Source organism: Streptomyces tirandamycinicus (genome assembly GCF_003097515.1).
In the GTDB taxonomy this organism is placed as follows: domain Bacteria; phylum Actinomycetota; class Actinomycetes; order Streptomycetales; family Streptomycetaceae; genus Streptomyces; species Streptomyces tirandamycinicus.
In genome coordinates this window covers 1512501-1569928 of sequence record NZ_CP029188.1, presented here as the reverse complement: position 1 = coordinate 1569928, position 57428 = coordinate 1512501, and the positions used below count along the sequence as shown (strand labels likewise).

General features: G+C 72.7%; 44 protein-coding genes, 7 tRNA genes, 2 pseudogenes and 1 riboswitch. Of the genes and pseudogenes, 22 read left to right on the top strand and 31 right to left on the bottom strand.

Going from position 1 to position 57428, the window contains the following annotated elements; translation table 11 throughout:
* Positions 1-460 precede the first annotated feature (460 nt).
* Both DDW44_RS06985 and DDW44_RS06980 read right to left on the bottom strand, forming a co-directional pair.
* Complete coding sequence (locus DDW44_RS06985) at positions 461-1342, bottom strand: pentapeptide repeat-containing protein (RefSeq protein WP_240800502.1); 882 nt, start codon at positions 1340-1342, stop codon at positions 461-463.
* A 289-nt stretch (positions 1343-1631) separates the two neighbouring features.
* A complete protein-coding gene (locus tag DDW44_RS06980) occupies positions 1632-2315 on the bottom strand; it encodes a response regulator (protein ID WP_017945345.1) in 684 nt (227 codons plus the stop codon).
* Positions 2316-2639: 324 nt separating this feature from the next.
* Between DDW44_RS06980 and DDW44_RS06975 the strand changes: the two genes are divergently transcribed.
* The 4 genes from DDW44_RS06975 (at position 2640) to DDW44_RS06960 (ending at position 7004) form a co-directional block, all read left to right on the top strand.
* Positions 2640-3623, top strand: a complete 984-nt coding sequence (locus DDW44_RS06975; RefSeq protein WP_017945346.1) for a Bug family tripartite tricarboxylate transporter substrate binding protein — start codon at positions 2640-2642, stop codon at positions 3621-3623.
* Positions 3620-4165 carry a tripartite tricarboxylate transporter TctB family protein gene (locus DDW44_RS06970; RefSeq protein ID WP_108905876.1) on the top strand — a complete coding sequence of 182 codons (546 nt, stop codon included), beginning with the start codon at positions 3620-3622 and terminating at the stop codon, positions 4163-4165. Before DDW44_RS06975 ends, DDW44_RS06970 begins: the two co-directional genes overlap by 4 nt.
* 3 nt (positions 4166-4168) lie before the next feature.
* Positions 4169-5665, top strand: coding sequence for a tripartite tricarboxylate transporter permease (locus tag DDW44_RS06965; RefSeq protein WP_108905875.1), 1497 nt, complete (start codon positions 4169-4171; stop codon positions 5663-5665).
* Positions 5666-5819: 154 nt separating this feature from the next.
* Positions 5820-7004 carry a methyltransferase domain-containing protein gene (locus tag DDW44_RS06960; RefSeq protein ID WP_108905874.1) on the top strand — a complete coding sequence of 395 codons (1185 nt, stop codon included), beginning with the start codon at positions 5820-5822 and terminating at the stop codon, positions 7002-7004.
* On the opposite strand, the gene DDW44_RS06955 is transcribed toward DDW44_RS06960, so the two are convergent.
* Complete coding sequence (locus DDW44_RS06955; protein ID WP_108905873.1) at positions 6985-7479, bottom strand: ribonuclease FAU-1 family protein; 495 nt, start codon at positions 7477-7479, stop codon at positions 6985-6987. The genes DDW44_RS06960 and DDW44_RS06955 overlap by 20 nt on opposite strands.
* Positions 7460-8383, bottom strand: a complete 924-nt coding sequence (locus tag DDW44_RS06950) for a GNAT family N-acetyltransferase (RefSeq protein WP_108905872.1) — start codon at positions 8381-8383, stop codon at positions 7460-7462. Before DDW44_RS06950 ends, DDW44_RS06955 begins: the two co-directional genes overlap by 20 nt.
* Positions 8384-8482: 99 nt before the next feature.
* On the opposite strand from DDW44_RS06950, the gene DDW44_RS06945 reads away from it, so the two are divergent.
* Complete coding sequence (locus DDW44_RS06945; RefSeq protein WP_026164884.1) at positions 8483-8857, top strand: GntR family transcriptional regulator; 375 nt, start codon at positions 8483-8485, stop codon at positions 8855-8857.
* Between the two features lie 100 nt (positions 8858-8957).
* On the opposite strand, the gene DDW44_RS06940 is transcribed toward DDW44_RS06945, so the two are convergent.
* The 4 genes from DDW44_RS06940 to DDW44_RS06925 form a co-directional block, all read right to left on the bottom strand.
* Positions 8958-10052, bottom strand: a complete 1095-nt coding sequence (locus DDW44_RS06940) for a DUF5925 domain-containing protein (RefSeq protein WP_018891519.1) — start codon at positions 10050-10052, stop codon at positions 8958-8960.
* A 106-nt stretch (positions 10053-10158) separates the two neighbouring features.
* Complete coding sequence (locus tag DDW44_RS06935; protein WP_018891518.1) at positions 10159-10950, bottom strand: polysaccharide deacetylase family protein; 792 nt, start codon at positions 10948-10950, stop codon at positions 10159-10161.
* Entirely contained in the window at positions 10947-11966 is a 1020-nt protein-coding gene (locus DDW44_RS06930; protein ID WP_018891517.1) for a glycosyltransferase family 2 protein, read from the bottom strand. Before DDW44_RS06930 ends, DDW44_RS06935 begins: the two co-directional genes overlap by 4 nt.
* Positions 11963-12868 carry a glycosyltransferase family 2 protein gene (locus tag DDW44_RS06925; protein WP_108905871.1) on the bottom strand — a complete coding sequence of 302 codons (906 nt, stop codon included), beginning with the start codon at positions 12866-12868 and terminating at the stop codon, positions 11963-11965. Before DDW44_RS06925 ends, DDW44_RS06930 begins: the two co-directional genes overlap by 4 nt.
* 789 nt (positions 12869-13657) lie before the next feature.
* Between DDW44_RS06925 and DDW44_RS06920 the strand changes: the two genes are divergently transcribed.
* Complete coding sequence (locus DDW44_RS06920) at positions 13658-14467, top strand: SGNH/GDSL hydrolase family protein (protein ID WP_017945357.1); 810 nt, start codon at positions 13658-13660, stop codon at positions 14465-14467.
* A gap of 381 nt (positions 14468-14848) precedes the next feature.
* On the opposite strand, the gene DDW44_RS06915 is transcribed toward DDW44_RS06920, so the two are convergent.
* Positions 14849-16480, bottom strand: a complete 1632-nt coding sequence (locus tag DDW44_RS06915) for a HoxN/HupN/NixA family nickel/cobalt transporter (protein ID WP_483027304.1) — start codon at positions 16478-16480, stop codon at positions 14849-14851.
* A 527-nt stretch (positions 16481-17007) separates the two neighbouring features.
* Positions 17008-17325 (bottom strand): EamA family transporter, encoded by a 318-nt coding sequence (locus DDW44_RS33155; protein ID WP_279634800.1) that lies wholly within the window; start codon positions 17323-17325, stop codon positions 17008-17010.
* Positions 17326-17534: 209 nt separating this feature from the next.
* Between DDW44_RS33155 and DDW44_RS06905 the strand changes: the two are divergent.
* Together DDW44_RS06905 and DDW44_RS06900 are read left to right on the top strand one after the other, a co-directional pair.
* Positions 17535-18359, top strand: a pseudogene (locus DDW44_RS06905) (DsbA family protein); the annotation flags it as partial.
* A gap of 155 nt (positions 18360-18514) precedes the next feature.
* Positions 18515-19342 (top strand): cytochrome c biogenesis CcdA family protein, encoded by an 828-nt coding sequence (locus DDW44_RS06900; protein ID WP_018892972.1) that lies wholly within the window; start codon positions 18515-18517, stop codon positions 19340-19342.
* Between the two features lie 271 nt (positions 19343-19613).
* On the opposite strand, the gene DDW44_RS06895 is transcribed toward DDW44_RS06900, so the two are convergent.
* The 9 genes from DDW44_RS06895 to DDW44_RS06855 form a co-directional block, all read right to left on the bottom strand.
* Positions 19614-19687: transfer RNA gene (locus tag DDW44_RS06895), tRNA-Phe, on the bottom strand.
* A gap of 20 nt (positions 19688-19707) precedes the next feature.
* Positions 19708-19782 (bottom strand) — tRNA-Asp (locus DDW44_RS06890).
* Positions 19783-20105: 323 nt separating this feature from the next.
* Complete coding sequence (locus DDW44_RS06885; RefSeq protein WP_108905868.1) at positions 20106-20519, bottom strand: PIN domain-containing protein; 414 nt, start codon at positions 20517-20519, stop codon at positions 20106-20108.
* Positions 20516-20779 carry a CopG family transcriptional regulator gene (locus DDW44_RS06880; RefSeq protein WP_108908753.1) on the bottom strand — a complete coding sequence of 88 codons (264 nt, stop codon included), beginning with the start codon at positions 20777-20779 and terminating at the stop codon, positions 20516-20518. The genes DDW44_RS06885 and DDW44_RS06880 overlap by 4 nt, the downstream gene beginning before the upstream one ends.
* Before the next feature lie 327 nt (positions 20780-21106).
* A tRNA-Phe gene (locus tag DDW44_RS06875) sits at positions 21107-21183 on the bottom strand.
* A gap of 20 nt (positions 21184-21203) precedes the next feature.
* A tRNA-Asp gene (locus DDW44_RS06870) sits at positions 21204-21278 on the bottom strand.
* 42 nt (positions 21279-21320) lie between these two features.
* A tRNA-Glu gene (locus DDW44_RS06865) sits at positions 21321-21393 on the bottom strand.
* An 81-nt stretch (positions 21394-21474) separates the two neighbouring features.
* Positions 21475-23028 (bottom strand): metallophosphoesterase family protein, encoded by a 1554-nt coding sequence (locus DDW44_RS06860; RefSeq protein ID WP_018892967.1) that lies wholly within the window; start codon positions 23026-23028, stop codon positions 21475-21477.
* Positions 23029-23263: 235 nt separating this feature from the next.
* A complete protein-coding gene (locus DDW44_RS06855) occupies positions 23264-23614 on the bottom strand; it encodes a metallopeptidase family protein (RefSeq protein WP_018892966.1) in 351 nt (116 codons plus the stop codon).
* Between the two features lie 214 nt (positions 23615-23828).
* On the opposite strand from DDW44_RS06855, the gene DDW44_RS06850 reads away from it, so the two are divergent.
* From DDW44_RS06850 to DDW44_RS06840, 3 genes are all read left to right on the top strand, one after another.
* The gene (locus DDW44_RS06850; protein ID WP_244223976.1) at positions 23829-24416 is read left to right on the top strand and encodes a hypothetical protein; all 588 of its coding nucleotides are present in this window, start codon (positions 23829-23831) and stop codon (positions 24414-24416) included.
* Positions 24417-24923: 507 nt separating this feature from the next.
* Positions 24924-27131: a DEAD/DEAH box helicase gene (locus DDW44_RS06845; protein WP_108905866.1), complete on the top strand. Its 2208-nt coding sequence runs from the start codon at positions 24924-24926 to the stop codon at positions 27129-27131.
* A gap of 370 nt (positions 27132-27501) precedes the next feature.
* Positions 27502-27577, top strand: a tRNA-Lys gene (locus DDW44_RS06840).
* Between the two features lie 239 nt (positions 27578-27816).
* Here DDW44_RS06840 and DDW44_RS33495 read toward each other — a convergent pair.
* Positions 27817-27879 (bottom strand): annotated as a pseudogene (locus DDW44_RS33495) (tyrosine-type recombinase/integrase); the annotation flags it as partial.
* Positions 27880-28572: 693 nt separating this feature from the next.
* Here DDW44_RS33495 and DDW44_RS06830 point away from each other — a divergent pair.
* Genes DDW44_RS06830 through mycP form a run of 3 tightly spaced genes read left to right on the top strand, consistent with a single transcriptional unit; the run spans position 28573 to position 32083 of the window.
* A complete protein-coding gene (locus tag DDW44_RS06830; protein ID WP_108905865.1) occupies positions 28573-29061 on the top strand; it encodes a hypothetical protein in 489 nt (162 codons plus the stop codon).
* A 35-nt stretch (positions 29062-29096) separates the two neighbouring features.
* Complete coding sequence (locus tag DDW44_RS06825) at positions 29097-30650, top strand: hypothetical protein (RefSeq protein ID WP_244223975.1); 1554 nt, start codon at positions 29097-29099, stop codon at positions 30648-30650.
* A 29-nt stretch (positions 30651-30679) separates the two neighbouring features.
* Complete coding sequence (mycP, locus tag DDW44_RS06820) at positions 30680-32083, top strand: type VII secretion-associated serine protease mycosin (protein WP_108908751.1); 1404 nt, start codon at positions 30680-30682, stop codon at positions 32081-32083.
* A 398-nt stretch (positions 32084-32481) separates the two neighbouring features.
* On the opposite strand, the gene DDW44_RS06815 is transcribed toward mycP, so the two are convergent.
* The gene (locus DDW44_RS06815) at positions 32482-33135 is read right to left on the bottom strand and encodes a hypothetical protein (RefSeq protein ID WP_108905864.1); all 654 of its coding nucleotides are present in this window, start codon (positions 33133-33135) and stop codon (positions 32482-32484) included.
* A gap of 10 nt (positions 33136-33145) precedes the next feature.
* Positions 33146-33646 carry a hypothetical protein gene (locus tag DDW44_RS31600; RefSeq protein ID WP_146206996.1) on the bottom strand — a complete coding sequence of 167 codons (501 nt, stop codon included), beginning with the start codon at positions 33644-33646 and terminating at the stop codon, positions 33146-33148.
* Between the two features lie 620 nt (positions 33647-34266).
* On the opposite strand from DDW44_RS31600, the gene DDW44_RS06805 reads away from it, so the two are divergent.
* The 5 genes from DDW44_RS06805 (at position 34267) to DDW44_RS06785 (ending at position 38777) form a co-directional block, all read left to right on the top strand.
* Positions 34267-34467: a DUF5988 family protein gene (locus DDW44_RS06805; protein WP_017950123.1), complete on the top strand. Its 201-nt coding sequence runs from the start codon at positions 34267-34269 to the stop codon at positions 34465-34467.
* A 393-nt stretch (positions 34468-34860) separates the two neighbouring features.
* Positions 34861-34934, top strand: a tRNA-Met gene (locus tag DDW44_RS06800).
* A 254-nt stretch (positions 34935-35188) separates the two neighbouring features.
* On the top strand, positions 35189-35941 hold the full coding sequence (locus DDW44_RS06795; protein ID WP_017950124.1) for a MerR family transcriptional regulator: 753 nt from the start codon (positions 35189-35191) through the stop codon (positions 35939-35941).
* A gap of 227 nt (positions 35942-36168) precedes the next feature.
* The gene (locus DDW44_RS06790; protein WP_108905861.1) at positions 36169-37308 is read left to right on the top strand and encodes a PP2C family protein-serine/threonine phosphatase; all 1140 of its coding nucleotides are present in this window, start codon (positions 36169-36171) and stop codon (positions 37306-37308) included.
* Positions 37309-37594: 286 nt separating this feature from the next.
* Positions 37595-37731, top strand: a riboswitch (cyclic di-AMP (ydaO/yuaA leader).
* 11 nt (positions 37732-37742) lie between these two features.
* A complete protein-coding gene (locus tag DDW44_RS06785; protein WP_108905860.1) occupies positions 37743-38777 on the top strand; it encodes a M23 family metallopeptidase in 1035 nt (344 codons plus the stop codon).
* Between the two features lie 336 nt (positions 38778-39113).
* On the opposite strand, the gene DDW44_RS06780 is transcribed toward DDW44_RS06785, so the two are convergent.
* The 4 genes from DDW44_RS06780 to DDW44_RS06765 form a co-directional block, all read right to left on the bottom strand.
* Entirely contained in the window at positions 39114-40442 is a 1329-nt protein-coding gene (locus DDW44_RS06780) for a PrsW family intramembrane metalloprotease (RefSeq protein ID WP_017950127.1), read from the bottom strand.
* A 233-nt stretch (positions 40443-40675) separates the two neighbouring features.
* On the bottom strand, positions 40676-41524 hold the full coding sequence (gene trmB, locus DDW44_RS06775) for a tRNA (guanosine(46)-N7)-methyltransferase TrmB (protein WP_108905859.1): 849 nt from the start codon (positions 41522-41524) through the stop codon (positions 40676-40678).
* A 47-nt stretch (positions 41525-41571) separates the two neighbouring features.
* Positions 41572-42789 carry an L-2-hydroxyglutarate oxidase gene (lhgO, locus tag DDW44_RS06770; protein WP_017950129.1) on the bottom strand — a complete coding sequence of 406 codons (1218 nt, stop codon included), beginning with the start codon at positions 42787-42789 and terminating at the stop codon, positions 41572-41574.
* 115 nt (positions 42790-42904) lie between these two features.
* Positions 42905-44350 (bottom strand): NsdA family TPR-like regulatory protein, encoded by a 1446-nt coding sequence (locus tag DDW44_RS06765; RefSeq protein ID WP_026165616.1) that lies wholly within the window; start codon positions 44348-44350, stop codon positions 42905-42907.
* A 753-nt stretch (positions 44351-45103) separates the two neighbouring features.
* Between DDW44_RS06765 and DDW44_RS06760 the strand changes: the two genes are divergently transcribed.
* Complete coding sequence (locus DDW44_RS06760) at positions 45104-47251, top strand: asparagine synthase-related protein (protein ID WP_108905858.1); 2148 nt, start codon at positions 45104-45106, stop codon at positions 47249-47251.
* An 8-nt stretch (positions 47252-47259) separates the two neighbouring features.
* Here the strand turns inward: DDW44_RS06760 and DDW44_RS06755 are convergent, their stop codons facing one another.
* The 4 genes from DDW44_RS06755 to DDW44_RS06740 form a co-directional block, all read right to left on the bottom strand.
* Positions 47260-47595 carry a hypothetical protein gene (locus DDW44_RS06755; RefSeq protein ID WP_108905857.1) on the bottom strand — a complete coding sequence of 112 codons (336 nt, stop codon included), beginning with the start codon at positions 47593-47595 and terminating at the stop codon, positions 47260-47262.
* A gap of 27 nt (positions 47596-47622) precedes the next feature.
* A complete protein-coding gene (locus tag DDW44_RS06750; RefSeq protein WP_108905856.1) occupies positions 47623-48492 on the bottom strand; it encodes an IS5 family transposase in 870 nt (289 codons plus the stop codon).
* Between the two features lie 339 nt (positions 48493-48831).
* Positions 48832-50742 carry a sigma-70 family RNA polymerase sigma factor gene (locus tag DDW44_RS06745; RefSeq protein ID WP_108905855.1) on the bottom strand — a complete coding sequence of 637 codons (1911 nt, stop codon included), beginning with the start codon at positions 50740-50742 and terminating at the stop codon, positions 48832-48834.
* Between the two features lie 392 nt (positions 50743-51134).
* Positions 51135-51899 carry a TetR/AcrR family transcriptional regulator gene (locus tag DDW44_RS06740; protein ID WP_018892960.1) on the bottom strand — a complete coding sequence of 255 codons (765 nt, stop codon included), beginning with the start codon at positions 51897-51899 and terminating at the stop codon, positions 51135-51137.
* A 339-nt stretch (positions 51900-52238) separates the two neighbouring features.
* Between DDW44_RS06740 and DDW44_RS06735 the strand changes: the two genes are divergently transcribed.
* Entirely contained in the window at positions 52239-53861 is a 1623-nt protein-coding gene (locus DDW44_RS06735) for an NAD(P)/FAD-dependent oxidoreductase (RefSeq protein ID WP_108905854.1), read from the top strand.
* A 246-nt stretch (positions 53862-54107) separates the two neighbouring features.
* Positions 54108-55808 (top strand): ATP-binding SpoIIE family protein phosphatase, encoded by a 1701-nt coding sequence (locus DDW44_RS06730; protein WP_108905853.1) that lies wholly within the window; start codon positions 54108-54110, stop codon positions 55806-55808.
* A gap of 105 nt (positions 55809-55913) precedes the next feature.
* On the opposite strand, the gene DDW44_RS06725 is transcribed toward DDW44_RS06730, so the two are convergent.
* Complete coding sequence (locus DDW44_RS06725) at positions 55914-57203, bottom strand: MFS transporter (RefSeq protein ID WP_199782189.1); 1290 nt, start codon at positions 57201-57203, stop codon at positions 55914-55916.
* Positions 57204-57428: the final 225 nt, after the last annotated feature.

The window sequence follows — 57428 nt, the reverse complement described above, 5'->3', positions numbered from 1 at the left end:
TCGCTTTAAGGGGCCGGTAAGAGGGGGCTCAGGAACGCTGCGGAGTGTGGGCGTCCGGCCACGGGGTTCGGGGCGGCGGTGTCCGTGGTCCTCTACGGAGAGCCGCCTCCTCTTGCCTTCCGCCCCGGGCTCCGCGTTCCACCTCGACCAGTCCGAAGACTTCATGCCCTCGTCCTGAACGGCATAGAGGGGCGAGTACCGCTATAGGGGCTCGATCACGGCCTGTCCACGGGCCCGACGACCGGACCACAGTGCAGGTAACCCCCGCCCGGCGTCGTTGATGTCAGCCGTGGATATCAGAGACCTTCTGATCCGTAGCTCTAGTCGGACCGCGCCGCCCCTTCGGGCACGTCTGAGGCGCGCCGGGTAGTCACCAGGCAGCCCGCGTGGGTCTACCAACTCCACCGCTCAGCCGCCTTCACAAGGGCGGAGGAGCCATCGCCACTGTGCCCGAAGGACATCAAGCCGATGGGGGCAGGACTGTCGTGGCATCGGTGAGAGCCGTGCCGATTTGCATGGCGTCGTGCCCCTTGGCGCTGCGTAGATCGGCGCCGCGCAGGTCCGTGTCCTGCAGTTGAGCATCGGAGATCACGGCGCCACCGAAGGTTGCGCCGCGCAGATTGGCTCTGCTGAGAACGGCCCTCGTGAGAAATGAGTTGGTCAGGTCAGCCCCGGGAAGCCAGGCACTCTCCAGGTTGATGTCTCGTAGATCAGCCTGACTGAGGTCGCAGCCAGCCAAGCGGGCGTGGCTGAGGCGGGCGTTGGCGAGGTCCGCGCCGCGAAGGCACGTGCGGCGGAGGTCCAGCCTGGTGGGCTCTGCGCGCGTTGGGCGTCTGCCCAGCACCGAAAGGGCAGCTTGGATCTCCTCGGCGAGGGGCTGGGGGTCTGGTGTGCCGCCTTCCGGTCGATGCGCGTGCTGTCTTATGAATCCGGCGAGCACCGCGACAACCGTCGAATGGTCCTTCTCCGAGTCCCGCATAATCCGTTCAAGGCTGTAGATGCCGCCGAGGCGCTGGGTTGGGTGGTCGGCACTCAGGAGCTTGATGGCTTCAACGTATCGATCCGTCACCTGACCTTCGCGAGTGAGGTCGGCCTGCTCTTGATCCCGGGCGCGGGTGTGCCGAAACGTCTGGTGCGTGTAGTACAGGCCCAGGCAGGCTATGACTCCAGCCCCGATTGCGACCAAGGTGGTCCTGAAACCGGTGACGATCACACCATCGGCCGGTTGGAGGTCACGTGTGCGCAAGTGGCTGCCGTCGATCATCCAGGGGCCGCGCCACATCAGGAGCATGTAGCCGGCCGCAACGACGACGAGGGCGGCTATCTGGAGGGTGCGCTTCATGCGGCGAATCATGTCCACGCATGCCGGGGCCGAAGCGTGGCCGAACCCTTGGCTCCGCGGGGACCGTCGCGCCGTTGGTGAGCATGTTCAGCGCTGACGCTCCAGGGTGAGGATGGTGGTGGCGATGGAGGTCGTGTGGTTGGGCTGCAGCGGGCTGCGCGAGACAGTGCCAGGGCTTCATTCTCGCGATGCTCCGTTCGACCGGTGCTCGTGCCTCCGAAAGGGCCCGGTTGATCGTCCCCGGCCGCGGACCCGCGTCCTCGGCGTCCCCCCGGCTCCGCCGGCCCGTTCAGCCGAGCCGGCGGTACCTGCGCTCCGGCCGCCCCGTGCCGCCGTACCGCAGGGTCACCTCCGCGCGGCCCGTCTCCGCGAAGTACTCCAGGTAGCGGCGGGCGCTGACGCGGGAGAGCGAGCCCGCCTCCGCGCACTCGGACGCCGACATACCGCCCGGGTGCTCGCGCAGGATGCGGTCGACCAGGTCGGCCGTGTGCGCCGCCAGTCCCTTGGGAAGCTCGCGGGACCCGCGGGGACGGGTGCCGAAGATCCGGTCCACGTCCTCCTGGCGGGCCTCGTCCAGTGACTCCAGCCGGCTCCGCAGCGAGGCCACATGCCGCAGCTGCTCCTGCAGCGCGGAGGCGCTGAACGGCTTGATCAGGTAGTGCAGGGCGCCCGCGCGCAGCGCCGAACGCACCGTGCCGGCGTCCCGGGCAGCGGTGATGAACAGGACGTCCACCGGCTGCCGTCCGGCGTCCGGCCGCTCCGCCGCGCGCAGCTCGCGCAGCACCTCGATCCCGTCCATGTCGGGCAGATACACGTCCAGCAGCACCAGATCGGGGCGCAGCCGGTCCACCGCGCGCAGCGCCTCGGCGCCGCTGTGCGCCACCCCCGCGACCGAGAAGCCGGGCGTCGCCGACACATAGCGGGTGTGCAGCCTGGCGACCATGAAGTCGTCGTCCACCACCAGGACGTTCACCGGGAGCCACCTCGCCGGGCGGCGCCGACCGCGGCGGGCGGCCGGGCGGCGGACCGGTACCCGCCGGGCGCCGCTTCCCCCGCCCGGGTGCCCGCGAACCCGCTCCGGCCGCGGCGTCCGTCCCGGCGCCGCGGGCACGGCCCGGGGCGGAACGGCGTCGGGCGGCCCTGCGGCCCGGGGAAGCGCTGCGTCACGCAGACACGCTAGGCCGCGACCACAAGGACCACAACCTCCGTTGGTTCCGGAAGAGAGACAGCTTGTTCACGCGCGGGCAACATGTGGGCCGCTTCACACGTCCCCTGTCCAGACCGAAAGGCGGCTCGCGTGCGATCGCGCACTCCCCTCGCCCTCCTCGGGGCGGCGCTGCTGGTGCTCGTGGGGCCACCGCTGCTCACCACCGGCAGCGGTACCGACACCGGTACCCGGATACCCGGCCTTCGCTTCATGGTCCCCAACTCGCCCGGCGGCGGCTACGACATCACGGCCCGTACGGCGGCGAAGAACGCCGAGGAGGCCGGGCTCACCCGCGGCATCGAGGTGTTCAACCTGCCCGGCGCGGGCGGCACCGTGGGACTGACCCGGCTCGTCGGCGAGCACGGCAACGGCCGGCTCGCCATGTCGATGGGACTCGGCGTCGTCGGCGCCGTGCACACCAACAAGTCCCCTAAGACCCTCGCCGACACCACCCCGATCGCCCGGCTCACCGAGGAGCAGGACATCGTGGTGGTCTCGAAGGACTCCCCGTACAAGACCATCGGGCAACTCGTCGCGGCCTGGAAGAAGGACCCCGCCAAAGTGCCCGTGGGAGGCGGCTCCTCACCCGGCGGCCCCGACCACCTCGCCCCCATGCTGATGGCGCGGGCCGCGGGCATCGCTCCCAGGTCCGTCAACTACGTCCCCTTCGACGGCGGCGGCGAACTGCTCGCCTCCATCCTCGGCAACAAGATCGCCTTCGGCGTCTCGGGAGTCGGCGAGTACCTCGACCAGATCCGGTCCGGGGAGCTGCGCCTGCTGGCCGTGACCGGACCGAAGCGGGTTCCGGGCCTCGACGCCCCCACCCTGCGCGAGTCCGGGCTCGACACCGACTTCACCAACTGGCGCGGCATCGTCGCCCCGCCCGGGCTGTCCGACGCCGAACGGGACAAGCTCGTCGCGCTCGTCACCGAACTGCACGCCTCGAAGCAGTGGCGGGAGTCGCTGCGGAAGAACGGCTGGGACGACGCCTTCCTGCCCGGAGAGGAGTTCGGCGACTTCCTGACGGCGCAGGACCGCCGCGTCGACACCGTACTGAAGGAGCTGGGGCTGTGAGTACCCGTACCACCCCGACGGAGTCCGGGGCCCCCGCCGCCCCGGCGGACCGCTCCTGGCTGCGTGACCACTCCGAACTCGGCGTGAGCCTGCTGCTCCTCGCCATCGGCGCCCTCGTCCTCACCGACGCGCTGACGATGCCGCTCGACGTCGCCCAGCGGGGCCCCGTCGGACCCCGGACCGTGCCGCTCGCCGTCGGCACCGGACTGCTGGTGATCGCCGCCCTCCTCGCCGTGGACGTCCTGCGCGGCGGCCGCGGAGAGGCGGAGGCCGGCGAGGACGTCGACCTCGCCCGGCCCGGTGACCGGCGCACCGTGCTGCTGCTCGCCGGAGTCTTCGTCGGCAACGCCGTCCTCATCGAGCCGCTCGGCTTCCCGGTCTCCGGGGCGCTGCTCTTCTGGGGCTCGGCGTACGCGCTGGGCAGCAGGCATCCGCGGCGTGACCCGCTGATCGCGGCCGTCCTGTCGCTCGTCACCTTCCATGTCTTCAACAACCTGCTCGGGGTGCCGCTGCCCGGCGGCCCGCTGATGGGGGTGCTCTAGCCGATGGATTCGCTCAACTCCCTCCTCGACGGCTTCGGGACGGCACTGACCCCGGCCAACCTGCTCTGGGCGGCGCTCGGCGTGCTGCTCGGCACGGCCATCGGCGTGCTGCCGGGCATCGGCCCGGCCATGGCGGTGGCGCTGCTGCTGCCCGTCACCTACGGACTCGAACCGACCGGCGCGTTCATCATGTTCGCGGGCATCTACTACGGCGCCATGTTCGGCGGATCGACCACGTCCATCCTGCTCAACACCCCGGGCGAGAGCGCCGCCGTGGTCGCCGCGATCGACGGCAACCCGATGGCCAAGGCGGGCCGGGGCGCCCAGGCGCTCGCCGCCGCCGCCATCGGCCACTTCGCGGGCGGCATGATCGGCACGATCCTCCTGGTCGCGCTCGCCCCGACCGTCGCCGCGCTCGCCGTCGACATCGGGGCGCCTGACTACTTCGCCATCATGGTGCTGGCCTTCATCGCCGTCACCTCCGTCCTCGGCTCCTCCCGCATCCGCGGCCTCGCCTCGCTGCTCGTCGGGCTCACCCTGGGCCTCGTCGGCCTGGACCAGCTCACCGGACAGCAGCGGCTGACCTTCGGCTCGCTCCAACTCGCCGACGGCATCGACGTCGTCATCGTCGCGGTCGGGCTCTTCGCGATCGGTGAGGCGCTGTGGGTGGCCGCCCATCTGCGGCGCGGCAGCGGAGAGGCGATACCGGTCGGGCGCCCCTGGCTCGCCCGGTCCGACGTCCGCAGGACCTGGAAGTCCTGGCTGCGCGGCCCGCTGATCGGCTTCCCGTTCGGCGCCGTCCCCGCCGGTGGCGCGGAGATCCCCACCTTCCTGTCGTACGTCACCGAGAAGCGCCTCTCCCGGCACAAGGACGAGTTCGGCAAGGGCGCCATCGAGGGCGTGGCGGGACCGGAGTCCGCGGCGTCCGCGTCGGCGGCCGGCACGCTGGTTTCCATGCTGACCCTGGGCCTGCCGACCACCGCCGTCGCGGCCGTGATGCTGGCGGCCTTCCAGCAGTACGGCATCCAGCCCGGGCCCCTGCTGTTCGAACGCGAACCCGAGCTGGTCTGGGGCCTCATCGCGTCCCTGTTCGTCGGCATGGTGCTGTTGCTCGCGCTCAACCTGCCGCTCGCACCCCTGTGGGCGAAGCTGCTGCGCATCCCCCGGCCGTACCTGTACGCGGGCATCCTCTTCTTCGCGGCCGTCGGCGCCTACGCGGTCGGCGGGGAGGCGCTGGACCTGCTGATCCTGCTGGTGATCGGCCTGATCGGCTTCGGGATGCGGCGCTACGGCCTGCCCGTGCTCCCCGCGGTCATCGGCGTCATCCTCGGCCCGGCCGCCGAACAGCAGTTGAGGCGCGCCCTCCAGATCAGCGACGGCAGTGTCATCGGGCTCGTCGACACCCCGTTCTCGGTGGCGGTCTACGCCGTGATCGCGGTGCTGCTGGCCTGGCCGCTGCTGAGGGGGCCGGCCGGGCGCCTTCGCCGGGCGAAGGCTTGACGGACGCCGCGTCCGGTCATCCGCCGCCGCTGTTCCGCGATCCTTCTGTTCTCGCTCCGCCCTCGTTCCGCCCTCGTTCCGCCCTCGCTCCGCGTCCGCGGAGCGGGGGCAGCGCACGCCCTCGTTGTCAGTGGCGGCTGCCAGGATCGGGAACATGACGACGATCGACTGGGATGCCGCCGCCGGCACCTTCGACGAGGAGCCCGACCACGGACTGCGCGACCCCGGGGTCCGCCGCGCCTGGGCGGAACGGATGCGGCACTGGCTGCCGCCGGCTCCCTCCGATGTGCTCGACCTCGGATGCGGCACGGGCAGCCTCGCCCTGCTCGCCGCCGAGCAGGGCCATCAGGTGACCGCCGTCGACCTCTCACCGCGGATGGCGGACGCCGCCCGCCGCAAACTGGCCGGCACGGCTGCCGAGGTGCTGACCGGTCCAGCGGAGCGGCCTCCGGTGGGCGACCGGCGCTTCGACGCCGTGCTGGTGCGCCATGTGCTGTGGGCGCTGCCCGACCCCGAGGCGGCTCTCGCCCACTGGGCTTCACTGCTGCGCCCGGGCGGGCGGCTGGTGCTCGTCGAAGGGGTGTGGGACGGCAACGGACTCCCGGCCTCCCGGCTGATCGGCGCCCTCGGGCCGCTGAGCCGGAGGATCGACCACGAGCGGCTGTCGGACGTGCCCGGGCTCTGGGGCCGACCGGTGCACGACGAGAGGTACGCCCTGGTGGCCCGGACGAGTCCGGTCCCGTACGACGAAACCGCCGACGAGGCCACCGACAAGACCACCGGTGGGATCACCGGCGAGGTCGTCGGCGCGGCCCCGGTCCGGCATCGCGAAGTCGTCGATGTCCACCTCGTCCTGCGACGCGGCGACGATGTCCTGCTGGCCCGCCGGTCGGGCACCGGCTACGCGGACGGACTGTGGCACGGCCCGTCGGGGCACGTGGAGGACGGGGAGGACGTGCGCGCGGCCATGGTGCGCGAGGCGTACGAGGAGATCGGCGTCGCGTTCGCGCCGGAGGATCTGCGGGTGGCGCTGGTCATGCAGCACCGGGGGCCCGGCGACCCGCCGCGCACCGGCTGGTTCTTCGAGGCGGTCCACGGCAAGGGCGGCGAGCCGTACAACCGGGAACCGCACAAGTGCTCGGAGCTGGCCTGGCACCCGCTGGCGGCGCTGCCGGACGACATGGTCGCGTACTGCAGGGCCGCGTTCGAGGCGTATCGCCGAGGTGAGCGCTTCGTCCTCCACTGGCACGAGGACGACGACCCGGTGGGCCACGACCCGGATCTTCCGGACCGTGCGGTACCGCTGCCGATGACCGGCGTCAGTCCAGCAGGCTGGTGAACCGGCCCTGCCGGGCGAGGAGTTCCAGGGCGTCCAGGGCGCGTTCGGCCTGCTCGGCCGCCCCGGGGTCCCGTTCGGCGAGACCGCTCGCGGCGAACTCGTCCTCGTCCAGCCGCAGGACCAGGGCGCCGTCGGCCGACACCCACAGATCCAGGTCCAGATCCTCCACCACCAGCTCGTCCGCGGACACCCGGGCGGGCCGGGTGATGTCCGTGTACCAGCCCTTCAGCGCCCCGTCGCCCGCCCGGACCTCCTTGACGGCGTACCAGCGGTCGCGCCAGTAGTACTCGGTGAAGACGTCGCCCGGTTCGAAGCGGACGAACCCGAGGTCCCTGACGCCCTCACCCGCCCACGGGGCCCGGACGGTGATCCGGTTGCCGTCGTCGGCGACGACGTCCGCCGGGTAGCGGATCTTCGTACGGCCCGCCTTGACCAGGGTGACGTCGATCCGGGAATCACCCCAGCGTGCGGACATGGCGCACCTCCGTTGCGCAGATCTCGTAGCCGAACCACTCGTTGACGGCGAGCATCGGGGCGTTGCCCGCGTCGTTGCCGGTGAAGGCCTCGGTGAACCCGGCGTCCCGCGCCCGGTGCAGCGAGTCGTTCTTCGCCAGCTTGGCCAGCCCGCGGCCTCGGTACTCCCGGGCGGTGCCGGTCATGGCGGTCCCGTAGCGGGTCGAGCCGTCCGTACGGGCCGCGCTGAACGCCACCGGGCGCCCGTCCACCACGGCGACCGACGTCAGTTCCCGGCTGAACAGGGGGTGCCCCCAGGTCTCGTCGAGCCAGTGGGCGTAGTCCGTCAGCTCGGTCGCCACATCGCCCGGTTCGTCCGCCGTCGTGGCGGCGTCCAGCTCGAACAGCGGCCGGGGGTCGCCGGCGAAGTCGGACGCCGGGACGATCCGGACCCCGTCCGGCGGGGTCCGCAGCGGCGGCAGCGTCCCGCCGGCCAGGTCGAGGCGGAGGAAGTGCGCGGTGCGCCCGGCCCGGTAGCCGTGCCGCTCCGCGAAGGCACGGTGCCCGGGCTCGTCCAGCACCCAGGTGTAGACCTCGGTGGCGCCCGCACCGGCCAGGTACTCCTCGGCGGCGCGCACGACGGCGGTACCCGCGCCCCGCCCGCGGCGCTCGGGATGCACATAGACGTTCGCGTACCCGACCCCCGGTTCGGGACTGTCGTGGGCGAGCCCCACCCGGGCCGTGGCGATCACCTCCCCGCCCTCCTCGGCGACCAGCGGCCGGTACCGGGAGTTCGGATGCGCATGCTCCCCCTCGAACACCAGGGCCTCGGGGGTGACCAGCATGAAGGGCAGGGCGGCGCGGCGGACCCGGGCGACGGCTTCGGCGTCTCCCGGCGCGCGGAAGGCGCGGACGATCACGGTCATGTGGCGGCACGCTACGCGCGCGCCCCCGTGCACGCCTCTCAATTTCCCGGACGACCGGAGCGGCGTGCCCGGGGCCCGGAAGTGGGGGACAATCGCGTGGTGACCTTGAAAATCGTCATCGACACGGACGCGGCCCCCGCGCCCTACGAGCAGCTCCGCTCCCAGATCTCGGCCCAGGCCCGCTCGGGCGCCCTGCCCGTCGGCTACAAGCTGCCCACCGTGCGGGGTCTCGCGGAGGAGCTCGGCCTCGCCGCCAACACCGTCGCCAAGGCGTACCGCGCCCTCGAGGGGGACGGAGTGGTCGAAACCCGGGGCCGCAACGGCACGTTCGTCGCCGCGGCCGGTGACGCGGCCGAGCGCCAGGCCGCGACGGCCGCCCAGGCGTACGCCGAGCAGGTCCACCGCCTCGGCCTGTCCCGCTCCGACGCGCTCTCGGCGGTGCAGGACGCGCTGCGCGCCAGCTACGGCAATTGACCCCGCCCGGCAGGTCCGGGTTCCGCCGGGCCGTCGGCGGCCTGGTGGTGCCGCCCGGTGCCGGCGGCGTGGTCCGCGTGGGCGGCCGCCCGGCTCGGCACTAGAGGTACAGCCCGGCGTCCGCCCCGCCGTGCTGGGACGGCACCGACGCCGGTACCGTGCCCCGCCGCACGGCGTACAGTTCCGCCAGCGTCGCGCCCTCGCGGCCGACCCCCTCCTCCGTGCCCAGCCAGGACACGGACTCCTCGCGGGTCAGCGGGCCGACCTCGATCCGCGCGAGGCAGCGGCCCGGCCGGACGACCGCCGGGTGCAGCCGCTCCAGGTCCTCGTTGGTGGTGACGCCCACCAGGACGTTCCGGCCCTGGCCGAGCAGCCCGTCCGTCAGGTTCAGCAGCCGGGACAGCGCCTGGCCCGCGGCGTGCCGGGCCTCGCCGCGGATCAGCTCGTCGCAGTCCTCCAGCAGCAGCAGCCTCCAGCGCTCCTTGGCGGTGCCCTCGTCCTCGCCGATCGCGATGTCCATCAGATAGCCGACGTCGTTGAACAGCCGCTCGGGGTCGAGGACGCAGTCCACCTGGCACCAGTCGCGCCAGGAGCGGGCCAGGGTCCGCAGCGCGGAGGTCTTCCCGGTGCCCGGTGGACCGTGCAGCAGCAGCAGCCGGCCCGCGATGTCGTCCGGCGTCACCTTCATCAGCCGGTCCATCGCCTTCGCCACCGGGGCCGTGTAGTTGGGCCGGACCTCGTCCCAGGCACCGGCGCTGATCTGGCGGGTCGTACGGTGCGGGCCGCGGCGGGGGGAGACGTACCAGAAGCCCATGGTGACGTTCTCGGGCTGCGGCTCCGGTTCGTCCTGGACCCCGTCGGTCGCCTGCCGGTGGACGCGCTCGGCGAGTTCGGAGCTGACCGCGGTGACCGTGATGTCCGCCCCGCGGTTCCAGCGGGAGACCAGCAGGGTCCAGCCGTCGCCCTCGGCGAGCGTCGCGCTCCGGTCGTCGTCGCGCGCGGCGCGCAGCACCCGGGCGCCCGGCGGCAGCAGCGTGGCGCCGGGCTTGACCCGGTCGATCGTCGAGCTGTGCGAGAACGGCTGCTCGCCCGCCGCGAAGCGGCCGAGGAACAGCGCGTCGACGACATCCGAAGGCGAGTCGCTGTCGTCGACGTTGAGCCGGATCGGCAGAGCGTGCTCAGGCGTGGCGGTCATGGCGCCATGATCCGGCACGTCGGCCCCCGGTGCACGGCCTTTTGGCGCGTGCCGCGGGTCCGCGCGCCCCGGTGCGCCCCCGTTCCCGTCCCGCCGCCCCGGGCACTCAGGTACGCAGCGACCGGGCCGCCCTCCTGGTGCGGCGGAGGACGGCGTACCCCTTGGTGAGGGCCCGGTCCCGGGCGAAGGCGCGGGCCACCCCCCGGCCCTCGACGAGCCGCTCGAACTCCCCGGCTCCCGTGGACCGCCGGACGGTCACCCGCTCCAGGGCGTACGGCCCCTGCCGCCGGCGGGCCAGGGCGTTCCCCACGGCCAGCGACTGCGCGAACCCCGCCGCGCGCACCGCCCGGCGGACCCGCCGGCTGGAGTAGCCGTAGGGGTAGGCGAACGAGACCGGAGCGGTGCCCAGTTCCGCGGTGATGATCTCCTTGCAGCGCACTGCCTCGGACCGGAGCCGTCCGTCGTCCAGCTGGTCGAGTTGCGGGTGGGTGTGCGAATGTCCGCCGATCTCCGTGCCCGCCGCGGCCAGTTCCCGCACCTGCCCCCAGTCCAGCATGGTGTCGGGCGCACCGCCCTCGTGATGCGGGCCCCGCAGCCAGCCGGTCGACACGAACAGTGTGGACGTGAAGCCCAGCGTGTCGAGTACGGGAAGGGCGTGCCGGTGCACGCCCTCGTAGCCGTCGTCGAAGGTGATCAGCACCGGCCGCGGCGGCAGCGGTTCCCCGTGCCGCCAGGCCCGGCCGAGCCGTGCGGTGGTGACCGGGGTGAACCCGCGCTCGCCCAGCAGTTCCATCTGCTCGGCGAACGCCTCCGGCGTCACGGACAGCGGGTGCGCCGCCGGTGCGGGCCGGTGCGCTATCGCGTGGTACATGAGGATCGGTACGGACTCGTCGTTCATCGGGCCTCCAGGCGCGGGGCGGGTGCGGTGATCGGGCCGTGCGAGAACGCCACCCCGGGCCGGGTGCGCGCCCGCGCCACGGCGTATCCGGCCGCGGCCGCGGCCGCGCCGACGGCGATCGCCCCGGCGCGCCCGGCTCCGCCGGGGCGGCCCAGCAGGGCGTCCCGCAGCCCGCGCAGCACGCCCGCCGGGAGCACCCGGGTGGTGTAGCGCCGCTCGGTCTCGAGGCCCTTGCCGCTGCCGACGCTGCGCGAGACCAGGGCCTTGGACAGCCCCTCGGCGTAGGCGCGGGTGCGGAAGTAGCGGAAGCTCTCCCTGGCCGCGGGTACCTTGTGGTGGATGACGGCACGGTCGTCGATCAGCAGCACCGCGTCCGGGAGCGCCCGGCCGAGCCGTATGCAGAGCTCGGTCTCCTCGCAGCCGAGGGGTCGCCTGCCGCCGTCCCTTCCGATGCCGGTGGCGAACCCGCCGGCGGCGTCGAAGGCGGTGCGGCGGAAGGACGCGTTGCCGCCGAGGACGTTGCGGACCGGGACGCGGCCGGGCGGCAGCCCGCGGTAGGTGCAGCCGACGACCCAGTCGAACTCCTCGGGGAACCACACGGGTCTGCGGCCCGAGGCCCAGACCGGCAGGGTCCTGCCGCCGACGGCCATCACCCGCGGGTCGTCGTAGCCCTCGGCGAGGTGCCGCAGCCAGTCGTGCTCGGCCACGGCGTCGTCGTCGAGGAAGGCCACGAACGCGCCGCGGGCCGCGGCGACACCGGTGTTGCGGCCGGCGGAGAGGCCGCGGGGGCCCGCGTTGGCGAGCACCCGCACCTCCTCTCCGGGTGACGCGGCCCCCCGGCCGGGCGTGAACTCCTCGGTGAGCCGGTCCAGCAGCCGGGCGTTGTGGTCGACCACGACTAGCGTCTCCAGCGCCGGGAGCGACTGCCGGCGCACCGACTCCACGGCGTCGAGGATGTCCGCCCAGCGGTCCTCGGTGTAGACGCAGATCACCACGGAGAACGTCCGATGGCTCAAGAGATGCTCCCGCGGGGGGAGTTGAGGCCGACGGCCGGACCGCTGCGCGCGGCGCGGCGGACGCCCTTCTCCCTGAGGATCACCTTGAGCACCCGCAGTCCGTCGCGGACGGCGCTGAGGTTGCTCACCCCGTGGATGCGCAGGTACTCGTGGCTGGGGACCTCCTGGACCCGCAGTCCCGCCTTGACGACCCGGATGTTCATCAGGGTCTCGATCTCGAAGCCGGTGCAGTCCAGGGTGATGCTCTCCAGGCAGTGGCGCCAGAAGGCGTTGTAGCCGTAGCAGAGGTCCGTGTAGCGGGCGCCGAACTTGGCGTTCACGATGCCGCAGAGGATCCGGTTGCCCAGCTTGCGGATCGCCGTCATGTCGTCGGTCCCGCCTCCGTTGGCGAAGCGCGAGCCCTTGGCGAAGTCGGCGCCGCCGACCAGTGCGGAGACATAGCTGACGATCTCCTGGCCGTCCGCCGACCCGTCCGCGTCGACCATGACGATGATGTCGCCGGTGCAGGCCGCGAAGCCGCTGATGAGCGCGTCCCCCTTGCCCTTGCCGACCTGCCTGACGACCTTGACGTCGGGCCGCAGTTCACGGGCGACGTCCACCGTGGCGTCCGTGGAGTTGCCGTCGACGAGCACGACTTCATGGATCCACTCGGGGAGGGTTCCGAAGACGTGCGGAAGGTTCTCGGCCTCGTTCATCGCCGGTATCACGACGCTGACCGGCGGGGTGATGGCGAGATGGGTGGAGATCGGACGGTACTGGGCCGGTGTCCGGCCGAGCGTGGCGGTGGCGGTGGCCGTGGCGGTGGCCGTGGCGGCGGCCACCGCCACCGCCGGATCGGGTGCACCGGGCGTGGCCGGCGGATCGTGAGGACCCGGGACCGCCGGGCGCAGGAACGAGCTCATGAGTCGGTTTCCCTCTCGTCCGGTGGACCGCCCGCCCCCGGGCGGTCCGGATGAGTGTCCGGTTCGAAAGGGGGGTTGCTCTCACCCCGGCCAGGACGGCATGGATCTCCGTACAGGCTGGGCGAGCTGGCACAGCCGGCTGCGCGGTACGCGACTCGGCACATGTGCGACCGGTCGCGGCACCCCCCTACCGCGCCCCGCCCCGGACCGTCGCGACGTCAGAACCCCTCCCCAGGAGTCGCCTTTGATGGTCCGTTGCGGGTGGATGTACGACGGTATTGATGATTGGGACTGTATGACAAGAGCAGGCCATAGGGCGCACTTTTCTCCGTCTTTCACCACCAGGTTCTGGAATGCAGGGAACTGCTATGCAATGCGATGTCTGAGGGGCGGAATGCCATCGCAGTGACGTCTGTGGTGTACGTATTGCGGACAGCGGGGTGTGGAGTGCGGACCGGCCGCTCCGGGGGCGGCGCGCACGGCGTGCGCGGGCTGATCCGAGTGCCACGAGCGCCGCTGCCGTGGTTCCCGGCGCGGAGGGTGCCGGCAGAGGTGCGCCGGGGGCGCGCGCGGATCAACGGAGTTCGCCTGCCCCGGCGTGTTTGTCCGTGCATAAGGCGCTTTGCCGCAATGCTGGACCCCGTCCCGTCCGCCATCTCCGACGGGTCGTCAAGAACGACTGCGTAACGCCCCTGTTGCCCGCCCGCATTCTTTTTGGCATGAACACTTCCGGCGAACTAAGGGACATGCTACGACAGTTGAGCAGAGATCCTGCTAATGGGAGGTTCCATGAAACTGTCCCGAATCGCGGCATTCTCGTCCTCGCTTCTTCTCGGCGCCGTCCTCGCCCTCACCGGCACCGGTCATGCCCAGGCCGCGCAGTCCGCGGCCGCGGTCGACTACGTGGCCCTCGGCGACTCGTACTCCTCGGGCCTCGGCGCCGGCGCCTACCTGAGCAGCAGCGGCTCGTGCAAGCGCACCAACCGGGCGTACCCCGCCCTGTGGGCGTCCGCCAACTCACCCGCGTCGTTCGCCTTCACCGCCTGCTCGGGCGCTCGTACGGGTGATGTCCTGGCGAGCCAGCTCGCCCCCCTCCACGCGGGCACCGACCTCGTGTCCCTCACGATCGGCGGCAACGACGCCGGCTTCGCCGATGTGATGACGACCTGTGTGCTGCAGTCCGAGAGCACCTGCATCGCCCGGGTCGAGGAGGCCAAGCGCTTCGTGGACTCGACCCTCCCGTCCCGGCTGGACTCGGTGTACTCGACCATCAGGTCCAAGTCGCCGTCCGCCCGGGTCGTCGTCCTCGGCTACCCCCGCTTCTACAAGCTCAACGGCAGCTGCATCGCCGGACTCACCGAGAGGGAGCGCGCCGCGATCAACGGCGGAGCCGACCACCTCAACGCGGCCATCGCCAAGCGCGTCGCCGACCACGGCTTCACCTTCGCCGATGTCGTGCCGACCTTCACCGGGCACGAGATCTGCTCGGGCGCCTCCTGGCTGCACAGTGTCAACTGGCTGAACATCGGCGAGTCGTACCACCCGACGGCCTCCGGACAGTCCGGGGGCTACCTGCCGCCGTTCCGGTCAGCGGCCTGACCGGACCCGCCCGCGTACGGGGGACGGCCCGGCCACCACGGGCGCGACCGCCGGGCATGCTCCTCGTACGTGACCGCCGGGAACTCTCCTCGTGTACGACCGCCGGGGACTCCCCTCGTAGGCGACCGGGCGCGCCACCCGCTCCGACCGCGTCGCCGCCGGACTCCCGGCCCCACCGGGATCCGGCCGTGGCGCACCGCGCCGTCGGCGTCTCGGCTCCGCACGGTCCGTCCCCGTGACTCCGCATGATCGACACCCGCGGCTTCCCCTCGCCCGAGGGGAAGCCGCCTGCCGTGCGGCCTCCGACGGGCGGGGCCCTGGTCGGTGGACGCCGGCGACGGCAGCGGGGTGGGCCGGCGTCCGCCGCTCACGGACCGGGGCTCAACTCAGGGCTCCCGCGGCCCCCCTGAGCGCGAGTCCGCATCCCAGTAGCACCACGGTGAGCGCCGTGCCGATCGGGGCCGACCGCTGGACGAACCCGGCCAGCCGCCCGGCGGTGCGCCGCCGGGCGAGCCGCGCCGTGATCCGGCCCCCCAGCCGCACGACGGCGAACCCGGCCGCGGTGAGGGTGAGCGCCAGCCCCGCCCCGTAGGCGACGACGAGGAGCAGCCCGAACCAGGCGTGGCCCAGGGCCGCGGCGCCGACCAGCACGACCACGGCGGAGGGGCTGGGGACGAGACCGCCGGCGAGACCGAGCAGGATGCTACGGCGCAGGGGGTGCCGCCGCTCGGAGCCGTGGTCGGGGCGGTGCCGGTCGCCCGGTGCCGGGTGCTGGTGGCCGGTGCCATGGAGCTCGTGGTGGTGCCCGTGCTCGTGGTGGTGCGCGTGCTCGTGTTCGTGCTCATGGTGGTGCGCGTGCTCGTGTTCGTGCTCATGGTGGTGCGCGTGCCCGTGTACCGGCGCGGCGTCGCGGGCACGCTCGTGGCCGTGGCCGTGGCCGTGGCCGTGGCCGTGGTCGTGGTCGTGGTCCCGGCCGTCACCATGGGACTGCGTGTGCGTGTGCGTGTGCGTGTACGTACGGAACCGTCCACCGCCCAGCCAGTGGACGTGCGTGTGCCCCCGTCCCCGCGCCCGGTCCTGCCACGCCCGCCGCGCCAGCAGTGCCCCCGCCACGGCGACGAGGACCCCGCTCGCCATGCCCAGCCAGCCGACCACGGCCGGGGTGACGGCCGATCCCGCCACGATCAGGGCGCCCAGCGCGAACACGCCGAGGGTGTGGGTGACGGTGACGGAGGCCCCGAGCGCCAGGACCTCCCGCAGCGAACTCCGGCCGCCCGCCGCGGCCGCCGCGGCCATCAGGGTCTTCCCATGACCCGGGGCGAGGGCGTGGCCCGCGCCCAGCACGAGGGCGACGAGCAGTGCGAGCGCCCCGAACGGCACGGTGAGGTCGCGTCGTTCGACCAGCCCCGTCAGGGCCTGGGTCCAGCGGTCGACCCCGCGCGGCAGCACGGACGGGGGCGCCGCCGCGGCAGCCGCCTCGTCGAGCGCCGGTCCGCCGGGTACGGCCGTGAGCCGGGCCGTGGTGTCGGACGGCGGGGACTCCAGCAGGCGCTGCGGGTACGCGGACAGCCTGCGGGACACGGACTCGGCGGGGACGTCCGACGAGGCCAGCGTCGCACGGTCGGCGCGCGCCGTGACCTCCCGCCAGCCGGCGCCCTCACCGGGTGCGGCCGTGAAGACCAGCTCCGCCCTCCCGCCCGGCAGCGGTGCGCGCATCGCGCACTCGACGCGGAGCGTGGGCAGTCCCGCCTGGCCGGGCCGGACCGCGGCGCGGGCGGACCCGGCCTCGAGCGGTACCGCGCGGCCGTCGACGAGCAGCCGGGCCGCACGCGCCGCTGTGCCGCAGCGCTCCTCCGCCCAGGCCGCCAGCGCGGCCGGAGCCATCTCCCGGGGCCGGATCCGCGCGGTCGGGATCTCCGCGAGGTCCTCGACATGGTCGACGCGCAGCTCGCGCTCGGTGACGACGAGGCCGTCGTAGCGGTTCACGGAGAAGTTCCCCAGGGGGTGCGCCACGGCGGGCGTCCCCGTCCCGACGAGCAGGGCGGCCACAGCGGCCGCCACCGCCAGCGCGGCCGGTACCGGGCGCCTTCGGCGGTGCGCCCGTACACCCGCGGTCCGTACACCCGCGGCCCGTACACCCGCGGGCCGTCCGCCTGCGGTGTGCCCGGGCCGTGGCGGGCGGGGATCTCCGGTTCGGGTGCGCTCGGTTCGGTCGGCGGCCCGCGGCCGTGGGTGTGCGGTGTGCCCGCGCCCCGGCTGGTCGGGGGACCCGGCGGTCCGCGCTGCGGCCCCTGGGCCGGTGGCTCGCGGCGCCGCGTGCGCGGTGTGCCTGCGCCCCGGGTGGCCGGGGGACCCGGTCCGCGCCCCGGCCGCCAGTCCATGGTGACGGGCGTGGACAGGGCACGCGCCCTTGGCGGGTCCGGGAGCCGGGGGGCGCCGTGCCGCTCACGGGTGCGCCCGGCCGCGGTCGCCCACCCGCCACGACGGGTACGTGGCACCCGGCCGCCTCACGCTCGCCGGCGCCCGGTCTCCGCCGGTCGTCAGCGGCGGCGTTCGGTGCTGACGATCAGGCAGACACCGGCCACGACGACCGCGCCGCCGACCGCAATGGGCCAGGTCAGCCGCTCCCCGAGGACCAGCGAGCCGAGGAGCACGGCGACGACGGGGTTGACGTAGGCGTAGGTGCGGGCACGGCCGTGCCCGCCGCCGTGGCTTCGCGGGTCGCCGTGCCTGTGCCCACTGCCGTGGCTTCGCCGGGCGGGTACCCGGCAGGCGAGCAGCCGGCTCCCGGCTGCGGTGAGGGGTCCGGTGACGGCGGGATGGGCCCCGCCGTGCCGCCGCGCGGGTCCGCCGCGCACGAGCTGCTGCCCGCCCTGCCGGCCGCCGCCCAGGGCGCGGCCGGCTGCCCGGCCGCCGACGGCGCCGCCCTCGACCTCGCACCGGGGCGCGCCCCGCCCGCGCTCGCGGCTCCCGGACCGATAGACCTCTCCGTACTGCGCGTATAGGCCGCGGCACCGCGTCCAGCACCGTCCGTAACCCCCTGCGCCACCCGAGAGGGAACACCGTCATGCCCGCGTCACGCACCCCTGCCCGCAGCGGCACCCGTTCCGGCCGCTCCGTCAAGCCGTTCGCCTACGGCGCCGCGGTCGCCGCCGCCGCGGTTCTGCTCGGCTTCGTGTCCTACACCGCCACCAAGCCCGACGACTCGGCGACCGGCGGGCGCTCCGTGGCCGACGTCTCCGCCGACCCGGACGCCGGTGTCTACCCAGAGCTGGAGAAGCTCGCCCGGCGCGACGCCGGCGACCCTCTCGCGCTCGGCCGTGCCGACGCGCCCGTGGTGATGGTCGAGTACGCCGACTTCCAGTGCGGCTACTGCGGCAAGTTCGCCCGCGACACCGAGCCGGAACTGATCCGCAAGTATGTGGAGAAGGGCGTGCTGCGCATCGAGTGGCGCAACTTCCCGATCTTCGGGGAGGAGTCCGAGGCCGCCGCCCGGGCCGCCTGGGCCGCCGGGCGGCAGGGCCGGTTCTGGCAGTTCCACAAGGCCGCCTACGCCGACGGCGCCAAGGAGCAGGGCTTCGGCGAGCAGCGGCTCAGGGAACTCGCCGCCGCGGCCGGGGTGAAGGACCTGGCGCGTTTCAGCCGCGACGCGGACGGCGAGGAGGCGCGTCAGGCGGTGGCCAGGGACCAGGAGGAGGGCTACGGGCTGGGCGCCACGTCCACGCCGTCGTTCGTCGTCAACGGCCGTCCGATCGCGGGCGCCCAGCCGGAGCGGACCTTCGTCGAAGCGATCGAGGCGGCTCGGGAGGCCGCGACCACGGAGCCGGCGGGCCCCGAGTCGGCGCCGACGACCCCGGCCCCCGGTGCGAAGACTCCCGGTGCTCCCGGTGCTCCCGGTGCTCCCGGTACTCCCGGTACTCCCGGTGCTCCCGGTACTCCCGGTGCGAAGGACCCCGGCGCCACGGCTGCGGGCTCCGCCGCTCCGGGCACGCCCGCGCCCGGCGGGGCCGCTTCCGGAACCCCGGCGCCGGGGACGGCGGGCGGCGAGTGAGCGACATCGGCTACCTGGCCGCCTTCCTGGGCGGCCTGCTCGCTCTGCTCAGCCCCTGCAGCGCGCTGCTGCTGCCCGCCTTCTTCGCGTACTCGATCGACACCACGTCCCGGCTGGTCGCGCGCACCTGCGTCTTCTACGCGGGCCTGGCGACGACCCTGGTCCCGCTGGGTGCCGCGGGCTCGTTCGCCGGGCGCCTCTTCTACGGCCACCGCGACCTGCTGGTCGCGGTGGGCGGCTGGCTGATCATCGCGCTCGGGGTGGCCCAGTTGGCGGGTCTCGGCTTCGCCTCCCGCCGCCTCACCGAGGCCGGCGGGCGGATCCGACCCACCACCGCGCTCTCCGTGTACGCCCTCGGCGCGGTCTACGGACTCGCGGGTTTCTGCGCGGGGCCGATCCTCGGCAGCGTCCTCACCGTGGCGGCCCTGAGCGGAAGCCCCGCGTACGGGGGGCTCCTCCTCGCCGTCTACGCCCTGGGCATGGCGGTCCCGCTGTTCGCCCTGGCCCTGCTGTGGGAACGCTGCGACCTGTCCCGCCGCCGCTGGCTGCGCGGACGCACCCTGCGCATCGCCGGGCGCTTCGAGCTGCACACCACCTCGGCCCTGTCCGGCCTGTTCTTCGTCGTCCTCGGCACCGTCTTCCTCGCCTTCGACGGCACGACGGCGCTGCCGGGGCTGCTGTCCGTCGACGACTCCTTCGCCGCGGAGCAGTGGGCCTCCGACGCGGGTCGTGCGGTACCCGACTGGTTGCTGCTCGCCCTGGTGGTGGCGTCCGCGGCGATCGTCCTCACGGTTCGCGGGCTGCGCGGGCGGGACCGGGTGTGACGGCCGATCCCGCGGTGCGCCCGTCGGCGCGCGTCGGCGTCCGTTCGCGTGCGTCGGCGTGCGTCGGCGTGCGTCGGTCTCCGTCGGTCTCCGCCGGTGTCCGTCGGCGTCCGCTCGGTTCCGCGTGCTTCCGCTGGGCTCCGCCGCCGTCGTACTGCCGTCGTGCTGTCGTCGTAGTCCCGTCGTACGGGCCTCGTACCGCCGCCGGTGAACCAGCACGAAGCCCCCGCCGACGATCTCGACGGGGGCTTCCGCCCTGGTAGGGCTGCGGTGGCTGGGGCCGGGGTCGAACCGGCGACCTTCCGCTTTTCAGGCGGACGCTCGTACCAACTGAGCTACCCAGCCATGCGACTCGGGAGTCGCAGCGGTCCTGACGGGATTTGAACCCGCGGCCTCCACCTTGACAGGGTGGCGAGCACTCCAAACTGCTCCACAGGACCAGAGGTGATGCATGGTGCGAGAGCCAGTCTCGCACACGATGGTGCGTGCCCCCAACGGGATTCGCACCCGACAGCCTTACCGTCCTGACCTGGGGCGATGTCCGAAGGGCGAGTGTACGGGCTGGTTTCGGTCCTCCAGCGTCCCGCTCGATCCGGCTTGGCCCCGGGCCTGTGCCCACTGGTGGGCACGGGCCGACGCGCCGTCATTGCCACGCTCGAGCTGTCCGCGCTCAGGGGAGCGTTGCCGGCCTGCACCGGCGGGCGTCCATGGTGCGAGCGAGGGCAGCGACCGGCTTCGATGTCTCCATCCGAGCCGGATCGGTTCAGATCTTGATAACCGTGGCCCGCGTGCCGCAAAGCGTCATCAGGTCCTCGGGGTCGGAAGTGAGGATCGTGGCCGGCCCAGGTGCGGCGAGGGCGGTGGCGGCGAGCATGGCGTCGATGGCGTACTTGTGGCCGTGCAGGCCGGCGTCGGCGAGCAAGGCGGCCGCGTGGCGGGCGATCGGCTCGGTGATCGGCTCCAGGACGAGGCGGGCGAGCGTCCATTCCAGGGCCGGGCGGTTGATGCGGGGGTGGATCACCTCGACGAGCGTGGCAGCCGAGGTGATCACGCGTAGGTCGTCGGCGCGGGCCAGGGCAAGCCAGCCGGTGACCGTGCGGTCGCGCAGGACCGCTTTGGCGAGTCCTTCGCTGTCGAGGACGAGAGTGCCGCCGGGTAGCGCAGGGGAGCGGGTCACGCGGCGCTTGTCCCGTGCTGGTTCTGTTCGCGCCGTGCCAGCGTGAGCTGGTCGCGCAGAGACCGGATCTCCTCGTCCGTGATCGGGCCGTGCTCGGCTTCGGCGACGGCGATGAGTTCGTTGAGGTTGTCGCGTTCGATCTGGCGGGCCACGGCAGCGGTCACGTAGGCGGACAGGCCGGAGTGGCCGCTGCGGGCCTTGGCGGCCTCGGCGATGTCGCGCGGCATGGTGATCGAATACTTGCCGGTGGGCTCGCTCATGCTCCTTATCCTACCTGTCATGCTCCCGCGGATCAGAGGCTTTCCGGGGCTTTCCGGCCGGATCAGCGCGTGGCTGCGGGCGAGGGCATGCAGCAGTGCTGCCGCCTTCTCGTGGAGCGCCTTCTCGTGGAGGGTGGGCTGCAGCTCGACACCGATGGACTTCACCCACGCCACCTCCCGGCTGCGTTACGAGGCGTGGCGCGCGGAGGAGTCAGGACCGTCTCAGCGCGTGAAGCTTCCGGGCCGGCGGCTCTGCGAGGTTGCCTCTTTCCCAGAACGCACAACGAGAACGTCCCGGACGGCGTGCCGTCCGGGACGTTCTCAAGGTGGTGGCTGGGGCCGGGGTCGAACCGGCGACCTTCCGCTTTTCAGGCGGACGCTCGTACCAACTGAGCTACCCAGCCATGCGACTCGGGAGTCGCAGCGGTCCTGACGGGATTTGAACCCGCGGCCTCCACCTTGACAGGGTGGCGAGCACTCCAAACTGCTCCACAGGACCAAGCTGTAGTGTCCGAAAAATTCGCACACATGCTATAAAACGTGCCCCCAACGGGATTCGAACCCGTGCTACCGCCTTGAAAGGGCGGCGTCCTGGGCCACTAGACGATGAGGGCTAAGGGGCCCACCTGGGCGCTTCGCAGCGCGTCGGGGACGTGAGAAGCATATGGGATGCGGGGACCGATCGCCAAAACGGTTTACGGGGCGGGAGACGGCAGCCCCGTCGGGGGCGGGGTCCGTGTTGCCGGGGGACCCTGCGGCGGAGGCGCCTTCGCCAGGTGGCGGCTGACCTCGGCCGTGGTGAGACCCAGCCCGCCGAGGGTGATCTCGTCCCAGGCCTGGAGGGTGCGCGTGTCGCGGTCGAGGTAGAGGACGGAGGCGCGGACCTTCTCCGGCTCCTCGCGTTCGACCGCCCGAAGCCCGCCGCCGCCCGTGGAGCCCTCGATCTTGAGGCGGGTGCCGAACGGGAGGATCTCGGTGTCCCGGCGGTGGACGTGGCCTGCCAGGACCAGCGGCACCTCGCCGTCCGTCTCGCGAGCGGCCACGGGGTTGTGGGCGACCGCGATGTCGACGGGGGTGCCGGCCGCGCTCTGGTCGCGCAGCGCCGAGGCCAGCCGGATCCCGGCCATGCGTTCGGCGGGGTCGCCCGCGGGGACCGTCGATCGGTCCGGCGTGAACTGGGGGTCGCCGGTGCCCGCCACCCGCAGGCCTCCCACGGTCACCGCGCGGCCCTCGTCGAGGACGTGGACGTTCTTCAGCCGCTGGAGATAGCGCTGGGTCACCAGCGAGTCGTGGTTGCCTCGCACCCAGACGTAGGGCGCGCCGAGGTCCGGGATCGGGTCGAGGAAGGGGTTCTCCGCCGCGGTGCCGTGGTCCATGGTGTCGCCGGTGTCGATGATCGCGTCGATCTCGTACTGCTCCACGAGCGAGCCGATGATGTGCCACGCGGCCGGGTTGAGGTGGATGTCGGAGACGTGCAGCACGCGCATGGTGCCCGGGTCCGGCTGGTAGACCGGCAGCGTGGAGGTCGCCTCGTACAGCTTGGTGACATTGGTGACAAGCCGGGCCAACTCCTTCTGGTACACGTCGAATTCGGTGACGATCGAACGCGCGTTGCCGACGACCGACGGGGCGCTGCTCAACAGCCCCGAGAACCTGGGCTCCAGCACCGACTTCGGATTCCAGGTGGCCCATGCGCTCGCCCCGGAGGCGGCCAGCAGGGCGAGGGCGAGGCCGCCGGCCGCGAGGGCCCGGCGCGGGCGGCGGTAGACGGCGAGGCCGAGGGCCGTGGCTCCGGAGACCACGGCGACGCAGGAGCGCAGGGCCAGGTCGCGGGTGCCCTCCGCGACGTCCTGGGCGATCTCCTCCTGGAGCCCGGCGAGACGCTCCGGGTGCTGCACGAGCGCCTGGGAGCGGACGGGGTCGAGCCGGTCGATGTTGACGTCGAGCCGGATCGGCGCGGTGTGCGAGTCGAGTTCGAGGGCGCCGAGCGGCGAGACGTTGATCTTCGTGCCGCCGGAGACGGACGGCCGGAGCGCCATGCTCGTGTCCACGGGGCCCACCGGCGTGCGGACCGCCCCCACGATCAGCAGCCCCAGCCATGCCCCCAGCAGGACGACGGCCACGAGCCCGAACGCCCGCCCGTACGGGTGCGGGCTGTGGACCAGTGCGCTGACGGGGCTCGCGCGGTGGGACAGGTAGTGGCGCCTGAGGCGGGCGAGGCCGGCTTGCAGGAGTTCATGGCGGGCCATTGGGCGCGTATGCCCGCGCCCGTGCCGGGCTATGCCCCGGGGAGGGGGCGCGTCGGGCTGCGTCTCCCGGGCTGTGTCTCCCGGGCTGTGTCTCCTGGGAGGGGGCGTGTCGGGCTGTGCCCTCGGGCGGCCGGGGCGCGTCGGCCTGTCCGGTCGTGCTCCCGGGTGGTACTCCCCGGCCGCACGCCCGGACGCGCCGGCCGGGAACCGGCACACCGCGGTCCCCGGCGAGCCGTCAGCCCCAGCCCAGTTCGTGGAGCCGTTCGTCGTCGATGCCGAAGTGGTGGGCGATCTCGTGGACCACGGTCACGGCGACCTCGTGCACCACGTCGTCGGGGGTCTCGCAGTAGCGGAGCGTCGGGCCCATGTAGATGGAGATGCGGTCGGGGAGCACACCGGCGTACCACTCCCCGCGCTCGGTGAGCGGAGTCCCCTCGTACAGCCCCAGCAGTTCCGGGTCGGACGGGTCGGGCTCGTCCTCGACGAACACGGCCACGTTGTCCATGACCCGGGTCAGCTCCGGGGGGATCGTGTCCAGGGCCTGGCTCACCAACTCTTCGAATGCTTCCCGCGACATCTCCAGCACACGCCCATTGTCGGGGACGGCAGCCGGTATCGGGCGGCAATGGTCCGGTGGGCGGCGTGATGCTCCCCGGGCCGCGGTGGGCTGGGCGGTGGGAGCCGGGCCGCCGTGGACCGCCGGCCGCGGGATCCTCCGCGCCGTGTGCGGGGGCGTGTCCCCTGTGGGGCTTGGGGAGTTGGGCAGGGAAACCGCGTCCTGTGCCCCGGAGGTGCCACCCGTGCGTCAGTTGTCCGCCCCCGGCCGTTGTGCCGTCTGGATCGCCACTGCCCTGGCGGTCGCGGCCTCAGCCGGCTGTGTGAGCGTGAGCGACGACGCCGACGGGCCGGGGCCGGTGAAGTCGCCGCAGCGGCGCGGCGCCGCCGCCGAACCGGACGGCGGTGGCGGCGCCCCGGGCGGTTCCGACGCCCAGGGCCGCACCGGCATGGGCGGTACGGAGCCCTCCGGCGGCGCCGGAACCGGCAGCGGCGCCGCGGAGGAGTCGGCGAGCCCGGGCGGGTCCGCGGTGCCGTCGGCCTCGCCCCCCGGGACGGCGGGCGGTCCGAAGCCGCCGTCCACCCAGCGGCCGACCGAGCCGCAGGGCGAGCCGACGCCCCCGGCCGGGCCCACACCCCCGGCCGAGACGACGCCGCCCGCCGAACCGACACCGTCGAGCCCCGATCCCGGGCCCACCGGGGAACCCACCGATCCGCCCACGGAGTCACCGGCCGCGGAGACCCAGATGGGCGCGATGCGGGAGGCCGTCGGCACGCCGGGGGAGGAGCCCGGCACGGAGCCGGAGGCGTCACCGCAGACGGCCCCCTTCTGACGGCCTTCTTCATGCGGCCTGCTTGCTTGCGGCCTGCTTGGTGCGGTTTCCTTCTGCTGGCCTCCGCTGACGGCTCCTTCCAGTGGGTCCGGTCCGGTGGGTCGCTGCTGGTGGGTCGCTGCTGGTGGGTCCCGGCTGACCCCCCATCCGACCGGCCCGCGGTGCGGATGACGCGGCCGGTGAGACCTCGTGCGACATCGAGCGGTTCCGCACCCGTACCGCTCACGGCGCGGGGCGGGCACGGGTCGGGCGCGGGGCGCGTCCGGCGGGCCGGTGCGGCGAGCGGACCGCGGGTGTGACGAGCGACGCACCGAAGCGGTTTGCCTTGGGTGGGGGAGGGTGCGTATGGTGGTAGATCGTTTGATCCCATTTGCCCGGCGCCATCACCGAAGCGCGCCGCGTGTGGCGCGTACTCTCCCTTGCCGTGGCTGACCGCATCGAGGCGGTCGAATTGCGAATCACGGAGTTTGGGCGCGTGCCGAGACTCCGGAAGGTTTCGCATTTCGCATGTCCATTTCCAGTTCTGACCGTGCCGTCCTGCCCGGGAACGACGAGATCGTCGATGCCGCGGACTCCTCGAACGCCGCAGACGCCGGCAGCACCCACGCCAACGGCGAGGCAGCCGAGGCCGCTCAGGTCGCCGAAGCCGTCGAGACGCCCGCCGCGCCGGAGGTGACCTTCGGCGACCTCGGTCTGCCCGAGGGCGTCGTCCGCAAGCTCGCCCAGAACGGTGTGACCGTCCCGTTCCCGATCCAGGCGGCGACCATCCCGGACGCCCTGGCCGGCAAGGACATCCTCGGCCGCGGCCGCACCGGCTCCGGCAAGACCCTCTCCTTCGGTCTTCCGCTGCTCGCCACGCTGGCCGGCGGCCACACCGAGAAGAAGAAGCCCCGCGGCGTCATCCTCACCCCGACCCGTGAGCTGGCCATGCAGGTCGCCGACGCCCTCCAGCCGTACGGCGACGTCCTCGGCCTCAAGATGAAGGTCGTCTGCGGCGGTACGTCCATGGGCAACCAGATCTACGCCCTGGAGCGCGGCGTCGACATCCTCGTCGCCACCCCGGGCCGGCTGCGGGACGTCATCAACCGCGGCGCCTGCTCCCTGGAGTCCGTCCGGGTCGCGGTCCTCGACGAGGCTGACCAGATGGCCGACCTGGGCTTCCTGCCCGAGGTCACCGAACTGCTCGACCAGGTCCCCGAGGGCGGGCAGCGCCTGCTGTTCTCCGCGACGCTGGAGAACGAGATCGACAGCCTCGTCAAGCGCTACCTGGTCGACCCGGTGACGCACGAGGTCGACCCGTCGGCCGGCGCCGTCACCACCATGACCCACCACGTCCTCGTGGTGAAGCCCAAGGACAAGGCCCCGGTCACGGCCGCCATCGCCGCCCGCAAGGGCCGCACCATCATCTTCGTCCGCACCCAGCTGGGCGCGGACCGCGTCGCCGAGCAGCTGCAGGACGCCGGAGTGCGCGCCGACGCGCTGCACGGCGGCATGACGCAGGGCGCCCGTACCCGCACGCTCGCCGACTTCAAGGACGGCTATGTGAACGTGCTGGTCGCCACCGACGTCGCCGCCCGCGGCATCCACGTCGACGGCATCGACCTGGTCCTGAACGTGGACCCGGCCGGTGACCACAAGGACTACCTGCACCGCTCGGGCCGCACCGCCCGTGCCGGCCGGTCCGGCACCGTCGTCTCGCTGGCGCTCCCGCACCAGCGCCGCCAGATCTTCCGGCTGATGGAGGACGCGGGCGTCGACGCCTCGCGCCACATCGTCGGCGGCGCCGGCGCGTTCGACCCGGAGGTCGCCGAGATCACCGGCGCCCGTTCGCTGACCGAGGTTCAGGCGGACTCGGCGAGCAACGCCGCGAAGCAGGCCGAGCGCGAGGTCGACCAGCTCAGCAAGCAGCTCGAGCGCCTGCAGCGCCGTGCCGCCGAACTGCGCGAGGAGGCCGACCGCCTCGTCGCACGGGCGGCGCGCGATCGGGGCGAGGACCCGGAGGCCGCGGTCGCCGAGGCGGCGCAGACGGCGCAGGCCGAGGCGGCCGCCACCGAGGAGTCGGAGTTCGGGGCATCCGTTCCGGAGCCGCGTACGGCGGACGTGCGGGAGGACCGCGAGCCGTCCCGCGACGAGCGGCCCTCGTACGAGCGCCGTGAGCGCCGTGACGACCGGGGCAACTTCGAGCGCCGTGAGCGTCGTGACGGTGAGCGCGGTGGTTTCCGCCGCGATGACCGTGGTGGCCGTTCGTTCGAGCGCCGGGACGGCGACCGTGGTGGGCGTTCGTTCGAGCGTCGTGACGGTGAGCGCGGTGGTTTCCGCCGGGACGAGCGTCGTGACGGTGAGCGCGGTGGTTTCCGCCGTGACGACCGTGGTGGGCGTTCGTTCGAGCGCCGGGACGGCGACCGTGGTGGGCGTTCGTTCGAGCGTCGTGACGGTGAGCGTGGCGGTTTCCGCCGGGACGAGCGTCGTGACGGTGAGCGCGGTGGTTTCCGCCGTGACGACCGTGGTGGCCGTTCGTTCGAGCGCCGTGAGCACCGAGGTGGCCACGACCGTCCGTTCAACCGCGACCGCCGCGACGACCGTCCCTCCGGCGGCTTCCGCTCCGGTGGCCACGACCGCCCGTACGGTCGCCGGGACGACCACCGCGGTTCGGGCTCCGGCTCCTTCGGCGGCGGCCGCCGTGACGACAAGCCGCGCTGGAAGCGCAACGGCTGACGCCTGCACACCGGGCAGGGCCCGTGTCCCCACCAGGGGCACGGGCCCTGCCCTGTTGCGCGTGCCGAGCCCGGTGCCGTCGAGCCGCCGCCGGTGCGCCGCGCGTCACCCGGCACCGGGCCGCACGGCCGTCCGCGTGACGGGGAGGGGCGATCGCATCGGGCATCCCGGTGTTCGAGACCGCGTCCGCGTCCGGCACACATCTGCCTGCGCGCCTCGGGCTCTCCGGCGCACATCCGTTCCCCGTATCGCTCCGAGCGGTGTTCGCCCGCCCGGCAGGGCCACGCTTTGCGCCTGCGGCGACGGCCGGAGAGGGATACCCGATCGGATGCCGGGCGCCGTACGGCTATGCTCGGGGATGACTCGCCGAGGGCCGTTAGCTCAATTGGCAGAGCAGCGGACTTTTAATCCGTTGGTTGTGGGTTCGAGTCCCACACGGCCTACCACGTGGGGGTGTCCCGACATCCCCGCTGACCTGCGCGTGAGCGCCTCACCTGACTTCTTCAGGTGGGGCGCTTCGCTGTGTCCGCGCCTGTGCTTGGGCTGATGTGAGCCCGGCAGTGCGGGCAGCCTGCCGCGGAACGAGCTTCGCCGCGTCCTCGGCGGCCTTCCGCGCGACCTCCGGCAGCACGCTCGTGTACGTGTCCGAGGTGATCGTGATCGAGGAGTGACCGAGCTCCTGCACGACCTTCATGTCCGGGCCAGCCGCGAGGGCGAGAGTCGCCGCGCCGTGGCGTAGGTCGTGCAGTCGGATCGGGGGCCAGCCCGGCCTCGGCGGCGAGAAGCTGAAACTGATCGGTCACCCAGGCGGGGTGCAGCCACTCGCCGTTCTCCTGCGTGAAGACTCGGCCGGTCTCGACGTATGCCTCGCCCCACTTGAGGCGTTCCTTCGACTGCCGCCTGCCATGCGCCTTGAGCACCTTCACGGTCTCCGAGTCGAGGACGACCACATGCTCGCCGCTGTCCGTCTTGGGGGCGGACTCCTCGACCTTCCACCCGCGCTGTACGAGCTGCGTGGCGCCTGGTCAGGGACTGCACGGTGCGGAAGCGCCGGTTCGTTTCCTCGTAGTCCGGTATCGCCCCTGCGCCGATCGGCAATCCCGGCCTGCGGGGAAGAGCGGGGACGCCCCGACGCCTCTCCGCCCTGTTCCAGTAGCGAGACGGGAAGGAAGAGCGAGAGAGGAAGACCGGAACAGCGTCCCCCACGTCCCCCTACTTTCATCCAGGCTGACTGCATTGGGTGACGGGCTGCTGGTCATGGCCCCGACATGTACTCGGGCTGGCTGTCGTTTACGTACCCATTGCTGAGCTGGGCTGATCGGCCTTGCTCGCTTGATCTTGGCTCAAACGGCCTGCGCTTTGGCACAGTTGCTACTGCGAAGAAGGTGCTGCTCTCCGTTTAGAATGATCGTTGGCGCGTTGGTTGAACGGGGAGGGCGCTGTGGCGCACGGGGGAGAAGAAGCGGCGTCACCGGACACGGGGACGTCGTTCGACACGTTTTACGGGGTGAACCCGCAGGCGGCCTTGGCGATCGAGGCCGACAAGATGAAGGCCTTCAAGAAGAGGGTCGACGATCTGCTGCTCGCGCTCGACGGCTCCGAGGCCGCCCCGGGCAAGATGGGCGACGGCCGCTTGCCCCGAGCGCAGTTGGGGTCCGGCGACTTCGGCGAGGCTCAGTTCCTCTTCGACTCGTACACGGTCGTCCATGACGAGCTGGAGAAGCTCTCGAAGGCGTTGGGGGCTCAGATCGAGGGTATGGGCCTTGCCGTTCACTCGTCCCGTGTTGGCTACGAGAACGTCGACGAGGACATCCGCGCCCGAATGAGGGCGGTCAACGCCGAGGTGGAGTCGTACTACGACCGCAGGCGAGACCCGTTCGTCGAGGATGCACCCACGAAGAAGGAACAGGACAAGGAAACGGGCTTCTGATGCCCGCGGTGATGAGTATTTGACGGGGGCGGGACATGGCTGAGCAGCCGGATGCCAAGGCACCGCGACTTCAGCGCACGGACTTCGAGTCGATGACGCACCAGCAACTCGCGGCGCTGCTGGCCTCGGCGAGCCCGGCCGGCGCGTCTGACCTGGCGACGAAGCTGGCCCAGGCATCCTCGGCGATCACGAAGATCGGCGAAGACCTGAAGGAGCACGTGACGAACCTGCCCTGGCATGGCGAAGGCGGCGATGCGTTCCGCAACTGGGGCGGCCAGACAGCAAGTGCGACGCTGCGCCTGGGCGAGTACAGCAAGGGCGCGTCGCGCTGGATGGAAGAGATCTCGCAGGCGATCGCCGAGGCGAAGGCGGCGATGCCTCCGGTCACGGAGACGACGCGCGCGCAGAGCGACCTGGCCAAGGCCCGGGAGGCGAAGGCGTTCGCCGACGACCCGGCCCATCGCAAGGACACGGACGCAGGCGACGCGGCCAAGAGGGCGGCGTCGGACGAGGCGGCGGCGCGGGGGCGGATCGAAGCGGCCCGGTTCGAGGCGGCGCAGCGGCTGCGGAAGCTGGCGCAGACGTACGAGTTCACGGCGCACCAGGTGAACGCGGCGACGCCGCCGACGTTTCCGCCGCCAGCGATGTACATGGAAGCGAACAAGTGGCGCGTCCCATGGGGGCAGCAAGGTGTTGATGGCCAGGACGGCACCATCGCAGGAAACGCCGGAGCGCCCCCAGAAGGTACGGCTGCCCCGTACGTGAAGTCCGGGGGCACCGCGGTTCGGCAGTCCGGACAGCCCGGAACGGTGGCCGGCGCGGCAGCACCCGAGCACCCGGTGGGCATGGAGATTGACGGTCTCGCGACGTTGCCAGCGGCTCCGCCGTCGTCTCCGGCCACCTCCACGGGCATCCTGCCGCCGGGTGGTCGTCCTGACGCAGGCGGCATGCTGCCCGGACTGATTCCCCCGGCCTTCGGCGGTGGCACGGTCAAGCCTTCCGCGCCTCCCGTGCCTTCTGTGACGGGGCGCCCGAGTGTTGGTGGCGTCCGGCCTCCGGTGCTGCCCGGTCAGGGACCACTGGGATCCGGTACGGCGGGAAGGTTGCCCCGTGACAGTGGCGTCATCGGCGGGCGGCCTGTGCCCCCAAGTGCCGGAAGCCCGGCGCGAGGGATCCCGCGCGGCACGGTCGTCGGCGGCGAGGGAGCATCTGCCCGAGGCCCCATGGGGTACAACCCCGCGGCTGGGTCGGGCGGCGGAGGCGCCCGGCCGGGCACCGCACCCGGGGGCCGTCGTTACGCCAGTGAGACGGGCGGCATCGTCGGGGGCGGCCCCCAGCAGTCCGGCCGACCGGGTACCCGCCCCTTCACCCCCGGCGGCTCCGGACTCGTGTCCGGCACCCCGACGGGTACGGGCGGACACGGTGCGGCACCTGCTGGACGCGGAGGAGCGGCCGTTCCACCGCCAGGTCAGAACGGTTCCTCACGCCGTCGCGACGCTCAAGGTGGCAATCGGCCCGACTACCTTGCCGAGGACGAAGAGACCTGGATGCAGAATGGCCGCCGAATCGTCCCCCCGGTGATCGACTGATCATGTCCGGAATTCGTAAGAGGTACGAGATGCTTACCAGCACCAGGCAACCGGCCAGGCTCCACTACGCCCTATCGGTGGCTGTGGGCGTGATGCTGGCCGGCATCGCTACAGCCCCAGTGCACGCTGAGACCATCCGCGAGAGGCAGTGGCACCTTGACGCGATGCACGCCGACGAGATGTGGGAAACCACCACCGGGCGTGGCATCACGGTCGCTGTCATCGACTCCGGTGTGGACAAGAACGTGGCGGATCTGCGCGGCCAGGTCCTGGACGGCATGGACTACTCCGGCCTGGAAGGAGACGAACACGCGGACCAGGCCGGTCACGGCACTGGCATGGCTTCGTTGATCGCCGCGACGGGAGCTCGGAGCAAGGTCAACGGATCGCACGGGCTGGCTCCAGGCACCAAGATCCTCCCCATCAAGATGCCGTATGCCACCGGCGGCTTCGGAACGGAGACTTCAGGGCGCCGCTACTCGGAGAGTCTGATCAAAGCCATCCGGTTCGCAGCTGACTCCGAAGCCAAGGTCATCAACGTCTCCATGGGGAGCGCGAACACGCCAGGGAAGAGGAACGTCGGTACCCCGGAGTTGACCGCTGCTGTGAAGTACGCGCTCGGCAAGGGCAAGCTCATTTTCGCCGCGGTCGGCAACAGCGGTGACGTCACGAACGCCGTCGAGTACCCAGCGGCGACACCGGGAGTCGTAGGGGTGGCCGGCGTCGACCAGAAGGCGAAACCACTTGAGAACTCCCAGTTCGGCCCACAAGTCGACCTCGCCGCACCCGGCAAGGACATTGTGGGCGCCTGCCCGGAGGGCACCCAGATCTGCGGAGGAACGGGCACGAGCGCATCCTCGGCCCTCGCCTCCGCCTCCGCCGCCCTCCTCTGGTCCCAGCATCCCGACTGGACCAACAACCAGGTGCTCCGTGTCCTGATGCAGACCGCCAGCGGCAACGACAAGGGCCTCAGCCGCGACGACGTGGTCGGTTACGGCGTCATCCGCCCACGTATCGCCCTGAAGACCCCAGGCGACCCCGGGCCCGCCGACAAGTACCCGATCCCCGGCTTCACCTACGAGGACGCCAAGCCTTCGTCCTCCGAGCCCGCCAAGCCTTCGGGCCCCGCGGGAAGCTCCGACCAGCCGACGGTCGCGCCCGCGGCGTCCAACGACGACAGCAGCGCGACCGGACTCTGGATCGCGGCCGGCATCGGCGCTGCGGTCGTGCTGTGCGCGGCGATTGCTGTCCCGGTTCTCCGCAACCGTCGCCGTCTCAGTGCATCTACAGCTCCCGCTGTTCCGCCCCAGTACGGAGGGCAGCAACTGTACTACCCGCACGCGCCGACACCGCCCCAGCGCCATGGTTTGGGGCAGCAGCCGCACACCACAGCTCACAACGAGCACAGGGAACATGATGGCGGGAGCCCGTAGGGGACTACGATCAGTGCTCGTTCAGCTGTCGTCTTCCGGCAGTCCTGGAAAGCGGGGTCGACCGGTATACCAACGGCGTTCTGAAACTCGACCATTGCCATCGTCTTGTCCCCCGAGGCAGCAACGTCCTGCCCCAGCACGTCCGTATTTCACCTACTGAACAGGCCAGCGTCGGTCACTACGGCGGCGGCTCCCGCCAGCGCACCGAGTCTCACTCTCCAGCTCAAGTCACTTCCGCACGTATGTGCTCACTTATGTTCACGGCCTGCTGTCACACCTCACGGAACTCAGGATCGTACTTCCGACGCTTCTCGCTGCCATGACCCAACTTCCCCTGCAGTCATGGCCTTCACGTTGCGAGGGGGAACCTCACGATCTTCAATTGCCGACTACGTCGTTTACCGCACCTGGTCCGCGAGTGTTCCAGCGAGGTCGGCGACCTGCTGCCTGCGGTCAGGGGCGCTGGTCCCCGCCTCACCGAAACCGACCAGGAGGTAGGCGTCGCCGTCGCCGTCGAGCTTCAGCCGCACGGCGGCGACGTTGCCGCTGTCGGTGACGACCACGTCACCGGCCTTGGCGTCGCCGGCCAGCTTCATGTATCGGCTCAGGTCATCCATGGATGCTCCGGCAAGCCTCTGGACCACCGGCGCCAGCGCAGCGATCGCCTGCGGCTTGCGGGTCGCGACGGTGTGCACCTGCACGTCGTCCTTGCCGATGTGGAAGGTACAGCTCACCAAGGCACCAGGGTTCTCGGCCAACGGTTCCCCGGGCTCTGCCCGCTTGCCGCCCTCGGCCGTGGCGACGGGATCGCCGTCGTCCTGTACGGGTCCGGGCCCCGTCGCCTCGTCCAGGCCCGTCGCCTTCGCCGCCTGGGCCACGTCATAGGTCAGCGGGCAGGTGCTCGCCCCGCCGTCGGGCATCCCGTCGGCGGTCTCGGTCAGTCCTCTCAGGCTGAGCGGCGTCGCGCCACCTCCGGTGCCGCTCTGGCAGCCGGTCACCAGGGCCGCTGTCAGTACGGCTGTGATCAGCAGTCGGTGTCGTCCGTGCGTCACGTTCGAGTCCTCAGGAGGTCGGGGCGGAGCAGCCGAACCGTTTGCCGGCGGCCTCAACGAAGGTGTCGAACAGCTCCTGTATGCGGGGGGTGCCGGGTGTGTCGACGGCGTCGTGGTACTTCTGACCGAGCTCCAGGGAGAAGTACGTGGGCGTGCCCGCGCAGTCGGCGACCACGTGATGCGGATCGAATCCGGACACCTGGCGGCCGGTCACGCGCGGCTGTTCCACATACCCGGGCGAGGAGCGGATGCCCGCGACGATTCGGGGCTCCTGGGTCACGGCATAGGTGGCGTATCCGGAGACGTCGCACGCCCACGTGGGGCCTGGAGCGTTCTGGACTATCTCCTCCGCTGCGCCTCGTCCCTGTGGTCCGGGGAAGGCCAGACCCGCGAGATCGCACACCACCCCCTCCTCGGGTCGCTGCGGCTCGGGGGCCGCGGCGAGGGCGCCGGGAGGCACGAGGGCGCCGTTGCCCCTGCAACCGGCCCGGTCAGCTGCGTTGTTGGCCACCTCGGTCAGGAGCCTGGCGAGTGTCGCGGGATCCGAGCCCTCGGGGGCGTATCCCTCGATGATGGCGGGCCCGTCAGCCGCCGTCGTGCTGATTCAACCGCATACGCGCACCTGAGCCGGCTTTGATCCGGTCCCATTCGTCCCACGCCACGTTCTCCGCCCCCGTCGGTGAAGTTTTCTGCGCTGCTAAGTGACCACTGTAGTCAAAAGGGTGAAGCGCCCACCGGCGAGGTTGACTTGAACCGTCCCGCGATCTCCGAAGCCTCCTAGACAACTCGAGTTGGGCGCAGTGGGGCAGGTGTCCCCGCGTTGCAGGCGCTGCAAGCGGTGCGTTGCCACCGAAGCCGCGGCGGCTTCTGAGCTGCCCATGGGGCGTCGCGACCGGTGCGGCCGACGTCCCTTCGCCGGAGCCGGACCGGGTACCAGCGAGGTGGAGGGTCTCGGCGTTGCGAAGCCGTGTGTCATGAGTCGGGCCACGGGGGACCCCACGAGGTGAGCCGTCGAAGGTAGCCACGGGCGCGGGCGTCACGCGCCTCGCGGGCGGCCGACCAGGGTCGCCGGGGCGGGGGCCGGCGGCTCCGGGCGTGCGGGGAGCTCCCAGGAAGGGCAAGACTGGAGGTATGGCTAGCAAGGCACGCCTCGAGGGCGGGCCGGACGACCTGCGGGGCCGGGTCGTGCCGATCACCCCTCCGGGGCAGGAGCTGAAGATTCCGCACCGTGGCGGCTACGAGCACTTCAAGGCCACGACCCGCCACGAGGACTCTCCCGAGGGACGGCTGACCGTCTACGAGTGGTGGGAGCGCACCGAGGTAGCGGAGTAGTCGCAGGTCAGCGCGCTGGAAAGGGCCGGGGTGGAGGGATTTTGCCACCTCGGAAGGGTGGTGCGCCGTGCCGAGGGCGGGCGCTCACGCCGGCGCCGCCCGTGACGCGTGCAGGCGCGCGCTCCGGTCCGGGCGACTGTGCCGCCGTGCCGGGTGCCCGGGTGCCCGGGTGCTCTGGTGCCGGATATCCGCATGTCCGGTGAGCCGCCCGGCGTCGGTACGTCCTCCCATAGCGGCGGCCCCGGTGCGCCCGCGGGCCCGGGAGGGTGGGGTCACCGCGCCGGGACTCCGCCGCCGAGGGCTCGGGTGCCCCTTCCGGGTGGGGCGGCGAGCGGGCGGCGGAGGAAAGCGGTTTGGATCTTGCTCCGGATGGCGTAGGGTGGTGTTCACCGACGCGGGGTGGAGCAGCTCGGTAGCTCGCTGGGCTCATAACCCAGAGGTCGCAGGTTCAAATCCTGTCCCCGCTACTGAAGGCCGAGGGCCCGGAACCACATGGTTTCCGGGCCCTCGGTGCGTCTGCCACCTCTGTGATCCGCCCGGTCCGCCTGGCCCATCCGGGCTTCCGTCCCTCCGCCGGTCTGCTTGGTCTCCGGTGCCGCCGAAGGGCCTCCGCCCGGTCTGTCGGCTCTACCGGTGCCTCCCTCGCCTCCGGCCGGCGTCTGCCGAGTCCGGCCCCATTCGCCTTGACCTTTACGCAACGTCAAGATTTAGCGTGCTGGGCATGGAGTGGTCCATCCAGGAAATCGCCAGGAAGGCCGGCACGACGAGCCGCGCGCTTCGCCACTACGGGGAGCTCGGGCTTCTCCCGCCGAGCCGGATCGGCGGCAACGGCTACCGCTACTACGACCAGGACGCCCTGGTCCGGCTGCAGCGCATCCTGCTGCTGCGGGAGCTGGGCCTCGGCCTGCCCGCCATCGCGCAGGTCCTGGACGGCCAGCGGGACACGGCCACCGCGCTGCGTACCCACCTTCGGCTGCTTGAGCAGGAGCGGGAGCGCATCGGGCGGCAGATCGCCTCGGTGCGGACCACTCTCGACCGGACCGAGAAGGGAGAGGAACTGATGGCGGAAGAGGTCTTCGACGGCTTCGACCACACCCGGTACGAGGAGGAGGTTACCGAGCGCTGGGGCCGTGCGGCGTACGAGAAGGGCGACCGCTGGTGGCGCTCGCTGAGCGAGCGGGAGAAGCGCGACTTCCAGGACCGCCAGGTCGCGATCGCCCGCGACTTCGGGCAGGCTCTGAGGGACGGGCTGGCGCCGGACGGCGAGGAGGCCCAGGCCATCGCTCGGCGGCACTGCGAGTGGCTGTCCGGAACGGTCACCCCCACCAGGTCGTATGTGATCGGTCTGGGTGAGATGTACGTCGCCGATCCGCGCTTCACGGCCACCTACGACCGGCACGGCGAGGGCACGGCGGCCTTCGTCCGGGACGCGCTGAAGGTCTACGCGGAGCGCCATCTCGGCGAGGACCGGTAGCCGCGCCGCCGGACGGCCGCCGTCCGGCGGCGGGTGGAGAGGGCCGAGCGCCCCGCACGGCCTTGTCACCGGGAGGGCCCCCTGGTGATCCGCACGCCGGGAGCGGCGGTGCCCGCGGGGTGCTGGGCCGGTTGGCCGATGGCGATTCGTCGGGCGGCGCGGCTGCGGCCAGCCTGAATGGGGCGCGGTACCGTCCGCGGCCCCGACGGATCCGGCAGGAGAGACTGGTGCGGCACCGAGAACGCGGCAGGGACGGGCGGCAGAACGGTGGCCGCCGCTTTCTCGCCGTACTCCCGTGGCTGATGATCGTGGGCGGGGTCGTCTACGACCTCGGAACGCCCGACACCTTCACCGCGGCGCCGCTCTTCACGGCGGCACCGCTGATCGCCGCCCCCTTCTTCTCGATGCGCTACACGCTCGCCACCGGCGCCGCCGCCTGCGCGGCGGTGGCGGGTATGCACGTCTACAGCGACAGGATCCTGAGGATCCCGGCCATCACGGAACTGCTGACCGTGTTCACGGTCTCCGTACTGGCCCTCTTCATCAACCGGATCGTGCGGCGCAGCGGCGAGCGCCTTGCGTCGGCCCGGGTCGTCGCGGAGGCGGCGCAGCGGGCGGTGCTGCCCACGCCCGACGAGCGGATCGACGGTCTGCAGGTCGCCGCCCGGTACGAGGCGGCCGAGCGGGACGCGCTCATCGGCGGGGACCTGTACGCCGTGCAGGAGACTCCGCACGGGGTGCGGCTGATCGTGGGCGACGTGCGGGGGAAGGGCCTGGACGCGGTCGGCACGGTGGCCCTGGTGCTGGGCGCCTTCCGAGAGGCCGCCGAGCAGGAGGTCTCGCTGGCGGGGGTGGCGCAGCGGCTGGAGCGGGCCCTGGCACGGGAGGGCGCGCGGGATGCCGGGCTCGAGAGCTTCGAGGGCTTCACTACCGCCGTGCTCGCCGAGATCCCACGCGGCGGGGAACGGGTCCGGGTCGTCAACCGGGGGCATCCGGCGCCCCTGCTGCTCGCGGCGGACGGCGCGCTGCTCGTGCTGGATCCGCCCGTGCGGGCGCTGCCGCTGGGAATGGACCTCGGGACCGAGCCGGACCTGGTGTCCGAGACCTCCTATCCGCCCGGTGGCACGCTCCTGCTCTACACCGACGGCCTGTCGGAGGCGCGGGACGCACACGACGTGATGTACGACCCGCGCCGGCGGCTGGGTGGCCGTGCCTTCTCCGGCCCGGAGGAGCTGCTGGACGTGGTGGTCGCCGATGTGCGCCGGCACACGGGCGGTGCGGCGACGGACGACATGGCGCTGCTCGCGGTCACCCGGCGGGTGGAGCAGCAGTCGCCGCGGCGCAGGGCGACGCCGGCTCACCCGTGACGGGACCCGCTGGTGCCTGTGTGGCGCAGGGGGCTTGTGAGTTGTCTGAGCGGCACGATGCCACGGAGCGTGATCAGATCCGTGCCCTGCGCATAACATTTGACGAACAGTCAGGAATGTTGGCTTGAGCGAGAGGCGAGAACTTGCCCGTTTCGAACCGGTTGTTGCGCTTAAGTTCTGGCCAACGTCCTTAACGATCAGTGGGAACAGCTTGGAATCGGGCCTCGATCTCTATTAACGTTCGATAACGCAGCGCGGTCGTCCCAGCCGTCGCAAGAGGCGGCACCGTGCGCATGCGCCGAATCCCGCAAGGGAACCGGGGAACCATCCATTTGGGGTGAATCGGGTGCCTTGTGGTGCCCGAAGGAGACCTTCCTGCTCCGAACCCGTCAGCTAACCCGGTAGGCGAGAAGGAAGGAAAGGAGAACGCCTCCGTGGCGTCCAACAAGCCTGCCCTCCAGGAGCCCCCCACGACCCAGTGGGCACCCAGCGACCAGTGGGCTCCCGCCCCCGCGGCGGAGGAGTGGAACCCGACCGAGGAATCGGTCCGTCCCGTTCGTGGCAGGCACCGCGTCGTCAAGCAGCGCAACGCGCTCGCGCGGAGCTCCACCGTCCTCGGCGTCGGCGTCATCGCCGCGGTCGGCGCGGGCGGCATGGCCACCGCCCAGGACAAGCCCGCGGTCTCCATCTCCCTTCCCGATGTCATCGCGGACAAACTCCCGGACCCCGAATCGCTGCCCGGTGTGGGCTCGTTGATGGCGGACGACCCCGCCGACGAGACCGTCGCCGACGGGCCGCTCACCACGGCCGACGCCGCGGGCCAGGGAGGTGACGCGGGCGAGGCCCTGCGTGCCCGGATCCTCCAGCAGGCCGAGCAGCAGCAGGCCGAGGCGGAGGCCGAGGCCCGGGCGGCCGCCGAGCAGGCCGCGGTCGAGCAGGCCGCCGCCGAGGCGAAGCGGCAGAAGACCGAGGCCGCGAAGGCGGCCGAAGCGGCCGCCGAGGCCGAGCGCAAGGCCGCGGAGGAGGCCGCGCGCAAGGCGGAGGCCGAGCGTCTCGCCAAGCTCGCGGCGAGCTACTCCCTGCCGACCTCGTCGTACACGCTCACCTCCACCTTCGGACAGGCCGGGTCGCTGTGGTCCTCCGGCTACCACACGGGTCTCGACTTCGCCGCGCCGACGGGCACCCCGGTCAAGGCCGTACACGGCGGCACGATCAAGTCGGCCGGCTGGTCCGGCTCGTACGGCTACCACATCGTGCTGGAGCTCGCGGACGGTACCGAGGTCTGGTACAGCCATCTGTCGTCGATGACCGTGAGCGCGGGGCAGAAGGTCTCCACCTCCGAGACCATCGGACGGGTCGGCGCCACGGGCAATGTCACCGGCCCGCACCTGCACCTCGAGGTGCACACCCCCGGTGGCGACGGCATCGACCCCGCCGCATGGCTGCGCGGCAAGGGCCTTTCCGTCTGAAACGGTCGCACCTGCCTGCCTGCCTGCCTGCCTACCTACCTACCCGCCCGGCCTGCCTGCCTGCCTGATCCCTTCCGCCTCATCCGGTCTGCCCGGCCGGTGAGGTCGGTGCGGTCTGCCCGGCCCGGGCGGTCAGTCCCCCTTTGTACGGCCGGTACGGCCCGGCCCGCGCGGCCGGTCCTCCGTCCGTACGGCGCAGGTGCTCCGGTCGCCGACGGCCCGGTACGCGTCCCACCGACGCCCCGGCCGTCGGCCGTGCCGTGCTCCGGAGCCGGGCTCCGCGGCGAGGACGCGCGTTCCCGCCGGGCGGACCCGCCCACCACCGATCGGGAGCGGTCAGCCGCGGTACGGGTTGAAGCCGCTGTAGTCCAGGTGCGGCGGGGGCTGCCAGGCACGGCCCGTCGCCCGGGCGGCGTACGTCAGGGCCGGTCCCGCGAGGTCCCTGCGCTGCCACAGATGGTGCAGCAGCTCCTGCTCGCGGGCGACGAAGTCCGGCCCGGCCGCGCCCCGTCCCGCCCGGTGCCGGAGGAAGGCCAGGGAGGTGGCGAAGGCCTCGTACTCGGAGACCGCGCGGGCGGCCGCCGGACCGTGGGTGCGGCCTGCCAGATCGCGGGCCATCGTGCGGGCCTTCATGGAGGACAGGGCGAGCGGTTCGGCCGGGGCCAGCCAGCCCGCCGCCGCGTAGGCGGGCAGCTCCGCCGCCACGGTGCGCAGCTCGCGCTGCCGGGACCACACCGCCAGCCAGGTCAGCAGACCGAAGGCGGGCACCATGAAGGCCGCGTACACCGCGTAGAACCCCAGCGGGCCGAGGACCCCCGAGCCGTTCCACAGCGCGTGCATGCCCATGGCGAGGAGCAGGCCAAGCAGCGGCAGGGCGACCCTGCGCACCCTCCGGTGCCGTGCCGTGGCCGCCGCCAGGCCGAAGCCGATGCCGGTGAGCACGGTGAACAGCGGATGGGCGAACGGCGACATCACGATCCTGACGAAGAACGTCGCCGCCGTGACGGAGGCGAAGCCCGAGGTGCCGAACTCCTGGTCCTCACCGAAGGCGTTGCCGAGGTAGAGGATGTTCTCCGTGAACGCGAAACCGGTGGCGGTGAAACCGGCGATCACGACCCCGTCGACCAGGCCGGTGAAGTCCTGTCTCCGGAAGAGGAAGAGCAGCAGCACGGCGGCCGCCTTGGCAGTCTCCTCCACCACGGGTGCGATGACGGTCGCGCCGATCGTGTCGGCGTGCGTCGGGTCGGCCGTGGCGGTGGCTATCCACCGGGTCGCGAAGGTGTTGGCGATGATGGCGACGAGGGCGGCCGCACAGGCACCCCAGGCGAAGGCGAAGACGAGGTTGCGCCAGGGGCCCGGTTCGACCCGGTCCAGCCAGCGGAAGGCCGCGGCCAGCAGCGGCACCGGCAGCACGGCGAGACCGAGCCCGACCAGGAAGCCCTCGGTCCCGGTCTGCTCGCGGACCAGCGCGAGGATCATCAGCCCCGAGAGGGCCAGCAGAGTGATGAGTGCCCAGGCGCGTACGGCCCTGCTGCGCCAGAAGTCGCGGCGCGGCTTGTAGCGCCAGCGGGCACGCTCCGGCACGGCGTCGAACAGCGGCCGCTCGTCGCACGCCGGGACGGCGAGGCGGGCGGCCGGATGCGGCTGCGGGGACCAGTCGGACACCACACGACCCTAACGAGAGGCACGGACAACGCGCGACGGCGCTGGTGCCGTCGGGTGCATCACGCCCTCGCCGTCACCCGTCCCGGTGCGTCGGGCGCACGTGCCTCCGGGGTCACCCGCTCCGGTGCCGTGGGGTGCGTCACGCTCTTGCCGTCACCCGTCCCGGGGCGTCGGGTGCACCGCGTCTGCCGGTTCATCGCCCTGGTGCCCTGAGGGCGCACGCGCCTCCGGGTTCACCCGCTCCGGCGCCGGAAGAGGAGGTCGTGCACCACATGGCCCTTGTCGAGGCCCTGGCCCTCGAAGCGGGTCAGCGGTCGGAAGGCCGGCCGGGGCGCGTAGCCGCCGCCGGTCTGGGTGTTCTCGAAGTCCGGATGGCCGGTCAGCACCTCGAGCATCTGCTCGGCGTAGGGCTCCCAGTCGGTCGCGCAGTGCAGGAGCGCGCCCGGCTTCAGCCGGCTCGCCGCCAGGGTGAGGAACTCGGGCTGGATCAGCCGCCGCTTGTGGTGGCGCTTCTTGGGCCAGGGGTCCGGGAAGTACACCCGCACGCCGTCGAGCGCGGCCGGCGGCAGCATCTCGCGGAGCAGGATGATGGCGTCGCCGTTGGCCACCCGTACGTTGTCCAGGCCCGCCCGCTCCGCGAGCGCCAGCAGATTGCCCTGGCCGGGGGTGTGGACGTCCACGGCGAGGATGCCGGTGCCCGGGTCGGCCGCGGCCATCTGCGCGGTCGCCTCGCCCATGCCGAAGCCGATCTCCAGGACGACCGGCAGTCCGCCGAACATCGCGTCCAGGTCCAGTGTGCGCAGCCCGTCGATGTCCAGCCCCCAGACCGGCCAGAGACGCCGCAGTGCGGCGGCCTGCCCGGCCGTCACCCGGCTCCGGCGCGGCTGGAAGCTGCGGATCCGCCGCTCGTGGTGCGCGCCCGCGGGATCGGCGGCGGGGCCGTCGGGAAACCGCGGAGCGCCCCCGGGCCGGGCGGTGGCGGCCCTGCGCGGGGCGTCCCCGTCCGGGACCGCGAGGGTGGCGACGTCGCGAGGGGCGTCCCCGTGCGGGACCGCGGCGATGGCGTTCTCGAACTCAGACACAATGCCCCGATTGTACGGCGGCGGGCGCCGGCCGGGGACGGCACGTGTCACACACCTCCCAGGTGCGCCAGCGCCCGCCGGGCCACCTCCCGGCCGATCGGGAGCGCGGCGGTCGCCGCCGGTGACGGCGCGTTCAGGACGTGGACCGCCCGGGCCGACTCCCTGATCATGAAGTCGTCCACCAGGGTGCCGTCGCGGAGCACCGCCTGCGCCCGGACCCCCGCCGCCGCCGGTCGCAGATCCTCCTCCGCGACGGCCGGCAGCAGCCGCCGCACGGCCGCGGTGAAGGCGCGCTTCGACAGGGAGCGGTGCAGCTCGCCGGCGCCGTAGCGCCAGTGGCGCCGGGCGATCCGCCAGGAACCGGGCCAGGCCAGTGTGGCCGCGAGCTCTCCGGGACGGACCGTGGACCAGCCGTAGCCCTCGCGGGCCAGCGCCGGGACGGCGTTCGGTCCCACGTGGACGCCGCCTTCGACACCGCGGGTGAGGTGGACTCCGAGGAACGGGAACGCCGGGTCGGGCACCGGGTACACCAGGCCGCGCACCAGCTCGGGGCGGGCCAGCTCGTAGTACTCCCCGCGGAAGGGGACGATCCGCATGCCCGGCCGCTCACCGGCGAGCGCCGCCACCCGGTCGCAGTGCAGACCGGCGCAGTTCACCAGGGTGCGGGCGCGGACGACCAGCCCGGAGGACGTGCCGACCGCGACACCCCACGGCCGGGTGTCGACGGACCGCACCTCCTCGCCGTAGCGGATCTCCGCCCCCGAGGCGGCGGAGACCTCCGCCAGCTGCCCGGCGACGGCCCCGAAGTCGCACACCCCGGTGGTGCCGACCCTGATCGCCGCGACGCCGGCGACCTCCGGCTCGTACTCCGCCATCTGGGCGGGGCCCAGTTCGCGGACGGGAATGCCGTTCTCCCTGCCCCGCTGGGCCAGCGCGTGCAGCCGGGGCAGCTCCTCGCGTCCGGTGGCGACGATCAGCTTGCCGGTGACCTCGTGCGGGACGCCGTACTCGGCGCAGAACTTCACCGTCTCCGCCGCGCCGCGCACGGCGAAACGTGCCTTCAGGGACCCCGGGCGGTAGTAGATCCCGCTGTGGATCACTCCGCTGTTCCGCCCGGTCTGGTGGCGGGCCGGGCCCTGCTCCTTCTCCAGCACCACCACGGAGGTGCCGGGCGCGGCACGCGTCAGGGCATACGCCGTCGACAGCCCGATGATCCCGCCGCCGATCACCAGCACGTCGCAGTCGAATGCGGCCGCCGTCACCACACACCTTCCAGCCCGGCAGTACCCTCCCGGGAAACCGTCCCGCCCACGATGATGCACTGGCCCGCGGGCGAGCGCGCCAAACGGGGTGGGACGCGCGTCACGGGACGCGCGGGGCTCACGCCGGGGCCATCAGCAGCGGTCTGGCCCGCTCCCTCAGCTCCGCCACCCTCGGCTCGTCCCCGTACGGCTCCAGCCGGTGCAGCAGGTCCCGTACGTACTCCGTCGTACGCGCGGAGGAGATCCGGCCCGCCACCTCCACCGCCCTGGTGCCGGCGGCGCAGGCCGCGTCCAGGTTGCCGGACTCCAGTTCGGCCACCGCGCTCACCACCAGGCGCAGCCCGTGCGAGCGGACGTACTCCTCCGTGGGCCGGGACAGCGCCTGCTCGGTGAAGCGGCGTACCTGGCGGGGCGCCTTGAGGTCCCGGTAGCACTCGGCGGCGTCCGCCGCGAACCTGTCGTACGAGTAGAACCCCAGCCAGGACGGGTCCGCGTCGCCCTCCCGCGAGCGCTCCAGCCAGCTCTCCGCGGCCTTCAGGGCGGCCCCGGCGGCGGCCGCGTCGCTCGCCTTGGCATGGGCCCGCGCCTCCACCAGCCGGAAGAAGCTCATGGTGCGCGCGGTCGCCAGGCCGCGGTTGCGTTCCACCGCCGCCTGCGCGAGGTCCACGCCCTCGTCGGCGAAGCCCCGGTACGTCGCCTGCAGCGACATGGACGCCAGCACATAGCCGCCCAGCGGGACGTCGGCGGCGGCGCGCGACAGCCGCAGCGCCTGGATGTAGTAGCGCTGGGCCGCCTCCTGCTGGCCGGTGTCGAAGGCCATCCAGCCGGCGAGCCGGGTCAGCTCCGCCGTGGCGCCGAACAGGGCCCTGCCCACCTCGTCCGAGTACGAGGCGAGCAGCAGCGGCGCCGCGTCGACCCGTAAACACTCCGGGACCATCGACGAGCGCCAGTCCCCGCCGCCGTACTTGGAGTCCCAGCGCCGGGCGTCCTCGGCCGCCTCGCGCAGCTTGGCCACATCGCTGTGGCCCACCCGCACCTGCCCGTCGTCCGGGCTCTCCGGCGCCTCGCCGCCCTCCGCGCTCCGCAGGCTCCGCTCGACGGACGAGTCGGCCGGGTTGATCAGCCAGCGGGAGGCGGGCGTGGCGTACGCGCTCACCGAGAAGGAACCGGCCAGCGACTGCCAGATCCCGCCGCCGCCCGCGCGCCGGCCCGCGAGATCCAGCCGGTACAGCTCCGTCGCGGCCTTCACCGCCTCGCCCACGTCGCGTGGGAAGGCCAGCCCGACCTCCGGCGCCGGATCGGCGTCCGCCAGCCCGATCTCGTGCAGCGGCACCGGGCGGCCCAGCTTCTGCCCGATGGCCGCCGCGATGAGATGGGGCGCGGCGCCCTGCGGCACCATGCCCTTCGACACCCATCGCGCCACCGACGTCTTGTCGTAGCGGAGGGTCAGCCCGCGCTGCGCCCCGAGGTCGTTGACCCGCCGGGCGAGCCCGGCGTTGCTGATTCCCGCGAGGGCGAGAACGGTGCCGAGCTTCTCGTTCGGCCCGCGTTGCTCCCTGGACATGCGCCACCCCTCGACACACAGACGGCCGGCGGGCATCCGCGCCCGGCGTTCGCTCCGCCCCTCTCCGCAAGGGGACAACTCCCCGGAAGCCGGACGCAAGAGCAGGTGTCCGAGCCCCCGGGAATATTCACCCCCGAGGAGAACAGCGGTGACACACAGGGTAGTTCGCCGCATCCCGACCGTTAAGAGGCAGTGTTCCGGATGGCGAGATTGTTGCGTGTTCGGGTGCGACTCCCCGTGCGGACCGTGCTCCCGGCGTGTGGCCGTGCGCCCGTCCGTGCGCTCTCCTCCGGCCGTCGCCGGAGGGATTCCATGAGTGCTGCGTGGGTCGGCCCATTGGCCAGGGATCCAATGGGCTGGGGGACACCGCCGCCTCAATCCCCGCGGGCGGCGGACCGGTCCGGGAGGCGGCTGCCGTCTCCCGGACCGAGCGCCTGCGCCCCGTTTCTTGCGATATCTTCCGCTCCTCGTGGCCCTCAAGTTGGCTGAATGCCGCTCCCTCCTCGGTGTTTCGCCAGCCGTGGAGCCCGTGGTTCGACGCGCGGACGCTCCGTCGCCGGACGGCCCCATATGGCCAATGCCAGGGGCGCGTTCACTTTTTGCGCACGCGACCCGGAGCCCCTCCGGTGCGCCCCTGTCATGGCAGCATGTCCTCATCGGGGTGTGCCGAATCAGCTGTGCCGCATCAGGCGTACTGAATCGGGCGTGCCGAATCCGGAGTGCCAAGAGTTGTCCACAGGCTGTGGAGGCGCGATGCGGTGGCTGGTGGGGTGGAGCAGTATCGCCGCAAGTTTCGGTACGGCAGGCTCCGGCGGAACCCGCCCCTCCCCTTCCCCTTCCCCCTCCGGCGACGACAGCCGCACCGTCCACCCCGTCGGCGCCCAACTCCTGTGGGGCGACCCCGATCCGCTCTGGGCCGTCGGCGACTGGCGCCCGGACGAGGTCCGTGTCGTCACCGCCGGCCCGCCCCCCGGCCCCGGCGGAGGCACCCCCGCCGTCCGCCTCGCCGTGCTGGGCTGCTGTGCCGCCAGCGACGAGGAACTGCGTGTCGGCCTCTTCGCCGCGCGCGGGGGCGCCCTGCGCCATCTCACCGCCTGGGCCGGCAGCTACACCGCCGTCGTCCAGGTCGGCCGCCGCATCACCGTCACCGGCGACCTGGCCGGCGCACGCCCCGTCTTCTACACCCCCTGGGCCAACGGCACCGCCTACGCGACCGCCGCACTGCCGCTGGCCGATCTCATCGAGGCCCAACTCGACATCGGGCACCTCGCCGCCCTGCTCGCCTGCCCCGAATCCCCGGAGGCGCTGCGCGACTCCACCCCGTACGCCGGCGTCAAGCGCATCCCTCCCGGTCACGCCCTCATCCTGCGCGAGGGCTCCCGGGAGATCACCGGCTACGAGCCGGTCGCCTCGCTCGCCGTCGCCGCACCCCAACTCGACCCGGACCGGGCGGTGGAGACCGTGCGGGACGCGCTCGTCGACGCCGTGCGCGCACGACTCACCGCACCCCGGCACGCCCCCGGGGCCCTGCCGCCCGATCCGGGACCGGTGCCCGGCATGGGCCCGGCGGAGCGCCGGGCCGCCCGAGGCGCACCCGCACCCGGCATCGGCGCCGACCTCTCCGGGGGCAGCGCCTCCGGCACCCTCGCCCTGCTCGCCGCCGGACTGCCCGGCGTTCCGGGCACCATCCTCGGCCACGGCACCGGTGCCGGCGAACGGCTGCTGGCCGTCACCTTCAACGACCTCGCCACCCCGCAGGGGCGCGAGGCCGAGATGGAACGGGCCGGGGCCATCGCCGAGAACCCGCGGCTGCACCACGTCGTCGTCGCCGCGGGCGCCGAGGCTCTGCCCTACGCCGACCTGGACGGCCCACTCACCGACGAACCGGGACCGTCGCTCGTCGAGGCCGAACGCAATCGGCGGCGCCTTGTGTCCGGCAGCGCGGACCACTTCACCGGGCACGGCGCCCGGCAGGTGCTGGACGCCCACCCGGCCCGCCTGGCGGACCTGCTGATGGACCGCCGGAGACGGCCGCTCCTGCGCCCCGTCTCCGCCCTCGCCCGCGCCTCCGCCCCCACGGCCGGCTCACTGCTGGTGCCGCTCACCGTCTACCGGGCGGCGCGGCGGCTGGCCCGTACCCCCTACCGGACGGGCCTCGAGACGGCCGCCACCCGGCTCCCCGAGGCCAACCGCCGGGTGCCCTCGGTCAACGGGCCGCTCGGCGCCTCCCTCGCGGCCCTCTCCTGGTCCCGGCCCGGGCCCGCGGCGCGCTGGCTGACCGGCGAGGCGCTCGCCGAAGTATCGGTTCGCCTCCAGGAGGCGGCGACCCGGCCGACCTCCGTGCAGCGCCCGGGTGAGGCCCGCGCCCGCGCGGCGCTCGCCCGCTACGCCGCGGACCACCGCGTCATGGAGCAGGCCTCGGAGGTGCGCAGCCAGCGGCTGCACTCGCCCTTCCTGGACAACCAGGTCGTACGGGCCGCCCGCGACCTGCCCGAGGCCCTGCGGGTCCAGCCCGGCGCGCGCACCGCCGTCCTGCGCACGGTCCTCGCGGGCGCGGGCGTCCACGACCTGCCGCCGGGGTGGGGGGCGCCGTCCCAGGCGGCTTCGACCACGGCGACGCGGGCGGGGATGCGGATGTCGCTGCCGCACCTGCTGGACCTGTTCGACACCCCGCTGCTCGCCGACGCGGGAATCGTGGAGGCCCGGGTTGTCCGCAAGGCCCTCCGGGCGGCGTCCGAGGGCGAGCCGGTTCCACTGGACGGGCTCGCGGACCTGGTCTCCACGGAGCTCTGGCTACGGCGGCTGCTGGCACGGCGCGGCACGTGCTGGACGGGCACGGAGGCACCCCGCCGCCGCGCGGTCGCCTCGGGCGTTCCACGCCGCCCGACGCTCCGGGCCTAGGCCATGTTTTAGGTAGCGCGGGCGGCCAGCCACTTGGTGAGGTCGCCCGCGATCTGGTTGATGCTGGTCTCGATGGTGACGTCGGGCTCGCGCTGACGGGTGTCGCGCCGGACGATCTCGTAGCTGCCCTCGTCCAACACCGCGACGGAGGCGAACCAAGCCGGATCGTCCTCGTCGGGCTGGACGACGACGAAGGTGTTGTCCGCGCCGTTCAAGTCGCTGATCAGCATGAACAGGGCGTCCTCGGACGGGTCGTCGACGTGGTCGCCGTTCTCGCTGTCCGCGCAGTAGTAGTCGGCGGCCACGAACCCTCCCCATGTGCTGGTCGAATCGGTGGTCAGCATCGCACGACCCGCGTGGCGGCGAGTGGATCACAGCCACTGATGAATCGAAGCGACGTGGACGGCCGCCTCGAACCGAACCGCGAGCTTGTCATAGCGGGTGGCGACCGCCCGGTGCTGCTTGAGGCGGCTGATCCCGCACTCGACCGCGTGCCGGGCCTTGTAGTCCTGAGAGTCGAAGGCGGGCGGCCGACCACCGGCAGCACCTCGGCGCTTGCGGTTGCGGACCTGGTCGGCCGGCTCCGGAATCGTGCACCTGATCCCGCGTCTGCGCAGGTAGGCACGATTCGCGCGGGAGGAGTACGCCTTGTCGCCCCGCACTCGCAGCGGGCGGCTCCGTGGCCGGCCCTGACCGGCCCTGGGCACCCGGATCGCGTTCAGGACCGGCTCGAACTGCGGGCTGTCACCCCGCTGCCCGGCGGTCACCAGCAGCGACAGCGGCTTCTGGCCCTGCTCGCACGCCAGATGGATCTTCGTGGTGAACCCGCCTCGCGACCTGCCCAGCCCGTGGTCGTCCGGCTCGGTGGTGAGCCCGCCAGGCGGCTCCTTCTGCCTGTTGCCGTCACGGCGGGCACCGGCCGCGTGCTGGTGGGCCCGGCAGATTGTGGAGTCGATGTTGACCTCCCAAGTGATCAGCCCGGCCGCGTCGGCTCTTGCCTGCAGCAGCGTCAGCAGCCGGACCCACACGCCCTGCCGCTGCCAGCGCCGGAACAGTCCGTAGACGGTCTGCCAGGGTCCGTACTCGGTTGGCAGGTCACGCCACGGAACCCCGGTCCGCACCCGCCACCGCACACCGTCCACCAGCCGCCGCCGACCCGGCGACCTGCGACTCACACCCGCCGCAGGCAACAAGGACTCCAGTACCGACCACTGCTCGTCAGAAAGATCCCCACGCCCCACACCGTGATCATCACGGGGCGAGGCGCGAACCGGAACCCGACCTAAAACACGCCCTAGCGGACATGCTGCCCGCACTCGCGGTGCGCCCGCCGTTACCCGCCGACGGTGGCGCCCGGGACGGCTGGGCGACAGCTGGGCGACAGCTGGGCGACGGCGGACGGCTTGGGGACAGCTCGCGGACGGCGGACGGCGGACAGCTGGGCGACGGCGGACGGCACGCGACTCCGCCCGGCCCGCAGGCCCCGGAGCGACCCCCGGCACGCGGAGCGAACGCGGGCCGGACGCGGGCCGGACGCATGGCGATCACGTGGCGAGCACATCCGGCTTACGGGCGAGCCCTCAGACGCAAGTGATCCGCGACCGCGCCCAGTCGGCGACCGCCGTCGCCGCGAGGGGCCGCGCGTCGTGGGGGGCGACGACCAGACGGAGCGTCTTGCGTCCGGTGAGGCCGACGGACACCCCTACCGCCTGGTCGCCGCCCCGCAGCACCGGTGACCGCCACCGCCGCACCCCGTCGGCGTAGACGGAGAAGCGCACCGCTCCCAGTCCGAGCGTCATGTCGTCGACCCCGACGAGCGCGTCGTACGAAAGGCACTCACGGTTCAGATCGATCGTCACGGACGAGTGGGCGTGCACGGACACACCGTGCTCGTAGCGAGTGCCGCCGATCGACATACCGTCCCGCTTCCAGATCCAGCTCTGCGCGCCGAGCCGCACCTCGGGTTTCGTATGGTCGCCGGCGACCGCGTACCGGAGCTGGTCGAGCCGGTGGACGGTCGTGGGCGGAGGAGGCGCCGGCGGGGGCGCCGCCGTCTCCGCGGGCGGACCGGGTGGCCCCGGCGGCCCGGGCGGCACGGGTGCCGGTGCCGCCCCCGGCCCGTCCGGCCCGGGGGCCGGTGCCCGGGACGGCGTGGGGCTCGCTGCCGGCGAGGGCGGAGCGGGTTCCGGCGCGCGGGGTGCCGAGGCGGGCGGCGCGCCGGGCGCGGCGGAGTCCGGCGGGTCGGGTAACGGTGTCGCCCCCGGCGCGGACGGGCCCGCCGGGACGGGCTTCGCCGCCGGTGGCCGCGCATGTGGCCGCGGTTCCGGACCACCCGCAAGCGCCCACACCAGGCCCGCGCCCACCGCGGCCGCCACCGCTGCGGCGATCCCGGCCTTCACAGGTGCCGCGAGCCCCTCCGCTGCCGCCGCGCCGCCCGCGCCACCCGGCGAACCGGAGGCCGAGCCGGCCCCGGCGGCGCCTGCCGTCGCGCCCGCTCCCGCTCCCGCTCCCGCCGCACCGGCAGCCACGACGCCGGCGGCCTTGAACGAGTACCCCGCGGCGAACCACCCGATGAAGGCGACCGGCAGCAGCGCCGGGATCCCGGAGTTGACCTGATCCAGCTCGCCGGCGGCGAGCCGGCAGCCGGCACACGCCTCCAGGTGCTTGCGCAGCCCGCGCTCGGCCCGCATCCGAAGTGCGCCCCGGGCGTAGGCGCCGAGGCGGTCGGCGTACCGGGCGCAGTCCCCGCCCGAGGTGAGCGCGGAGCTCACATGGGCTTGCAGATAGGCCTGCTTGAGCCCCTCCCGGGCGCGGCCGGCGAGGACCGCCGTGGCGTTGGCGGTGAGACCGAACAGCGGTGCCACCGCGCTCGGCGGTTCCTCCTCGACGGTGGTGTGCCACAGCACCGCCTGCCAGCGCTCGGGCAGCGATCGGAAGGCCCTCAGCGCCATCGACCGCTCGGCCGCGTGCATGGCGCGCACGTCCGCACCGAGCTCCAGCGTGTCCTCCGCCGGCGCTTCGGTGGCGCGGGCCGCCTGGTCGGCGAAGACGGCGAAGTCCTCGACCAGGTGCTCCCGGCGGGCGGATCTCGCCCAGGCGGCGGCCACGCGGCGTACGGCCGTGAGCAGATACGCCCGCACCGCCTGCTCCGGTCCGGCGCCTCCGCGTACCGCCTGCAGTGTCCTGGTGAACACCTCGGCCGTCAGGTCGTCCGCCGTGTGGGCGTCACGGCAGCAGGTGCGGGCGTAGCGGCGCACGGCGTCCGAGTGCCGCCGGAACAGCTCTTCGTACGCGCTGTCGTCGCCTTCGCGCATCCGCATGACCAGGTCGGCGTCCGACGGTGCCGGAGGCGAGGGCGAGGCGTCGGCGGAGGGTCCCGACGAGGCTTCACCGCGCTGCGACGGAACCCGCCCGCCGCGCTCGCCGCCGAGCCCGTCGGACTCCTCGCCGGTCCTTCCGGCGCGCGGCTCGTTGTGACCGTCACCGCTCATCGCGGAAGCCCCCGTACCCACCCAGTGACCCGAACACCGGCCAGAGTGCCATAGAGACGGGGCCGTCAAGCCTCCCCCGCACAGCAACCACCCGTCCGGGAGACCGTTCGAATCCAGGCACGAGACCGGACCGCTGCGAGAAGGCCGCTACGACGGACGCCGCGGGCCGTTACCCGAAGGCCGTTACCCGAAGACCGCTGCGAGAAAGCCGCTGAGAGAAGGCCGCCGCGTGAGAGCTGCCGTTACGACAAGGCGTTCCGGAGGTCTCGCCGGAGTGGGGCCGCGACGCGGCCCTACGCACAGGCCGCGATGGCCGCGAAGGCTGTGAAGGCCGCCCGAGAAGGCCCCGCGCGCCCGTGGCCGCGTACCGGAGCGGACGGTCCGAGGCCCCGTCACACGGGCCGCGAGCGCAGGCCCTCCAGCAGGATGTCCAGCAGCCGTGCCGAGGCGGCCGCCTGCTGCGCCGCGTCCGGAAGGGACGGTGCGGCGGTGGCTATCACCAGCAGCACGTCCGCCACGGTGACATCGGCGCGCAGTTCACCGGCCCCCCGCGCCCGGTCGACCAGCTGCCCCACGACGTCGAGCAGCTCACCCGCTCCGGCGTCGTCCCGCTCCGCCGCGGGCACCGGACGCGGTGCGACGACCCGCAGTTCGGGCTGGGCCGCGATGCCCAGCCGCTGCTGCGGTACCCGCGTCTCCTCCCGGGCCGCGTCCTCGGCGGCCGTCGGCTCGTCGGCCACACCGACCCGCAGCACATGCGGCGGCAGCAGCCGGCCCGCACCCGAGGCGACCGAGGTGCGAAGGAAGCGGGAAAGCGCCGACCAGGGCTCCTCCTCCTGGCCGAGGGCAGTACGCGCCTGCTCTGTCAGCCGGGACGTCTCCTCCTCGGCTATCCGCCTCACCAGCACGTCCTTGCTCGGGAAGCGGCGGTAGACCGTGCCCACACCCACCCGTGCCCGACGTGCCACGTCTTCCATCGGAGCGCCGTAGCCGAGCTCGCCGAACACCTCGCGCGCGGCCCTGAGCACGTGCTCCAGATTGCGCTGCGCGTCCACGCGCAGCGGCGCCGGACGGCTGGTCGCAGCCGCCCCCGCCCGCCCGTCCCCACCGGTCTCCGTGGCGACGGCGCCGGACCAATGCGAATCCTGAATGTGCATGAATGTTCCCCCGGAAATGATGTCGTCTCCCCCCGGAGACCTCCCCGCCGTGACACCGGGGTGAATCAGGCGAGTCACCGGCCAGAACACCCCGACGAGGTACGAACATAGTTGAGTCGAGGTCAATTCAGAAGGGGCAGTTCCGTCCGGTGCGCCCCCCGATCGGAGCAAGGGCCGGAACCTTCCTGATTCCACCCCCGTCCCGCACCCTCTTCCACCCCGCTGACCTGCGAACCTTCCCTTGAAGGGCACACCAGCCCCGCCGAGGTGTGGCCGGAACCTCCGGTCACACAATTCGCCGGGGCTGTGGACAAACTCCGAGGAGCGTTGCGTCATGGGGTGGTGAAGGCTGCACACTCCCGGGCCACGAACCCCGGCACGACTCCCGGCACCCCCTCGCGCACGCGCATTCTCGTGGCCGGCGGGGGCTATGTGGGGATGTACACCGCGATCCGTCTCCAGCAGCAGCTCCGGCGCGAGCTGGAGCAAGGCGAGGTCGAGATCGTGGTCGTGTCGCCCGCGCCCTACATGACCTACCAGCCCTTCCTCCCCGAGGCGGCCGCGGGCTCCATCTCGCCCCGCCACGTGGTCGTACCGCTCCGCCGGGTCCTGAACAGATGCAAGATCGTCATCGGTGAGGTCCGGTCGGTGGACCACGCCAAGCGCACCGCGTCCTTCACCACCCTCGCCTCCGAGGAGGAGGGCGCCGGGGCGGTCCCGATCCGGTACGACGAGCTGGTACTCGCCCCCGGGTCCATCTCGCGCACGCTGCCCGTTCCCGGACTCGCCGAGTACGCCATCGGCTTCAAGACCGTCGAAGAGGCCATCGGCCTGCGCAACCACGTCATCGAGCAGATGGACATCGCCTCCTCCACCCGTGAGCCCGCCCTGCGCGACGCGGCGCTCACCTTCGTCGTCGTGGGAGGCGGCTACGCGGGCGTCGAAGCGCTCGCCGAGCTCGAGGACATGGCCCGCTACGCCACGCGCTACTACCACAACATCAAGCCCGCGGACCTGAAATGGGTCCTCGTCGAGGCGAGCGACCGGATCCTCCCCGAGGTCGGCGAGGCGATGGGCACGTACGCGATCCGGGAGCTGCGCGCCCGCAACATCGACGTGCGGCTCGGCACCCGCCTGGACTCCTGCGAGAACCGTGTCGCGGTGCTCAGCGACGGCTCCCGGCTGCCCACCCGCACGGTCGTGTGGACCGCCGGTGTGAAACCGGCCCCCGTCCTGGCGGCCACGGATCTGCCGCTCAACGAGCGCGGCCGGCTCAAGTGCACCGCCGAACTCACCGTCGAGGGGGCCGAGCACGCGTGGTCCGCCGGCGACGCCGCGGCCGTGCCCGACGTCACCGCCCAGGTGCCCGGCACGGAGTGCGCGCCGAACGCGCAGCACGCGGTCCGCCAGACGAAGGTGCTCGCCGAGAACATCGTCGCCTCGCTGCGCGGGCAGCCCCTGAAGACCTACGCCCACAAGTACGTCGGCTCCGTGGCGTCGCTGGGACTGCACAAGGGCGTGGCGCATGTGTACGGCCGCAAGCTGAAGGGCTATCCGGCCTGGCTGATGCATCGCGCGTACCATCTCAGCCGCATGCCCACGTTCAACCGGAAGGCCCGCATCCTCGCCGAGTGGACCCTGTCGGGTCTCTTCAAACGTGAGATCGTCTCCCTCGGGTCGCTGGAGCACCCGCGGGCCGAGTTCGAACTCGCCGCGGGCGGCGTCCCGTCCAGGCCGCTCGCGCGCCGCCACGAGGATCCGCCCATGAGCGCACGGGAGAGCAGGCGGCGCCAGGCGCCACGGACCGGTCCCGGTCCGTCCGCGGCCTCCGCGGCCGCATCCGGCGATGCGCTGGGAGGGACGCAGGGAGGGACACAGGGAGGGACACCGGGCGACACACCGGGGGAGGACCGGCGGAGAAGGGACCCGGACGCTCCCGGACCCGGAAGCGGGGCGGGCTGACCCCCGGCTGTCAGCGCGGTGGGCCACACTGGACGTGTGACGATAGGTGGACGTGCGGACAGCGCAGAGTGACGTGCCCGGGCGCCGGCCGCCCGCCCCACGCCGATCGGCGACGAGACCAGCAGACTTGGCCGCTCCGGTGCGGATCGGCCCCGGAAGCGGAACCGGAACCGCACCGGGTCCGGTCCGACACACGAGCGCAACCGCGCACGACAACAGCAACGACACCACGAGGCCTGAACATCCGTGAACTTCACGCGCTGGAGCGCCCGGCTCCCCGGTACGCAGCGCCGCGCCGCAGCGCGGACGGACCGCCGTTCCGTCCCCGCGGCCCGCGGTGAGTACGACCGGCGGCCGGACCTGCGGCCCGACGCCACCGACGTCGTCACCGAACCGCGCGGTGCGCAGGACCCGTCCGCGGAATCCTCCGTTCCCGAGCTCGAGCACTTCCCCGTCCGCGGGCTGCTCGACGGGCTGCCGGCGCTGGTCGTCCTCGTCCACGGCCCCGAGCACCAGGTCTCGTACGTCAACGAGGCGTACGAGGCGGCGTTCGGCCCCCGTGCCACCGGTGCCGCGGCTGCCGCGGTCTGCCCCGAACTCGCCGAGCTGGGACTGCTCCCGCTGCTCGACCAGGTGCTGCGCAGCGGCAAGCCCCGCACGGTGAAGTCCCGCCGGATCCGGGGCGGCGGTTCGTACACCGTCACCTGCCTGCCCGCCGAAGCGCCCGATCCGCACCGGGACGGCGAGTCCGTCAAGGGCGTCCTCGTCTTCGCCGCCGACGTCACGGCCCACGCCGAGGCCGCCGAACGGCTGCGGGCCAGTGAGAGCCGGCACCGCGAGGCCGCCGTCACGCTGCAGCGGTCACTGCTCCCGCAGGAGCTCGAACAGCCCGACGACCTGCGGATCGCCGCCGACTACCGCCCGGGCGGCACGGACGCCGCGGTCGGCGGCGACTGGTACGACGTGATCACGCTCGGCGCCGGCCGCACCGCGCTCGTCATCGGCGACGTCATGGGCCGCGGGGTGCGTGCGGCGGCCGTCATGGGCCAGTTGCGCACCGCCGTCCGCGCGTACGCCCGGCTCGACCTGCCCCCGCACGAAGTGCTCCAGCTCCTCGACGGACTGGCGTCCGAGATCGACCCCAGCCAGATCGCCACCTGCGTGTACGCGGTGCACGACCCGAACGAGGGCCGGCTCGTGTACGCGTCCGCGGGGCATCTGCCGGTCCTCGTGCGCGACGCCGACGGCACGGTCCACCGCGCCGAGGAGCCGACCGGCCCGCCGCTCGGCACCGGCGGCTGGCTCCACTCCTCCGGCACGATCCCGCTGCAGCCGGGCTCCACCGCCGTCCTCTACACCGACGGGCTGGTGGAGCGGCGAGGCGAGGACATCGACGAAGGGGTCGCCGCGCTGGAGCGTGCGCTGGCCGGAGCGACCGGTTCGCCCCAGATCGTGTGCGACCGGCTGATCCGCTCCCTGGGAGTCACGGCGGACCACGACGACGACGTCGCCGTTCTCGTCCTGCAGCATCCGGCCCGGTCGGCCGGGGACGCGGAACTCTTCCACAACGCCGCGCTGGAACTGCTCGGTGGAGTGGAGGCCGCACCCCGCGCGAGGGCGTTCGCTTCGGGAGTGCTGGCCTCGTGGCGGTTCCCGGTGGAACTGCGCGATCTCGGTGTGCTCGCCGCGAGTGAACTGGTGGCGAACTCGCTCCAGCACGGCACGCCCCCGATGCGTCTGCGCCTGCGGCGCACAGACCGCCGGTTGATCATCGAGGTCACGGACGGTGACGAGAACCTTCCGCGGCGCCGCCGCGCGGAGACGGAGGACGAGGCGGGCCGCGGTATCTCCATCGTCGCGACGATCGCCTCGTCCTGGGGGTGCCGCCGCACCCCCGACGGGGGCAAAGCGGTGTGGTGCGAGTTCGCCCTCCCCGACGGCCCTTAGGGCCCGGCGGGGGCCGGCGCCCGGCATCCGCCGCCAGGATGCCGCCGGACTTCGCCCGGCGCCCGGACTTCGCCCGGCGCCCGGACGTCGCCGGACGCCGACCGGTCAGACTCCGGCCCGGGCCTTGCCCTGTTCGGGCCGGTGCCGGACGACGATCCGCGACGTGGCCGCGAGCGAGGGCCGGTCCTGGACGGCCGTGAGGTTCCGCCCCAGCCTCAGGGCCAGCACGCTGATGCCCAGGGAGAAGAGGACGAACGTCACGATGTACGGACCGTGCAGCGTGGCCCCCATCGGACCGCCCACCGCCGGGCCGACCGCCAGCGCCAGCTGCTTGACCAGTGCGAACGCCGAGTTGTACTGCCCGACCATCGACTCGGGCGCGAGATCGGCGACGAGCGGCGCCACGGTCGGCGACAGCATCGCCTCCCCGAGCCCGAACAGGGCGTACGTCGCGATGAACGCGGCCGCCGCCATCGCCTGGCCGCCGTGCCCGAGCCCGGCGTAACCGGCGACGAGCCAGGCCACGGCCCAGATCAGCCCGACCCCGGCGATCACGCGCGAACGGCGGCGGCGCTCGACGAAGCGCAGCACCAGGAACTGCGCGAGCACGATCACCGCGGTGTTGGCGGCCAGCGCGTAGCCGAGCGTCGCCGGCTCGATCCCCGCGGCCTCGGTGCCGTAGGCCGCCAGGCCCGACTCGAACTGGCCGTAGCAGGCGAAGAACAGCACGAATCCGAGCACGCACAGCTGCACCATGGCGCGGTGGCCGAGCAGCGCCCGCAGTCCGCCCCTGGCCTTGGCCTCGGTGTTCTCCGGCATCGCGTCGGGGATCGACGGCGCCTGGGGCATCCGTACGGTCGCGGCGACCACGGCGAGGACGACGAACATCGCGGCCTCGATCGAGAACAGCAGCGTGAAGCTGCCGGGACGGCTCTCGTCGACGATCTGCCCGCCGATCAGGCCACCGACGCCCAGGCCCAGGTTCTGCAGGAAGAACTGCATGGCGAACGCCCTGGTCCGGGTGGACGGGGTGGAGCACCAGACGATCATCGTGGCCAGTGCCGGCTGCATCACGGCCGTCCCCGCGCCCAGCAGCGCGGCGGACAGCACGGCGGCGGGCACGCTGCCGGACAGTCCCATGGCGAGCGCTCCGCCGGAGGCCAGCAGCGCGGCCACGACGAGTACGGGCAGCGGCCCGCGCCGGTCGATGACCCGCCCGGTGAAGGGGAGCACGACGAGCGCGGCCAGGGCGAAGACGGCGAGCACGGCCCCGGCCGTACTCGCTCCCAGGTCCCGCACCTGCGCCACATACACATAGAGGTACGGAACCGTGAACCCGAGCCCGAACGCGCTCAGCGCGTTTCCCGCCTGGATCCGGCGCATCGTCGCGCCCATCGCCTTGGTCACACTCACCTGCCTTGGTCGGCCAGCCCGGAGGACTGAAGCTTGAAGACTTAGAACCTAAACTTCGAGGCTTAACAATACACATCGAAGGACTTAGAACCAAACCAGCGGCATGGAATAGTGAGGCGCATGTCCGACACCCCCGAGCAGAGGCCCGGCCGCCCGTCGCGGACCGGGCAGGCGCCCGCGACCGCACCGTCAGGCACCGCCGGTGAA

Bases quoted from the DNA above. Each gene is read 5' to 3' on its own strand.
- DDW44_RS06985 (WP_240800502.1), bottom strand. From the start codon at position 1,342: ATGAAGCGCACCCTCCAGATAGCCGCCCTCGTCGTCGTTGCGGCCGGC.
- DDW44_RS06965 (WP_108905875.1), top strand. From the start codon at position 4,169: ATGGATTCGCTCAACTCCCTCCTCGACGGCTTCGGGACGGCACTGACC.
- DDW44_RS06960 (WP_108905874.1), top strand. From the start codon at position 5,820: ATGACGACGATCGACTGGGATGCCGCCGCCGGCACCTTCGACGAGGAG.
- DDW44_RS06955 (WP_108905873.1), bottom strand. From the start codon at position 7,479: ATGTCCGCACGCTGGGGTGATTCCCGGATCGACGTCACCCTGGTCAAG.
- DDW44_RS06950 (WP_108905872.1), bottom strand. From the start codon at position 8,383: ATGACCGTGATCGTCCGCGCCTTCCGCGCGCCGGGAGACGCCGAAGCC.
- DDW44_RS06940 (WP_018891519.1), bottom strand. From the start codon at position 10,052: ATGACCGCCACGCCTGAGCACGCTCTGCCGATCCGGCTCAACGTCGAC.
- DDW44_RS06935 (WP_018891518.1), bottom strand. From the start codon at position 10,950: ATGAACGACGAGTCCGTACCGATCCTCATGTACCACGCGATAGCGCAC.
- DDW44_RS06925 (WP_108905871.1), bottom strand. From the start codon at position 12,868: ATGAGCTCGTTCCTGCGCCCGGCGGTCCCGGGTCCTCACGATCCGCCG.
- DDW44_RS06920 (WP_017945357.1), top strand. From the start codon at position 13,658: ATGAAACTGTCCCGAATCGCGGCATTCTCGTCCTCGCTTCTTCTCGGC.
- DDW44_RS06880 (WP_108908753.1), bottom strand. From the start codon at position 20,779: ATGAGCGAGCCCACCGGCAAGTATTCGATCACCATGCCGCGCGACATC.
- DDW44_RS06860 (WP_018892967.1), bottom strand. From the start codon at position 23,028: ATGGCCCGCCATGAACTCCTGCAAGCCGGCCTCGCCCGCCTCAGGCGC.
- DDW44_RS06845 (WP_108905866.1), top strand. From the start codon at position 24,924: ATGTCCATTTCCAGTTCTGACCGTGCCGTCCTGCCCGGGAACGACGAG.
- DDW44_RS06825 (WP_244223975.1), top strand. From the start codon at position 29,097: ATGGCTGAGCAGCCGGATGCCAAGGCACCGCGACTTCAGCGCACGGAC.
- mycP (WP_108908751.1), top strand. From the start codon at position 30,680: ATGCTTACCAGCACCAGGCAACCGGCCAGGCTCCACTACGCCCTATCG.
- DDW44_RS06805 (WP_017950123.1), top strand. From the start codon at position 34,267: ATGGCTAGCAAGGCACGCCTCGAGGGCGGGCCGGACGACCTGCGGGGC.
- DDW44_RS06795 (WP_017950124.1), top strand. From the start codon at position 35,189: ATGGAGTGGTCCATCCAGGAAATCGCCAGGAAGGCCGGCACGACGAGC.
- DDW44_RS06765 (WP_026165616.1), bottom strand. From the start codon at position 44,350: ATGTCCAGGGAGCAACGCGGGCCGAACGAGAAGCTCGGCACCGTTCTC.
- DDW44_RS06760 (WP_108905858.1), top strand. From the start codon at position 45,104: ATGCGGTGGCTGGTGGGGTGGAGCAGTATCGCCGCAAGTTTCGGTACG.
- DDW44_RS06755 (WP_108905857.1), bottom strand. From the start codon at position 47,595: ATGCTGACCACCGATTCGACCAGCACATGGGGAGGGTTCGTGGCCGCC.
- DDW44_RS06745 (WP_108905855.1), bottom strand. From the start codon at position 50,742: ATGAGCGGTGACGGTCACAACGAGCCGCGCGCCGGAAGGACCGGCGAG.
- DDW44_RS06740 (WP_018892960.1), bottom strand. From the start codon at position 51,899: ATGCACATTCAGGATTCGCATTGGTCCGGCGCCGTCGCCACGGAGACC.
- DDW44_RS06725 (WP_199782189.1), bottom strand. From the start codon at position 57,203: ATGGGCGCGACGATGCGCCGGATCCAGGCGGGAAACGCGCTGAGCGCG.